This window comes from Coleofasciculus sp. FACHB-1120 (genome assembly GCF_014698845.1).
In the GTDB taxonomy this organism is placed as follows: Bacteria; Cyanobacteriota; Cyanobacteriia; order Cyanobacteriales; family FACHB-T130; genus FACHB-T130.
This window is the reverse complement of the sequence record NZ_JACJTV010000019.1, coordinates 56,238-104,864: the sequence shown is the minus strand read 5'-3', so window position 1 is coordinate 104,864 and position 48,627 is coordinate 56,238. Positions and strand designations below refer to the sequence as shown.

48 protein-coding genes, 1 tRNA gene and 2 pseudogenes (1 of these 51 cut by a window edge) are annotated in these 48,627 nt (G+C 48.2%); 21 read left to right on the top strand and 30 right to left on the bottom strand.

Annotation, left to right across the window (positions count from 1 at the left end):
* Positions 1-130: 130 nt before the first annotated feature.
* Complete coding sequence (locus tag H6H02_RS17430; RefSeq protein WP_190820004.1) at positions 131-1,501, top strand: hypothetical protein; 1,371 nt, start codon at positions 131-133, stop codon at positions 1,499-1,501.
* Here H6H02_RS17430 and H6H02_RS17425 read toward each other — a convergent pair.
* The 3 genes from H6H02_RS17425 to H6H02_RS17415 all read right to left on the bottom strand — a co-directional run bounded on the left by H6H02_RS17425 (position 1,498) and on the right by H6H02_RS17415 (position 5,254).
* The gene (locus H6H02_RS17425; RefSeq protein WP_190820002.1) at positions 1,498-1,944 is read right to left on the bottom strand and encodes an SRPBCC family protein; all 447 of its coding nucleotides are present in this window, start codon (positions 1,942-1,944) and stop codon (positions 1,498-1,500) included. The two genes, H6H02_RS17430 and H6H02_RS17425, sit on opposite strands and share 4 nt — an antisense overlap.
* A gap of 50 nt (positions 1,945-1,994) precedes the next feature.
* Positions 1,995-3,464: a 9,9'-di-cis-zeta-carotene desaturase gene (gene zds, locus H6H02_RS17420; protein ID WP_190820000.1), complete on the bottom strand. Its 1,470-nt coding sequence runs from the start codon at positions 3,462-3,464 to the stop codon at positions 1,995-1,997.
* A gap of 137 nt (positions 3,465-3,601) precedes the next feature.
* Positions 3,602-5,254 (bottom strand): hypothetical protein, encoded by a 1,653-nt coding sequence (locus tag H6H02_RS17415; RefSeq protein WP_190819998.1) that lies wholly within the window; start codon positions 5,252-5,254, stop codon positions 3,602-3,604.
* Positions 5,255-5,552: 298 nt separating this feature from the next.
* Here H6H02_RS17415 and H6H02_RS17410 point away from each other — a divergent pair, with 298 nt between their 5' ends.
* From H6H02_RS17410 to H6H02_RS27220, 5 genes are all read left to right on the top strand, one after another.
* Positions 5,553-5,909, top strand: coding sequence for an iron-sulfur cluster assembly accessory protein (locus tag H6H02_RS17410; RefSeq protein ID WP_190426631.1), 357 nt, complete (start codon positions 5,553-5,555; stop codon positions 5,907-5,909).
* Between the two features lie 181 nt (positions 5,910-6,090).
* On the top strand, positions 6,091-6,510 hold the full coding sequence (locus H6H02_RS17405; protein WP_190819996.1) for a hypothetical protein: 420 nt from the start codon (positions 6,091-6,093) through the stop codon (positions 6,508-6,510).
* A gap of 366 nt (positions 6,511-6,876) precedes the next feature.
* Complete coding sequence (locus H6H02_RS17400; RefSeq protein WP_190426626.1) at positions 6,877-7,752, top strand: M48 family metallopeptidase; 876 nt, start codon at positions 6,877-6,879, stop codon at positions 7,750-7,752.
* Positions 7,731-7,814, top strand: a tRNA-Leu gene (locus H6H02_RS17395). The genes H6H02_RS17400 and H6H02_RS17395 overlap by 22 nt, the downstream gene beginning before the upstream one ends.
* Positions 7,815-7,836: 22 nt before the next feature.
* Positions 7,837-8,052 carry a hypothetical protein gene (locus tag H6H02_RS27220; RefSeq protein WP_242040754.1) on the top strand — a complete coding sequence of 72 codons (216 nt, stop codon included), beginning with the start codon at positions 7,837-7,839 and terminating at the stop codon, positions 8,050-8,052.
* A 4-nt stretch (positions 8,053-8,056) separates the two neighbouring features.
* Here the strand turns inward: H6H02_RS27220 and H6H02_RS17390 are convergent, their stop codons facing one another.
* The 6 genes from H6H02_RS17390 to H6H02_RS17365 all read right to left on the bottom strand — a co-directional run bounded on the left by H6H02_RS17390 (position 8,057) and on the right by H6H02_RS17365 (position 14,958).
* A complete protein-coding gene (locus tag H6H02_RS17390) occupies positions 8,057-12,286 on the bottom strand; it encodes a PAS domain S-box protein (protein ID WP_190819993.1) in 4,230 nt (1,409 codons plus the stop codon).
* 92 nt (positions 12,287-12,378) lie between these two features.
* Complete coding sequence (locus H6H02_RS17385; RefSeq protein WP_190819991.1) at positions 12,379-13,470, bottom strand: WD40 repeat domain-containing protein; 1,092 nt, start codon at positions 13,468-13,470, stop codon at positions 12,379-12,381.
* A complete protein-coding gene (locus H6H02_RS17380) occupies positions 13,467-13,901 on the bottom strand; it encodes a heavy metal-responsive transcriptional regulator (RefSeq protein WP_190819989.1) in 435 nt (144 codons plus the stop codon). Before H6H02_RS17380 ends, H6H02_RS17385 begins: the two co-directional genes overlap by 4 nt.
* 27 nt (positions 13,902-13,928) lie before the next feature.
* Positions 13,929-14,222: a hypothetical protein gene (locus H6H02_RS17375; RefSeq protein ID WP_190819987.1), complete on the bottom strand. Its 294-nt coding sequence runs from the start codon at positions 14,220-14,222 to the stop codon at positions 13,929-13,931.
* A 242-nt stretch (positions 14,223-14,464) separates the two neighbouring features.
* Positions 14,465-14,635, bottom strand: a complete 171-nt coding sequence (locus tag H6H02_RS17370) for a hypothetical protein (RefSeq protein ID WP_190819985.1) — start codon at positions 14,633-14,635, stop codon at positions 14,465-14,467.
* A 104-nt stretch (positions 14,636-14,739) separates the two neighbouring features.
* Positions 14,740-14,958 carry a TOBE domain-containing protein gene (locus H6H02_RS17365; protein WP_199329299.1) on the bottom strand — a complete coding sequence of 73 codons (219 nt, stop codon included), beginning with the start codon at positions 14,956-14,958 and terminating at the stop codon, positions 14,740-14,742.
* A gap of 368 nt (positions 14,959-15,326) precedes the next feature.
* Between H6H02_RS17365 and ald the strand changes: the two genes are divergently transcribed.
* The gene (gene ald, locus H6H02_RS17360) at positions 15,327-16,415 is read left to right on the top strand and encodes an alanine dehydrogenase (RefSeq protein ID WP_190819983.1); all 1,089 of its coding nucleotides are present in this window, start codon (positions 15,327-15,329) and stop codon (positions 16,413-16,415) included.
* A gap of 107 nt (positions 16,416-16,522) precedes the next feature.
* Here ald and H6H02_RS17355 read toward each other — a convergent pair whose 3' ends face one another.
* The 3 genes and pseudogenes from H6H02_RS17355 to H6H02_RS27210 all read right to left on the bottom strand — a co-directional run bounded on the left by H6H02_RS17355 (position 16,523) and on the right by H6H02_RS27210 (position 19,018).
* A complete protein-coding gene (locus H6H02_RS17355; RefSeq protein ID WP_190819981.1) occupies positions 16,523-17,959 on the bottom strand; it encodes a cation:proton antiporter in 1,437 nt (478 codons plus the stop codon).
* Positions 17,960-18,092: 133 nt separating this feature from the next.
* Positions 18,093-18,620, bottom strand: coding sequence for an STAS domain-containing protein (locus H6H02_RS27215; protein WP_347342626.1), 528 nt, complete (start codon positions 18,618-18,620; stop codon positions 18,093-18,095).
* Positions 18,621-18,631: 11 nt separating this feature from the next.
* Positions 18,632-19,018: pseudogene (locus H6H02_RS27210) on the bottom strand (SulP family inorganic anion transporter).
* Between H6H02_RS27210 and H6H02_RS17345 the strand changes: the two are divergent.
* The gene (locus H6H02_RS17345) at positions 18,990-19,166 is read left to right on the top strand and encodes a hypothetical protein (protein ID WP_190820027.1); all 177 of its coding nucleotides are present in this window, start codon (positions 18,990-18,992) and stop codon (positions 19,164-19,166) included. The pseudogene H6H02_RS27210 and the gene H6H02_RS17345 overlap by 29 nt on opposite strands.
* Before the next feature lie 230 nt (positions 19,167-19,396).
* Here the strand turns inward: H6H02_RS17345 and H6H02_RS17340 are convergent, their stop codons facing one another.
* From H6H02_RS17340 to H6H02_RS17330, 3 genes and pseudogenes are all read right to left on the bottom strand, one after another.
* Entirely contained in the window at positions 19,397-19,729 is a 333-nt protein-coding gene (locus tag H6H02_RS17340) for a hypothetical protein (protein ID WP_190819978.1), read from the bottom strand.
* A gap of 93 nt (positions 19,730-19,822) precedes the next feature.
* Complete coding sequence (locus tag H6H02_RS17335; protein WP_190819976.1) at positions 19,823-20,959, bottom strand: sodium-dependent bicarbonate transport family permease; 1,137 nt, start codon at positions 20,957-20,959, stop codon at positions 19,823-19,825.
* A gap of 145 nt (positions 20,960-21,104) precedes the next feature.
* A pseudogene (locus H6H02_RS17330) lies at positions 21,105-21,303 on the bottom strand (SulP family inorganic anion transporter); the annotation flags it as partial.
* 853 nt (positions 21,304-22,156) lie between these two features.
* Here H6H02_RS17330 and H6H02_RS17325 point away from each other — a divergent pair.
* Positions 22,157-22,867: a cytochrome b/b6 domain-containing protein gene (locus tag H6H02_RS17325; protein ID WP_190819974.1), complete on the top strand. Its 711-nt coding sequence runs from the start codon at positions 22,157-22,159 to the stop codon at positions 22,865-22,867.
* Positions 22,868-22,879: 12 nt separating this feature from the next.
* On the opposite strand, the gene H6H02_RS17320 is transcribed toward H6H02_RS17325, so the two are convergent.
* The 7 genes from H6H02_RS17320 to H6H02_RS17290 are packed head-to-tail and all read right to left on the bottom strand — an operon-like array spanning position 22,880 to position 26,787.
* Entirely contained in the window at positions 22,880-23,539 is a 660-nt protein-coding gene (locus H6H02_RS17320) for a Na(+)/H(+) antiporter subunit B (protein ID WP_190819972.1), read from the bottom strand.
* On the bottom strand, positions 23,539-24,120 hold the full coding sequence (locus tag H6H02_RS17315; protein ID WP_190820021.1) for a DUF4040 domain-containing protein: 582 nt from the start codon (positions 24,118-24,120) through the stop codon (positions 23,539-23,541). Before H6H02_RS17315 ends, H6H02_RS17320 begins: the two co-directional genes overlap by 1 nt.
* Entirely contained in the window at positions 24,113-24,391 is a 279-nt protein-coding gene (locus H6H02_RS17310; RefSeq protein WP_190819970.1) for a monovalent cation/H(+) antiporter subunit G, read from the bottom strand. Before H6H02_RS17310 ends, H6H02_RS17315 begins: the two co-directional genes overlap by 8 nt.
* Complete coding sequence (locus H6H02_RS17305) at positions 24,388-24,639, bottom strand: hypothetical protein (RefSeq protein ID WP_190819968.1); 252 nt, start codon at positions 24,637-24,639, stop codon at positions 24,388-24,390. Before H6H02_RS17305 ends, H6H02_RS17310 begins: the two co-directional genes overlap by 4 nt.
* Positions 24,636-25,025 carry a cation:proton antiporter gene (locus tag H6H02_RS17300; protein WP_190819966.1) on the bottom strand — a complete coding sequence of 130 codons (390 nt, stop codon included), beginning with the start codon at positions 25,023-25,025 and terminating at the stop codon, positions 24,636-24,638. The genes H6H02_RS17305 and H6H02_RS17300 overlap by 4 nt, the downstream gene beginning before the upstream one ends.
* Positions 25,022-26,455 (bottom strand): cation:proton antiporter, encoded by a 1,434-nt coding sequence (locus H6H02_RS17295; protein WP_190819964.1) that lies wholly within the window; start codon positions 26,453-26,455, stop codon positions 25,022-25,024. The genes H6H02_RS17300 and H6H02_RS17295 overlap by 4 nt, the downstream gene beginning before the upstream one ends.
* Positions 26,452-26,787 carry an NADH-quinone oxidoreductase subunit K gene (locus H6H02_RS17290; RefSeq protein ID WP_190819962.1) on the bottom strand — a complete coding sequence of 112 codons (336 nt, stop codon included), beginning with the start codon at positions 26,785-26,787 and terminating at the stop codon, positions 26,452-26,454. Before H6H02_RS17290 ends, H6H02_RS17295 begins: the two co-directional genes overlap by 4 nt.
* Before the next feature lie 288 nt (positions 26,788-27,075).
* On the opposite strand from H6H02_RS17290, the gene H6H02_RS17285 reads away from it, so the two are divergent.
* Positions 27,076-28,185: an ATP-binding protein gene (locus tag H6H02_RS17285; RefSeq protein WP_347342627.1), complete on the top strand. Its 1,110-nt coding sequence runs from the start codon at positions 27,076-27,078 to the stop codon at positions 28,183-28,185.
* A gap of 103 nt (positions 28,186-28,288) precedes the next feature.
* On the top strand, positions 28,289-28,807 hold the full coding sequence (locus H6H02_RS17280; protein WP_190819958.1) for a hypothetical protein: 519 nt from the start codon (positions 28,289-28,291) through the stop codon (positions 28,805-28,807).
* A gap of 75 nt (positions 28,808-28,882) precedes the next feature.
* Here the strand turns inward: H6H02_RS17280 and topA are convergent, their stop codons facing one another.
* Positions 28,883-31,552, bottom strand: coding sequence for a type I DNA topoisomerase (gene topA / locus H6H02_RS17275; protein WP_190819956.1), 2,670 nt, complete (start codon positions 31,550-31,552; stop codon positions 28,883-28,885).
* A gap of 367 nt (positions 31,553-31,919) precedes the next feature.
* Here topA and H6H02_RS17270 point away from each other — a divergent pair, with 367 nt between their 5' ends.
* Genes H6H02_RS17270 through H6H02_RS17260 form a run of 3 tightly spaced genes read left to right on the top strand, consistent with a single transcriptional unit; the run spans position 31,920 to position 33,699 of the window.
* Positions 31,920-32,213, top strand: a complete 294-nt coding sequence (locus H6H02_RS17270) for a hypothetical protein (protein WP_190819954.1) — start codon at positions 31,920-31,922, stop codon at positions 32,211-32,213.
* Positions 32,200-32,340: a hypothetical protein gene (locus H6H02_RS17265; RefSeq protein ID WP_190820025.1), complete on the top strand. Its 141-nt coding sequence runs from the start codon at positions 32,200-32,202 to the stop codon at positions 32,338-32,340. The genes H6H02_RS17270 and H6H02_RS17265 overlap by 14 nt, the downstream gene beginning before the upstream one ends.
* A gap of 9 nt (positions 32,341-32,349) precedes the next feature.
* Entirely contained in the window at positions 32,350-33,699 is a 1,350-nt protein-coding gene (locus H6H02_RS17260; protein WP_190819952.1) for a GGDEF domain-containing protein, read from the top strand.
* 61 nt (positions 33,700-33,760) lie between these two features.
* Here H6H02_RS17260 and H6H02_RS27695 read toward each other — a convergent pair whose 3' ends face one another.
* Positions 33,761-33,889 (bottom strand): hypothetical protein, encoded by a 129-nt coding sequence (locus H6H02_RS27695; RefSeq protein ID WP_277922566.1) that lies wholly within the window; start codon positions 33,887-33,889, stop codon positions 33,761-33,763.
* Between the two features lie 134 nt (positions 33,890-34,023).
* A complete protein-coding gene (locus tag H6H02_RS17255) occupies positions 34,024-34,194 on the bottom strand; it encodes a hypothetical protein (RefSeq protein ID WP_190819950.1) in 171 nt (56 codons plus the stop codon).
* A gap of 74 nt (positions 34,195-34,268) precedes the next feature.
* On the opposite strand from H6H02_RS17255, the gene H6H02_RS17250 reads away from it, so the two are divergent.
* From H6H02_RS17250 to cobJ, 3 genes are all read left to right on the top strand, one after another.
* Positions 34,269-35,885 carry an NAD(P)H-quinone oxidoreductase subunit N gene (locus H6H02_RS17250; RefSeq protein ID WP_190819948.1) on the top strand — a complete coding sequence of 539 codons (1,617 nt, stop codon included), beginning with the start codon at positions 34,269-34,271 and terminating at the stop codon, positions 35,883-35,885.
* A 345-nt stretch (positions 35,886-36,230) separates the two neighbouring features.
* The gene (locus tag H6H02_RS17245) at positions 36,231-37,577 is read left to right on the top strand and encodes a C1 family peptidase (protein ID WP_190819946.1); all 1,347 of its coding nucleotides are present in this window, start codon (positions 36,231-36,233) and stop codon (positions 37,575-37,577) included.
* A 90-nt stretch (positions 37,578-37,667) separates the two neighbouring features.
* On the top strand, positions 37,668-39,608 hold the full coding sequence (gene cobJ / locus H6H02_RS17240; protein ID WP_190819944.1) for a precorrin-3B C(17)-methyltransferase: 1,941 nt from the start codon (positions 37,668-37,670) through the stop codon (positions 39,606-39,608).
* Positions 39,609-39,674: 66 nt separating this feature from the next.
* On the opposite strand, the gene H6H02_RS17235 is transcribed toward cobJ, so the two are convergent.
* Together H6H02_RS17235 and H6H02_RS17230 are read right to left on the bottom strand one after the other, a co-directional pair.
* Entirely contained in the window at positions 39,675-40,166 is a 492-nt protein-coding gene (locus H6H02_RS17235) for an FxLYD domain-containing protein (protein ID WP_190819942.1), read from the bottom strand.
* Positions 40,167-40,792: 626 nt separating this feature from the next.
* A complete protein-coding gene (locus H6H02_RS17230; protein WP_206757294.1) occupies positions 40,793-41,302 on the bottom strand; it encodes a hypothetical protein in 510 nt (169 codons plus the stop codon).
* A gap of 861 nt (positions 41,303-42,163) precedes the next feature.
* Here H6H02_RS17230 and H6H02_RS17225 point away from each other — a divergent pair.
* Both H6H02_RS17225 and H6H02_RS17220 read left to right on the top strand, forming a co-directional pair.
* Positions 42,164-43,237 carry a class I SAM-dependent methyltransferase gene (locus tag H6H02_RS17225; protein ID WP_190819936.1) on the top strand — a complete coding sequence of 358 codons (1,074 nt, stop codon included), beginning with the start codon at positions 42,164-42,166 and terminating at the stop codon, positions 43,235-43,237.
* A 316-nt stretch (positions 43,238-43,553) separates the two neighbouring features.
* A complete protein-coding gene (locus tag H6H02_RS17220; protein ID WP_190819934.1) occupies positions 43,554-44,741 on the top strand; it encodes an acyl-CoA dehydrogenase family protein in 1,188 nt (395 codons plus the stop codon).
* A gap of 146 nt (positions 44,742-44,887) precedes the next feature.
* On the opposite strand, the gene H6H02_RS27690 is transcribed toward H6H02_RS17220, so the two are convergent.
* Positions 44,888-45,019: a hypothetical protein gene (locus H6H02_RS27690; protein WP_277877454.1), complete on the bottom strand. Its 132-nt coding sequence runs from the start codon at positions 45,017-45,019 to the stop codon at positions 44,888-44,890.
* A gap of 1 nt (position 45,020) precedes the next feature.
* On the opposite strand from H6H02_RS27690, the gene H6H02_RS17215 reads away from it, so the two are divergent.
* Positions 45,021-46,160, top strand: coding sequence for a GDSL-type esterase/lipase family protein (locus tag H6H02_RS17215; protein ID WP_190819932.1), 1,140 nt, complete (start codon positions 45,021-45,023; stop codon positions 46,158-46,160).
* 188 nt (positions 46,161-46,348) lie between these two features.
* Here H6H02_RS17215 and H6H02_RS17210 read toward each other — a convergent pair whose 3' ends face one another.
* Both H6H02_RS17210 and H6H02_RS17205 read right to left on the bottom strand, forming a co-directional pair.
* On the bottom strand, positions 46,349-46,561 hold the full coding sequence (locus tag H6H02_RS17210; RefSeq protein WP_190819930.1) for a hypothetical protein: 213 nt from the start codon (positions 46,559-46,561) through the stop codon (positions 46,349-46,351).
* A 226-nt stretch (positions 46,562-46,787) separates the two neighbouring features.
* Positions 46,788-48,320: a site-2 protease family protein gene (locus H6H02_RS17205; protein WP_190820019.1), complete on the bottom strand. Its 1,533-nt coding sequence runs from the start codon at positions 48,318-48,320 to the stop codon at positions 46,788-46,790.
* Positions 48,321-48,588: 268 nt separating this feature from the next.
* Here H6H02_RS17205 and H6H02_RS27685 point away from each other — a divergent pair, with 268 nt between their 5' ends.
* A protein-coding gene (locus H6H02_RS27685; RefSeq protein WP_277922565.1) for a hypothetical protein crosses the window boundary here: on the top strand, positions 48,589-48,627 show its beginning. Its footprint extends 96 nt past the window's final position; only the first 39 of its 135 coding nucleotides appear in the window; the start codon lies at positions 48,589-48,591; its stop codon lies beyond the right edge, outside the window.

Sequence of the window (48,627 nt, the reverse complement as noted above, 5' to 3'; positions counted from 1 at the left end):
TTGAAAAGTCGAATTCGCAAGCAACGACGCAATACGACAAGTTTGCGCGAAGCAATCGAGGTTGTCCTACAGCAAGCTGTGTCCTAACTTGTATGGCGATAGCTATAAAAATCCACAGTAAGAGGGTGTAATGAATCAAGGCCAACTCAACGTTGAAAGTATTGAAGAGGAACTTAGAAATTTTCCTGGGTATGGACTATTTACATTTACCCTTGAGGAATGGAACAAAATTTTCGCAAGATTCACTGAATTCCTTAGCCATCAGAACGAGAAAATTAGAGAATTAGCGGTTGAGAAAATTGTTGATGCTGTTTGCTCAGAAAGTTTACAGAAATATCGCCAAAATAACTTTTTACCTGAATCTTCCGCGCAACGCATCGCACCCATTTTAAGCGCGATCGCTTACCAAGAAAATCAAACACCCGGATTAGTTGAAGATTTTTGTTGCAACGCTCAGCGCCTTCCCAAATATGACAATTATCACGAATTAATTCTCCAATGGCTAAACGATTTGGCAGAGGATAAACAGTGTGAATCCCTAAGTGCAGAAACAATTCTAACTTGCCAAATCCGCTTTGATTTTTATGGTTGTATTTGGAAAGAAGCTCAATTAAATTTACTCGCTGCTCTGGATCATCCTCACCCTTCAGTTCGAGCCTGTGCTGCACAGAAAATTGGTAAATTTTATAAGGATGGCGATCCAGATATGCCGCCATTAAATGAAATGATGCAATTAATTAGAGATAAAGAAATAGAACGTCCTGGCATTGCTGGACCGTTTTTCGACCCTATCTCTTTAAATTTTCAAGATATTCAGCAATCCTATGGAACGCAGATTGATGTTTGCCAATGGATATTGGATATTTTAGAAAATCGGAAATCTTCAGCGCCAAAATTCAAACTAAAACATTTCGGTGTGAGTATTGATTTTCAGGCTCACGAATTTCTTTCCCACAGTCCATCCCACATTCAACACCTAATAAAAATAGGTAGATTTGACATTGCTGTATTAGCGGCGACAGACTGGGAGCGGAAAATCGAAGGCATTGAACCTATTTTAATAGACTTAGGATATAACAACGAGCCGGAAATAGTACGCCTCGCCTCTTGGCAGTTAGCATATTATTACCATCGCTTGCATCCGAAAGGCGAAGAAATGAATTTTGTCAGGCTCATTTCTGAACTAGCGGATATTGATGTATTTCTGAATTTTTCCTCAGACTCAAAACCACCTTACGCAGCAATTATTTATCCAAAAGATGATAATAAACCGATGAATAATCAGACAGCTTGGACATGGATAAATAAACTTTTCCCAAAATCTGTTCGAGGCAAGGTAGTTCCAAATACCTGGGATCGTGAAGATGAAGTGACTTACCAGTACGAGCGCGGTTACATCCGGTTTCGCGGTTCTGTTGAGCGAAAAGAATGGGGGAGTGTAACTATCGCAGATTATGGCAATTTCTGGAACCCTATCAAGCTACTTGAGCTACCCAATTAAGATTTCGCTTGGGATTTAATGGCGTATTCTCGAAACCGATCCAAATCGGCTTGAATCGTGGATTCGACTACGCGCCCCAGGAAGAGATTATCCATTAATCTGCCCAGCCAGCCTGGAATGGCGTAAGCCACCGTTAGCTTAACAATGCTACTGCCATGTCGGTCATAAAAGCGAATTGCACCCCGATTCGGCAATCCATCAACCGATTCCCATTGGATAATCTGGTTGGGTGCTTTTTTCACGATACGGGCAAGCCAGGTAAATTCTAAGCCACCTGTAGCCAGTTTCCAGCGCGACAAGGTTGGGTCATTATCCAGAACTGTAACCGAGTCGATCCACTTCATCCACCGAGGCATTTGCTCCAGATCGGACCAGAGGTTCCACACCTCGTCAATGGGAACCGGCACCTCTACCTGCACGCTATGCTCTAGCCAATCAGCCATTTACTTCTTTTCTTCCTTCGCACTAGGCGGCGTCTTTGCGGTTTATGCCTCTAAACTGCCGATAATTGGCTCTTACCCTTGATTTCCGGCACATTTTCTAAAATCGCCTTCGCCGCCTGACGCCCAGACAGAGTTGCCCCCTCCATACTATCGATGTAATCTTGCTGAGTATAGCTACCCGCAAGGAAGAAATTGGCGATCGGCGTCTTCTGAGGAGGACGATAGGGGTCCATACCAGGGGCTTCGCGATAGAGAGACTGAGCCAGCTTCACCACACTGTACCAAGTCATGTTCAAATCGCGGGAGGAAGGGAATAGCTCGTGTACTTGCTTGAGGACGTGTTGAGCGATCGCTTCGTTACTTTCCTTGATAAACGGATCTCCCGGCGTCAGCACCAACTGCAACAGCGAACCTTGTCCCTCGCGGTAATAATCAGAGGGACTCGTTAAAGCTAAATCGGCAAAGCAGGAAAAGTCGGCATCCGCTGTATAAAGCAGATTATCAATTCCGGCGGCATGATCCACTTGGTGTCTTTCTTCGGCATTGTGCAACTCAGTCACCCAGCCATCAAACCGCAGCTGCACTGTCGCCACTGGTACGGTATCCAGCTTATAAATATTGTCAAATTCCGACCATTGACGCCACGCTTGCGGCAAAACGCGCTGAATTCCGGGCACGTCACAGGCGCAGACATAAGCATCGGCGGTGATGGTTTCTTCAGTTTCGCCTTTAGCAACCACTAAGCCAGTCACTCGCGTCTCGTTGCCTTCGTCGGTATATTGAATTTCTCGTACCCGGCGACGAGTATGAATTTTCGCGCCTCTGGCTTCTATGTAATCAATAATCGGCTTGTGCAGGTACTCGTAAGGAGAACCTTCCAGCATTCGCAGCACCGACGCCTCTGTTCTGGCGGCAAACATCTGAAAGATGGTCAGCATACAACGCGCGGAAATATTTTCGCAATCAATAAATCCGAGTGCATAAGCAATCGGGTTCCACATCCGCTTGATGCTGCCATTACTGCCCCCGTGACTGCGAAACCAATCGGCAAAGCTAATGTTATCGAGAGCGCGAATTGTTTTCATCGAACCCTCGAAGTCTACCAAGCCGCGCACGATGGTACTGCTGCCAAGGGCAATCGCATTCTGTACTTTATCTTGCAACGACAGCTGCGATGTTGTGAAAAATGCTTTTAATCCGTTGAAAGGCGCACCCGTGATGAAGCGAAAATCCAAGGCACCTGTGACGCCGCCTTGATTGATAAAGGTGTGGATATGTTCTTTCAGGCGCAAATTGTTATCTGCCCCTACCTTTTTCATCAATTCAAATAGCTGGTAGTAGTTCCCAAAAAAGACGTGCAACCCCATCTCAACGTGATTGCCATCGGCATCCACCCAGCTGCTGACTTTACCCCCCACAAACGGACGAGACTCAAAGATTTCGACTTCGCAACCGGCATCGACTAAATCGACTGCCGCCGCCATTCCAGCCAATCCTGCCCCGACGATTGCAACCCGCATGCCATCTGTCCTTCTCAATTTCTTTACAAAGTTTAACAGGTGACAGCAGAAGATTACCGATTTTCATCGTCTGGATTGAGGAATTGGGTATTGGCGATCGCTCATGGGGTCCCCATCTCCTCTCGCCCTTTGCTGCTTTAGTCGAACTCTAACTGGGGCATTAGCTGGAGCATCCCCAATCCTAAATCTTTACTAGAGAGCGATCGCGCTTCAAATAAAGCCATCATGTCGCCTAGCTGAGGATTTCCCCTAGATGCTCCTTTTAGCCCCCTAGCCACAATCAAGCCGCAGTAGCCTTTGGTTTTCTTACAACGCTGATCCCATTTGCGACGAGCTTCGCTATGAATCGCATCGTCTTCTTGAAATTCACCAAACAGGTACATATTGCCATTTTCAGTTTGGAGGATTCCCAAATCATAGCGATCGCCTTCAAAAGGATCTTCTCCCGGATTAAAGCAAATTCCCTTCAACCCTCCCGCGCCTTGGATTTGCTCAATCAATTCCTTTGCCTTGGGACGGGAAGTTTGAATCAAAATCACCGGCATTCCCTCTCCCGCCGCGATCGCATCCTTCGCTTGATAGCAATCAACGGTTTGACGTAGCAATTCCACTTTCTCCCAAGTCATCATCCCCAAGCTGAGGAAAGAATCTTTGGGCACTAAGTCATCCCGCAGGGGTAGCGTCATCTCTTCGAGATCGCTGTCTTCCTCCTCTGTCAACCCTGCCAACTCTGCCATCTCGAACAGTTCCGTCGCCACTTCGGGAACCGTTGCCACCTTAACGGGAATCGATTTTTGCAGATCCGCCTCTAGCGGCGCGGCGATGCGGTAGCGTTTGCTTAAGGTGGGGAATTTCTCTGCTGCCAACTGCCGATTGGATGCCCGGAAAAAGCGATGGAGGGCTTCCAGTGCCACGTAAACTGCGATCGCTTCTTCCTCATACAAAAAGGGTCGCATCCCCTCTAACGGATGCACATTTCCGAAATTGGGTTGAATTTCTGAAAGCGGCAAGTCAGCTAAATCAATATCTTCGTCCTCTTCCTCTTCGTCTAAGGAATCTTCAGCCTGCTCAAAGGTGAGAAACAAGCAATCTTGTCCTAAGAACGCTTCTTCTAGCTCCTCAAAAGACTCCTTTGCCAAAACCGACGACCGAAACCGTTTCAGAGAGTCCAGAGAGCGATACAACAAAATGCCGTACTCCATGCCCAGCATTCCCATCACCGAGGCGTACAGCGTCTCCACATCCCACTGGTTTAGCTCAATTGAGATAATCTGGTGGTCGGCAAGCAGTTCCCAAGGCGCATCGTCCCAAATCTCATAAGCTTTTTGCACCAGTAACTCGGCATATTCAGGCGGTAATTTGGGGGGGCGAGTGCTGGTGATTTCTTGGAACCCGCGAAATAGTTCGTCAATCAGGGGCAGTTCTGGTACATAATCAACAGCAATGTCTAGATCCTGAAGAACACCCCGCAGGTAGAACTGAAGTTCTCTGTGTCGGACTACAATTTTCTGAGGACGGGATGGCTTGGCAGGGCTGTGGGGATGTTCCATTGCCCGCAGTAGGGCGCGAACAACGGCTTCCGGCCCAGTCTCGGAAGTCACGACATCCATCGCTCGAACCATTCCTTCGACGCCATCCACCCAAACAATACATTCGCTGTCTGTCTGAGTATCCGCCTCTAAGCTTTGCGCCATCCCAGCAGATAATCGACGGCGATCGCCTTCCCAAACGCTAGGAATTTGTTGTAAAGTTTGCAACCGACGAGACGTAGATCGAGTGAGAACAGACATAGACTATGCCAACTGGGGGAACAACACACCGTGCGCTTTGTAGATCCTCATTTTAAATACTAATCGCCTCTCTGCCGTCCTCCTATAAACTATTGCTCGTCAGTGATGGAAGCACCACAATCTAATCCTGGCGCGATCGCCCTATCGCACCTCATCGGCTAATCGTTAACATAGATAATAAAAAGCTTTTCGCTTTGCCGGTCTGCGGTTAAGGTAAGAATCTTCGATAAAATTGACCTAGTGGACTGGCTTCCTCAAGTCGTCTAGATAAAACAGCAAATTAGGAGTCGAGAGCGCCATGACACAAGCTACTCAATCGCAAAAACGCGGCATCCAGTTAAGCGAATCTGCCCTCAAGCACGTTCTCTCTCTGCGGGAGAAACAAGGCAAGGATCTGTGCCTGCGAGTTGGCGTCCGCCAAGGTGGCTGCTCTGGAATGTCGTACATGATGGATTTTGAAGAGCCTAGTCAGATTCGGGAAAACGATGAAGTCTACGACTACGATGGCTTCAAAATTGTCTGCGATCCCAAGAGTATGCTATACCTCTATGGTCTGATGCTGGACTATAGCGATGCCATGATTGGCGGTGGCTTCCAATTTACTAACCCTAATGCTGCTCAAAGCTGTGGCTGCGGTAAGTCATTTGGAGTCTAAGTTCAAGCTTGGCTACAGCTTGTAAAAACATTCTGATTGGAAAGCCGGTATCTCGCCTGCTTTCCAGATAGGGGTGGATTCAAACCCCCATTTCCCATAAAATAATGCATCCGGCGAAGAGAGCGTCGCTATCTAGCTCGCTATCCGCTACGCGATCGCTAACATCTTTCATCTTTCAGAAATGACCGAGCCAATTAACGACCTTTTTGACAATAGCCTAGAACGCTATAAAGCGGGAGAAGGCCCGGATACGTTGCTTCCCGTTTTCAAGGATATTTGCGATCGCGCTCCCAAACTTACGGCTGCCTGGATTTGTCTATCCTGGCTGTATCTATTGGACGATCAAGCCACTCTGGCTTACAAAACTGCTCAAAAAGCTGTTAAGTTAAATCCCCAAGATCCCCAGGCTCACATTAACCTAGTTCTGGCGATGCTTGAGGAAGGGAAAACCGGCGTCCGGCAACATATTGAAGAGGCTCAACGCTCTCTGGCGATTAATCCGGAATTACGCCAAGATATCCAAGAAAGTATTGAGGATGGATTAGCGAGAAAACCCGACTGGAAGGGTTTAAATCGGGTAAAAAACTGGTTGTTTCCCTAATTGGGAATTGTCCTTAAAAACCCTAACTTTGAAGGTGAAATCTTGAAGAAGTTAGGGCTTTTTAGAGTATAATTTTTTAATAAGTTTTAGAATTTATATTTTATGCAATGGAATTTTGAAAAGAGTAAAAGAATACAAACATCCGATTATATAAATATACCATGTATGGGCGAATAACAAGAGAAAATAGTTACAATATTTTGTAAATCGCATCAATAAATCTGTGTTAGGTGCGCCGTTCAGAAACAAAAACAAAGCGCCCTCGCTATACTAATTTGGGATATCTAATCTCAGCGCGGTCCTGCTGAGATTAGCACCGCATCAATCAATTCTTTTGTTTTAGTTCTTTTTTTTGAGATTTCCTCCATGTTGCCTTCAAGGACACCCTTAATCGGTCTCTCGGCAGATAAATTTCGCCATCCCTTAGATTTAGAGGCGACTAACGCCTTAAAACAACTGCCGGGAATGGATATCCTGGTAAGAAACCTGCTTGGTCCCCTCGCAGAACAGTTTTTTTATCTGGAAAACATAGCGGCGGGCGTCCTCGTAGGCGAACAACAGCTACCCCATCTGCATAAACTGCTGTTAGAAGCTTGCCAGATATTAGATTTGGAACCCCCGCAACTGTACGTCCGTTCCTCACCCACGCCAAACGCCTACACCTTTGCTATGCGAGGAAAGCAGCCATTTATTGTGTTGCACACCTCATTAATCGATTTGTTGACACCCGAAGAGATTCAGGCAGTCATCGCCCACGAACTGGGACACCTAAAATGCGAGCATGGAGTGTACCTAACACCCGTCAATATTATGGTGTTAGCAGCAGGATTAATTCCGACTTGGGGTGCAGCGATCGCTGAAACTTTGAGAGGACAGATGCTACAGTGGCTGCGATGTGCAGAATTCACTTGCGATCGCGCCGCACTTCTCGCCACCCAAGACTCCAAAGTCGTCAGTTCCGTCTTAATGAAACTTGCCGGGGGTTCCCCCATTCTCGCACCGCAGCTGAATTTAGAAGCCTTTTTAGCTCAAGCGAGAGCTTACGACGATATCAGTAAAAATCAGCTGGGTGAAATGCTCAAACAAGCGCAGACAGCACAACTCAGTCACCCAGTACCCGTCCTCCGGGCGCGAGAAATTGATCGTTGGGCTAGCAGTCAAGAATATCAAGCCTTGCTACAACAGCATTCGATAGGCTATAATAGTGAAGCTAAACCCAAGGGCGGGTGGCGAAATTGGTAGACGCATCAGACTCAAAATCTGACGATTGTGAGATCGTGAGAGTTCGATTCTCTCCCTGCCCACTCTTTACACAAGAGAACGACCATGACTCAACGACTCAAGCGGTGGGAATCTCCCCGCCGAGAGGGACGAAACGACAAGGGCAAAGGTGGCTCCGCTAGGGCGAGACAGATTAGAAAGCAACAAAAGATGTTGCGGAAGAAGCTAAAAGACCAGGGTGCATCTGAAAATAGTCAAGATTCGAGGAGAGGGAAGATTCACTTCCCTCTCTTTTTTTGTGTGCAATTCCAATTAAGTTAGACCTTTAAGTTAGACCTTGGCAAATAGGAATCTCAATCAAAAACTCTGCTCCTTGTCCTGGTTGCGAGACACACTTTAAAGTACCACCGTGCTTCTCCACCACAATTTGATAACTGATGGATAATCCCAGACCTGTACCTTTCCCTACAGGTTTAGTCGTAAAGAAGGGGTCAAACAGGCGGGATTTTACTGACTCGGACATTCCCGGCCCATTATCAGAAACCCGAATCGCGACATGGGAATTGACAACCTGGCTGCGAATGGTAACGATCCGAGGAAGGGGTTGGGTTTCCAGCGCGTCAAAAGCATTGTTCAGGAGATTCATAAACACCTGGTTCATCTGTCCTGCGTAGCACTCCACAAGCGGAAGGTTGCCGTACTCTTTGACAATCTGAATCCCTGGACTGTCGGGTTTCGCTTTCAGACGATTTTGCAAGATCAGCAGAGTGTTATCAATGCCCTCATGGATGTCCACCGCTTTCATTTCGGCTTCATCCAGCCGCGAGAAATTCCGCAAGCTCAGTACAATCTGACAGATGCGGTCTGTTCCCATCTTCATTGAAGCCAGAATTTTGGGGAGGTCTTCCACTAGAAAATCCAGGTCAATCGCCTCAGTCTCATCTTGAATTTCTGGGACTGGATTGGGATAGTGCTGCTGGTAAAGGTGGAGGAGGCTGAGTAAGTCTTGGGTGTATCCGTTGACGTGAGTAAGATTGCCGTGGATGAAATTGACAGGATTGTTAATTTCGTGAGCGACACCTGCGACCATCTGACCCAAACCGGACATTTTTTCGCTCTGAATTAGTTGAGCTTGGGTTTGTTGCAACTGGTGCAAAGTTTGCTGTAATTGTTGAGCTTTTTGTTGGGCTTGCTGGGCAGAGTCTTGGGATTGCGCGTAGAGTTCGGCTTGGAAAAGCGCGATCGCGAGTTGATCCGTCACGGCTTGCAAGAGTTCGACTTCATCGTCACTCCAAAGCCGAGATCCGCCATGATGTCCGCAGCTGAGCAAACCAATCTCGCCAGAAGGTGCCTGAATCGGGAGCGCCAGAAGCGCAGTATAGCCAGAACCTAGATAGAGTTCTTGCTCTCCTGGATCGGTGGCAGTTGTCAGATCGTCAACACGGAGCATTTCTCGGTTGATGAACTTCTGAGTGACAGAGCTTTCCGGCGCTGGGTAGTAGTGACCCAGGAAGCTCGGAAGGTCGGCTACCTTGGCTTCTTTCACCACGTCCCAGGTAGGTTTCTCTGCGAAAGGTCGATACCAAACAAATAGGCATCGGTCAATTTGCAACAAACTGCGGATCTCCTGCACAGCAGTTTCCAGAATGGTATTTACATCCAGAGAGTTGCGGAGCAGGTTTGCGAGTTGGTTGAGCAGTTCCTTTCGTTGAGCGAGTTGTCTAAACTGTGCTTCCGATTGCCGCAACGCCTCCTCTGCCTGCTGGCGCTGAGTGATATCGCGGACAATGACCATGATTTGGTCTTCCAACAACGGCACAAGCCTCGCTTCATAACTTTTATCTTCGTTCTCGCTCGGTAAAGAATACTCAATGTGTACGGATGCAGGACTATGCGCCTCTAGGGGGTTTTTCTGTAACACCTGAAGAATGGCTTCGTGAAACTGGTATCCAATGTGGGGTGGCAGAATCTCTTGCATTCGCTTTCCGAGGAAGACTTCTGGCGGAATGTACAGATCTTCCGCCCCTATCTGTCCAGCGCTGTAGTCCAGGATCGTGCCATCAGAGTTGAGCCGAAAGTACAAATCGGGAAAAGCTTGAAATACTGCTTTCAGCTCAGAAGTTGTTTGGCGTAGTTGCTCCTCTGAGAGCTGGCGGTCGCGAATATCTAGCCCGATGCCACATAGCTTAATGACCTGACCCTGCGAATTCAAAATCGGCTGCCCTTTAGAGAACATATATCCGGTCGAACCGTCAGCCAGCACAGTCCGGTGGTCAAATTCATAAGGCTTGCCTTCGGTAATTGCCAACCCAACTGCTTTTCCAAAGACTTCCCGGTCATCCGAATGCACTTTTTGTAAAAGCTCTTCGTAACTCGGTACAGTTTGGTTCGCCTCCATCCCCCAAAGGCGGAATAGTTCCTCCGACCAAGTGATTTCTCCAGTTGCGAGATCGAATTCCCAACTGCCGACGTGGGCGACTTTTTGAGCTTCCGCAAGTCTAGCTTCGCTTTGGCGGAGTGCTTCCTCTGCCTGTTTGCTGGGAGTGATGTCGCGGGCGATCGTCGAGAGAAATTCAACCGCTCCGTTTTCCCCTTTGTGCGCCATAATTACTTGCGAGATGGGAATCTCTTTGCCGTCGCAGTGCTGCAAACCAGTCTCGCCACTCCATACGCCGTCCTTGATGGCAGCAGGCACACCTTCATTTAGCATTATTTCAGATGTACTCTTGGCGCAGAATTCAGCGATATGTTTGGTTGAGATGTCTTCATCTTCTTCAATCCCCAACATTCTTCGACCAGCGCCATTGATGTAGAGTACATTACCTTGGGCATCAGCGGTGCTGACAAAGTCAGGGGTTGCTTCTAAGATTGCGGTCAGTCTTGCCTGAGTTTTTTCGGCCTGTTTGCGCTCGGTGATGTCATGCATTGCTACGACTGCACCGAGTTTTTTTCCTTGAGGATCAACGATTGCTTGTCCACTCGCAAGAAGAGTGCGGATTTTTCCTTGCTTCGGGGCGATGATCATTTCTACTTCCCGAACCGTCTCTCCCCGAAACGCTTTAAACAACGGAATATCTTCCATTTTCATCAGAGTTTTCCCATCGGGCAGATATAGATCGAAGTGTTCTGCCCATCGATCGGCAGGAAGTGCTTGTTCCGGCAACCCATGAAACTCTTTTGTCGCCCGATTAAATAGGGTTAAAACTCCATCGGCATCACAAGCGACAATGCCGTCTGCCAAGTTATTCAGTAATGCATTTAAAAATTCTCTTTCTTTGGATAAAGCTTCCTCTACCCGCTGGCGCTCAGCTATCTCGTCTTCTAGCTGCTGAAGGGTATGCCTTAATTGGACGGTGCGTTCCTCGACTCGGATTTCCAGGGCTTCATTCGCCTGTTTTAGTGCTGACTCTGCTAACTTGCGATCGCTGATATCCACAAAGGTGACAACAGCCCCATTGATTTCCTCACCCTCAAAAATCGGATAAGCCGAATATTCGGCAGCAAAAGCAATCCCATCCCGCCGCCATAGAACTTCGTTGTCGATTCGGCAACTGTGTCCTTTGCGAATAGCACAAAAAATCGGAGACTCAACACTAGGATAGAAGGAGCCATCGGGGCGACTGTAATGGATTAACTCCTGCATATCCTTGCCCATCACTTCATCCGGCTGGTATCCCAGCATCTGAGCCGCTGCTTTATTGATGAAGGTACAGCATCCCTGTAAATCTATGCCGTAGATCCCTTCCCCGGTCGATTGCAGCAGCAATTGGATGTGATTGGCTAATTGCGATCGCTCTTGTTCAGTTCGGTGACGTTCGGTGATGTCCTTCATAAAGCAGTGATGACCAATAAATCGCTGCTGCTGGTCGTAATCGGAGATCATCACTACTTGCTTATAAAAAATAGAGCCATCTTTACAGATGCCTCTCGTTTCAGCTTCTACCTTGCCATCCACCAACATCTTGTGGTAAGCAGCGATTAGCTTGTCGATCTCTTCGGGATGAACCGTTCGCTGCCATTCCATGCCAATCATTTCTTCAGGTTCGTAACCCGCTGCATTGGCGTAGGCTTTATTGACGGTAACGTAGCGCCCTTGAGCGTCTAGCCGGGAAATCCCTTCGACGGCATTCTCCAAGACAGCTCTTAAATTGAGGAGTTTTTCTTCAGCGGCTTTGCGATCGCTAATGTCACGAGCCACTGCATACAGCAAACCATCTTCAGTGGAGACCGCAGAAGTCCATAATAGCCATTTATAGGAGCCGTCTTTGCACAGGTAACGATTCTCAAAAGAAATTGTTTCCGCGCCTGTAGCCAGCTTCTGCGCTTCGGTGATGGTTGCTTCCCGATCTTCAGGGTGAACCCACTCCATAAACGATTGGCTTAAGAGTTCTTCCTTCGTAAAACCCAGAGTTTTTTCCCAGGCAGGGTTTAGGTGTTTGAAGTAGCCATCCAACCCGGCGATACAATACAGATCCAGAGAGAGATTGAAGAAACCTGCCTCTGCCCACTGATACCCGTTAAGGCTTTTTTCTTTGTCGCGATCGTGAGTCAACACTTTGGTTTACTTCCTTCGTCTCAGATGGAACTGAACTTAGTTTTCCCAGAAAGCAGACTAAAATTTGCCGCGATCGCAGATTTTATGAATGTTTAAGGAACACCGACTTGCCAAATTTTAATCGTTCTATCAAATCCCCCACTCGCCAGGGTTCGCCCATCGGGACTAAAGGCAACCGATTTCACCCAATCGGAATGTCCCACCAGCAAGGCAATCAGTTCGCCGGTTCTCAAGTTCCACAAGCGGACGCCATCCTGACTAGCAGTCGCCAAGACTTGTCCACCCGGAGCGATCGCGATCGCCCGAATCCATCCTGTATGTCCTGAAAGGGTGTAAAGCAATCGTCCGCTATTAAAATCCCAAACTTTGATGGTGCGATCGTAGCTGCCACTGATCAACGTACTTCCATCCGGCGTGAACGCTAAGGTACTGATTGCACGGCTATGTCCCGACAATGAGCCAATGAAGCTTCCATTCTGGAGATCCCATAGCTTAATTGCGGTATCTTTGCCTCCACTCGCCAAAATCTCCCCATTGGGATTCGTGGCAACTGCATAAGTTTGATTATCGAAACGCACCAGGTTATAAATCGGGCGCTGCGTTCTCAAATTCCAGACTCGAATGCCATCCAAGGCACCCGTCACCAGCATTTCACTATCCGAGGTAATCGCCGCCGACAGAATATTACTCGTATGATCCAGAAAAGTCCGGGTATATTTTCCGGTCTTCCAATTCCATAAATTCAGCGAGGAGTCATTGCTACAACTCGCCAAGATGTCAGAATTAGGAGTCATTGCCAGGGTCATGACTGCCCGACTATGCGCCCTAAGGCTACCCACTTCTTTCCAACTTCTCACCCACCAAAATTTTATTCTGCCGTCATTGTCACTGCCCCCGCTGATCAGAAATTTCCCATCGGGTGTGAACGTCAAGGAATCAATCGTCGCATTGTGACCCTTGAGGGTGCGGAGGAGTTGAACGTTTCTCCAAGCTTCAGGCGGCAGGATTTGGGCTGGGGCTGACGGTACAGCTTCAACTTCCTGGATTACTGTTTTGGCAGCGGCTGGGAGAGACTGACTGGCAAGGGTGAAACAATAAAAGCTAAAAGGTAAAAATGCAAAACTTAGAATTTTTTCTTTGCATAAGTGCCTTGTTCCTTTTGCCTTCCGAGCCGGAGGTTTCATGGTGCTGATTGAATATTGGGGCAGATAGTATGAGCGATGTGGTGAGCGGGCGGTCGGTCTTGCCAACCAGAGATTAGCCCTTCTAGCTCGCTCTTGAGGATTTCTAGCGATTCAATTTGTTCTGCGATCGCCTCTACTTTTGCATGCAGAAGCTGCTTCAAGGCACCGCAGGGTAGCTGCCCCCGATCGTGAACTGTTAAAATTTCTTGAATTTCGCTGAGCGTGAGTCCGAGTGCTTGCGATCGCTTGATGAATGCCAGTCGATTGACAATCTCACCATTAAAAAGACGATAGCCAGAAGCTGTCCGCTTCACGGTGGGTGCTAACAGACCAATATCTTCGTAATAGCGAATGGTTTTGACAGGCAGACCACTCCGAGCGGCAACTTCACCGATTTTAAGCCATTCAATGGAAACAGAAGTGCCAATCATGTTTGTCGGAAGCTCCCACCCAAAGGTTTACTGGTTTGGATGGTGCTTAGAGTTACCTAGCAGAGGCAGGACAGGTCGTGAGGATGGGGGGGGAAGAAAGTGTTTTGCAGTTTGGGGAATCGGTTCGACTTCTTTACCCTGAGTTTGCCACCAACGCAGCGCGATCGCTACCCCCACTGTCAAGATTCCGAAACTAAACAAACCCCAGCTTTCATCTACGCCGCCAATCACTGCATCGACAGCACCAACAATCACCACAAAGCTGGAAATTGGCTCTTTACGATAGGCTGACTTTAAAAATCTAGGCCACAAAGCATTCATCACGACTTGCTCTATTCCGTTATTCTTTAATCTAATTTCAGGTTATCTCATTCAGGAGTCAGGAGTCAGGCGGCAGAAGTCAGAATCATTTTTGGATTCTAAACTTCATGCTTGATTTCACCCTTCGGCAAGGGCAAAGCCTACATCCTTTATCCTGGGAAAGATTCTTACTACTGGTTGTACTAGACCGAGGAAAGCCTGTACAGGTTGCCGATTCCCAAGGGCTAGAAAAGAGCGCTTTTTTATTGCAAGCCCAGCCAGGATAGCACCCCTTGACCCGTGACATATTCAATGATCACCATGAGCAAAAAGCCGATCATTGCGGCTCGACCATTCAATCGCTCTGCGTAATCATTGAAGCCTAATTTGGGTTCTTCCAGCTTAGGAGTGGTGGTCGGTTGAAGTTGTGTCATAGCTTTGGCAATCCTTGCCCCTCAAGGGGTTTACAATTCGTTATAGATTGTCTTCTATTGTAGAGGTGCTAAGCGTTGAGTCAAGAGCAAAGCGAACAGAGTTGCTAATCAACCTCTTTGATCACCATGACTTCAGTCGCCTTGATCAGGGCACTCACTTCATCGCCAACCGAAATTTGCAGATTGTCTGCCGAACGACGAGTAATCACCGCATCAATTAAGTTATCTCCCACCTGTATTGTCACCTCGGCAAGGATATCACCCAGTTGAATCGCCGTAACTTTACCCTTGAGTTGATTCCGTCCGCTAATTTGCATCGTCATCTTGGTGTTTCCACATCTTTTGGATAAGGTAGCCGTCTTGATTCTTGCAGCATTTTTGTGAAGTAATCCGAAAATTTTTGGGACTCCTAAATAAATAAGTAATGATGGGGATCAGGGGGGAGAGAGAGTTTCAGGAATCAAGAGACTTCAGGAGCAAAGGGAGAGGGGAGCGATCGATCCTCATTTCCAATCAAATGCCCCTCCCAATTGATGCGCGAATTATTCAAATCAAAAACCGTTTTACTTGAGAAGTTGTCAGTCCAATTTCTCACTCGCCCCTTCAGGGAGGTAACTCCCAATGCAATAAGTCACCAGGTGTGGCACCTATAGTCAATTCAATACATAACCGAGAAATTTGAGGTATATAAATGGAAATTGGCGTTCCCAAGGAAACCAAAGATCGTGAATTTCGGGTGGGTTTAAGTCCTAGTAGCGTCCGGGTACTGAATGAAAACGGTCACGCGATTTTTGTAGAAACCGCTGCTGGTGATGGTGCTGGCTTCGCCGATGAAGATTATATTCTTGCCGGGGCAAAAATTGTCCTAGAAGCCAAGGACGCTTGGAACCGAGAACTGGTGGTTAAGGTGAAAGAACCGTTGAAGCCAGAGTACCAGTTTCTCCAGAAAGGGCAGATGCTGTTTACTTATTTACACTTGGCAGCCGATCGGGGGTTGACTGAGCATCTGATTGATTGTGGCGTTAGCGCGATCGCTTACGAAACGGTCGAACTTTCCGATAGAAAATTGCCCCTGCTCACCCCCATGAGCATTATCGCCGGTCGCCTCTCCGTACAGTTCGGGGCACAGTTTTTGGAGCGCCAGCAAGGAGGTCGGGGGATTCTTCTGGGCGGTATTCCCGGTGTCAGACCGGGTAATGTGGTGATTTTAGGCGGCGGTGTCGTTGGCACCGAAGCGGCTCGAATGGCGGTAGGCATGGGTGCCCGCGTCCAGATCTTGGATGTGAATGTCGAGCGTTTGGCGTATCTGGAAACCCTCTTTGGCTCCAGAGTTGAGCTGCTCTACAGTAACTCCCTGCACATAGAAGCGGTCGTTTCGGAAGCGGATTTACTGGTCGGCGCAGTTTTAGTCCCAGGGCGTCGCGCCCCTATCTTAGTCCCTCGGAAGTTGGTACAAAAAATGCATCCCGGTTCGGTAATTGTCGATGTGGCAGTCGATCAGGGCGGTTGTGTCGAGACGGTGCGACCAACGACCCACACCAATCCCATTTACATTGAGGAAGGCGTCGTTCACTACGGCGTCCCGAATATGCCGGGAGCGGTTCCCTGGACAGCCACTCAGGGACTTAACAACAGCACCTTACCCTACGTCCTGAAGCTGGCGAACCAAGGGATGAAAGCTCTAGAACTCGACCCGGCTTTAGCAAGGGGTATCAATGTGCAGAATCACCGTCTGGTTCATCCTGCTGTGCGCGAAGTGTTTCCCGATTTAGCTGACTAACTACCCAGTAGTTTGTGAGTATTCCGGGTTGAGTGAACGGCGAGAGGCTGGTAGTGGGGCGATCGCGATCTGTGGCGTTCATAGTAAAGCGATCGCCCCCAGCGTCCTCACGGCGTAGGCTGAGATTCACTCACTAAAATTGATTGCTCACTGGCAGGTTCGCCCTTGCTTGGAGGTTCGACTGGCTGACCAAAGGCAATCCGCAGAAATGGCGGAGCCAGAAATGTGGTCAGAATCACCATGATAATAATGGATACCTCTAACGGCTTATCCAGCACCCCGCTCGCAGCGCCGATTCCGGCAAACACTAACCCGACTTCACCCCGTGGAACCATGCCAACCCCGATCGCGAGTCGATTGATTCCAGGTTGACCAAACACCGCCCAACCTGTCACTACCTTGCCGAGAATGGCAACTAACATCAAAAATGCGGCAATCAAAAGTCCGGCACGATTCTCAGGCACCGTCGGATTCAACACACCCAGATCGGCTCGCGCCCCCACCGTCACAAAGAAGATGGGCACCAGTAGATCGGCGATCGGTTTTACCAGTTCATCTAACTCATTACGGGCATCAGTTTCATCCAGAACCAAGCCAGCGGCAAAAGCACCCAAAATCGCTTCTAGATGAATCGCGTTACCCAGAAATGCCATGAAGAAGGCAAAGATAAATGCTGGCATAACCACGTTTCCACGGGTTTTGAATTTCTCCACAATCGCAACGAAGGTTTTGTTGAAGATGCCACCCAACAAAATGGAACCGAGCAGAAACGCTGTTGCACTCACAATCAGGTAGATGACATTGGCAACATCAATTTCACCCGTTTTCGCTAAACTGGCGACAACAGCCAGGACAATGATTCCTAGGACATCATCAATCACCGCCGCACCAACAATGATTTGACCTTCTTTAGACTTCAGCTGTCCTATTTCAGACAATACTTTGGACGTAATTCCGATGCTGGTTGCCGTCAAGGCAGCGCCTGCAAAAATTGCTGGAATTGCAGGTGTGTGAAAGAACATCATCAAGCCAGCGGTACCAGCGGCAAACGGAACTGCCACCCCGACACAGGCGACGATCGCAGCTTGAGAACCTACTTCTTTGAGTTGTCTGAGATCCGATTCCAGACCAATTTCAAACAGCAGAATAATCACGCCCAATTCAGCCAGCACTGAAATGACTTCACTCTGAGACTCATATACACTCGCGAGGGCTGCGGGAGACAGATGATTAATCCATTGCAGCACGGTCATCACCGGCGAGTCTGAGGCTGATAGTCCACTTTCAGGAAAGACGATCAGGTGTAAAGCAGATACCCCGACAATTACCCCTGCCACCAATTCACCCAGAACGGGTGGCAAATCAAATTGTTTAGCGAGTTCCGCGCCGAGTTTACTCGCGAGATAAATCACGACTAAACTCAGCAGAACTCCAGCTAGAAGAATCGGTGAATTTTCTGCCTCGACCGTTGCCAATAAGGGCTGGGGAGTAACCAGGGATGCTATCCCAGAGCTGAAAGCTGTCATTGTATGGTTCAAAAACATGGGTTAGGTTTTGGTGGTAAAAACGAATCAAACCTTATTTGAATGAGAGGATTTGAATGAGAGGCAACCGATTGCCAGCTAGTTTTGTGTCGCATTAGATCGCCTCGATTCATCAAACCTCCAAATAGGTAAATTAGGCAACTATCTCTGTGCTGTAAACCAGAGCAACCACTTGACGCAGGGCTTCAGTGCGATCGCTTAATATATGGTCTGGAGTCACCAGATCGAACAGTCCTAACTTTTGCAAGCGATTCTGAATTTTCTCACTGGCACCGACGATATAGACCTGTAACCCCTGATCGTGGGCATCGCGAATCGCATTTTCGATCGCTAGTGAAGCCGTAACCCCCAGCATGGGCACATTGCTGAGATCCATCACCAACGCATCGGCTTCTTTCATGGCGTTGTGTTCCCGTGCGATCGCCTTCGACAAGCCAAAAATCATTGGACTACTCAGGTAAAACAGCAAGACACGTCCGTTGCCTTTATCCAGCAGTTGCTTCTGTTCATTGGTCAACCGCGCATCGTCATCCGTATCGGTAATCAACTTGACTTCTTTGGATTGCAAATTGCTCAACCGTTCAATCGTGAGGATATTGGCAATAAATACACCAACACCCACTGCCACAATCAGATCCACAAACACCGTTAAAAGCAACACCCCGTAAATAATCAGGGAACCCGTGAGGGATACTTTGTGCGATCGTGCGATCGCTTCAAGAAGCTCCAGTCGAGAATATCTATCCCTACCTTCAGAGCAATCCCCGCTAACACTGCCATCGGAATCGGTTCAGTCAGTCTGGCAGCGCCCAAAACGACCACCAGCAGCACAACGCTCGTGTTAAACCGGATAACGCTGAGGTTGCACCCGTTTGGATATTAACAACCGTCCCCATTGTTGCACCCGCACCTTGCACCCGCACCTGGTAAGCCTCCGCAGATTCCAGAAACAATGTTGCCGATGCCCTGACCAATCAACTCTTTATCAGACTTATGCTCCGTTCGCGTTAGGCTATTCGCGATAACTGCTATGAGCAAGGTATCGATACAACCCAACATTCCCAACATCAGAATGGCACAAAGTTTAAGCGAGATCGCCAGCCATCAGCCCTACCCGAAATGGCAATTGGGCTGTTGCCGTGTGCGCTCCAATTTAATCAAGCGTTCGCCATCTGCTGACGTAGGAAAGAACGAGGCTGCTGCATGAGAGGATAAGCTTGATTGTCGGCGCTTTCTGACTCTCGGTTCACAGCGTCAAGGACGTTCTGGAACGGGTTTGTGTACAATCATGGCGAGTAAAATGCGATAGATTTTAGGACGAAGGGAGCCAGAGATACCAAACAATTTGGGCATCATCTAAATCGACTAACGTTTTGAGTAACGGCCACCAAAACGCCGGGGTCATGACCCGGCTTTTTGTGTCTACGTCGTCTCGATTCAACAGCCGTCTGGTCCACAGAAACTGTGCCCGTACAGTACCTCCGCGTCACAGATATAGATCATGCCCGCAAAATCGAGGAAAAACTTTATTGCGACCTGATCCGCAATATTTTCGGCCATATCCCGATCCGGGGTGATCACCTCGAATTTTATATTCGCATTGGTGTCAGAAACGCTGGGTTGTCCCGACGAGCGCACGTTGCGACTGCCTTTACCGCCGGTTTCCAGAACCGTATAACCGGTTGCCCCGGATTCTTCGATGATATTGGCGATCTTTTTCAGCAGAATCTTTTCCGTGACGATGACGAGCTTTTTGGCTGGCTTGGCCATGTTGGTTACCTCCTTACCGTAATTGATCTTATATATTGAGTCGCTTAGTCTGCCGGGTCAAGGGAGCGCCGACAGACCGCGACCCGTCTGGGATTAGCTGCCGCCTATGCCGCCTATCGCCTGGGCAAGCCCGAGGAAGAGCGGTATTGCCAAGCCAATCGCAATGGGTGTACCGATGGCTGTGGAGGCACCGATGTAGGCGGAGGGATTGGCCGACGGAATCCCGGCTCGCAACGTGGGCGGACCTGAGATGTCTGAACTGGAGGCGGCGATGACGGCCAGGATCACAACACCGCCCAGGCTGAATCCTGTGGTGTAGTGGGCAATCATGCCGAGACCGAAGGCGATGAACCCATGCACCAGCGGTCCCACTACGCTATACACAACGTACCACTGGGCTACCTTGCGCAGTTCGCCAAGTCTTGACCAAGCCTCCATACCCATGACCAGCATCAAGATCGAAAGCAAGCCGCGGAAGAGGGGGTCGTAGAAGCTTTTATAGACACTTTCCGGCTGGGTAAATAGGCCAAGAGCAATGCCGAGCAACATTGCCGATAGGGCAGGACCCTGGAGGCTTTCCTTCACGATCGGCCATATTTTGACCCGATTATCCGCAGACTGCTGCTTGCGGAGATACTCTTGCCGGCTGCGGGGATAATCTTGCTGATCGGGATAATCGCCTGCTGCAACGGGCTGCTTGCTGAAAGACTCCTGCACGGTAGAGTGGGCTGCTGCACTACCCTTCTTCTTGTTGAGATAAATGTTGGCCACCACAATCGCCGTTACCAGCGCTGGGATATCCATGAAGGGATAGAGTGCGGCAGCCCATGCCTCGTATGGCATGTTTTGTTCTTCCAGTAGCGTCAGGGCGGCAGCCATGGTAGAGCCACTCACAGCACCAAACAATCCCCCGGTCGCAATCGCATCCACGGTGTTGACCTTCGGCAGCTTGGCCAACGTATAGCGCGCGATGAATACAACAAGAACCCCTACTGCTACAGCAGACGCTGCGGGTAACACCATCTCCGTCAGGTTGGAATTGCGGATCGCCTGACCACCGGTCAGACCGATTTTCATGAGCAGCATGAAGACGATGATCTGATTAATCGCCTCTGGAATTACCAATTCGCTACCAAGGGCGGCAATGACCATACCACCAATCAAAAACCCGAGTGTTGGGGACTGTAACTGCTTAACGAAGTCCATTAAGAACAAGGACAAAAAATCCATGAATACCTCCTTCTCCTCTAATGAGGAGTCTTGCAATAAATGAACTAAAGGAACTTTAAAGAGTTAAAGAGAGTAAGAGTGAGGCGCTTCACCCCTACAGCACAGGTGTTGCACGAGAACCTGTAGACCGGGCTTACAGTCATTGGCCCGTCGGTTCAGAGATCAACGTTGGGATACCGCCAAGCAGGGCAGAAAAAAAGCCGCCACAAACTGCCCCATAGAGTCCACCGAGGAACCCCACCCCCAAAGGCCAGAGCCAGGGGTAATGAGACAACGGCAGTCGTGACACCTCCGAAGATATCGCCTCGCAGGTTGTTAAAACGAATACGATTGGTAATTGACATGGAACAGGGAAGGAATAGTAGGGCAGTACCGACGGTGAACAATTGAGCAATCGAAAGGCAAAATTTTTGCTTTTCTAATGGAGTTAGCAATAGTAGAACAAAGCAGATTTAAATTTAAATCTGCCTCCATGTCCTCGGAGCTTCCAAACTTTTAGCTGATTGAATTCTTTAATGTTTTTTACTATACGCTAGTGCAGAGATAAATAGTTGCTCTCTAATCGAGAAAACAGTCAATTTATCATTGAAAATCCTTAGCGTTTCCATAGATTAGACCAATAGCCCATCGGTTATTGTTCTATAAATTCAATATATTATTTTAATTTGAAATGTAAAACAAAAAAATGTCAAATAAGCTTCTAGCACTTTTGGGGTACGCAAACCACTATCGTACACATCTCTAAAAAAGTGTCTGAAACCCTATTGCCACCTGTGCTGAGACCTAGTTTATGGAGAGGTCTATATTTATAGGGGATTTATAGGAGTCACTCGAAACGAACGAGTGGTAGAGTAGGCATTGTCCACCCTACTTGTCAAGGTGCTGTGTAAGTCTTGATTACGCAGAGATAACGAAAGAAAGGCAACGAAAGAATTTTAGGTCAACCCACTTCAAAGACTTCAAAAGCGATCGCGCCTCAAATCAGCGAGTAAATCGCCGATGACAAGGGTTTTTTACTAGGTGAGCATCACGACTAAGGAGAATAAGCGATCGCGACATTGACGATCGCCTATTCTCAAACTCTGCCAAGCATCCGTCAACCACTATCTAAATTGATAGGTTATGGCTTTTTTTGGATCGGGCGATCGCAGAGTGAGACAATTGAATGAGTGGAAGATGTGTGGAAGATTTCAGTCCATGCCTGTAAAACCCTCTGAGCCATATCAACCTTTTCTTCTCCGTATTCTGCATGGCTTTACTAGTCTTTTCGTAATTGCTGCGATTTTGACCGCCTTCTGGACATATGATGTCTACGACGGACGATGGGGAAGAATTCCCTTGCCTGAGCTAAAGGAAATAGAAGGAATTCATGGCACGTTTGGGCTATATGCCTTACTTGTATTCCCTCTATTTGCTCTATATGCTTTCCATCGCGGACACAAAAGACTTATCCAGCCGGATTTTGTGGCCAAACTTGGACAGTTGGGGAAACCCGTATGGTGGTATACGCTGCATCGAGTCATTAACACGCTGGCTATCTTGGCACTGACTTTTGCTGTTTTCTCTGGCAAGATGATGGATGAAAAATGGTTGCCAAGAGGAGAGCTTAATCATAGTTGGTATTATGCTCACCTCATTTCATGGGTGGTGATGGTTGTCTGCATCGCCTTGCATCTCTTAATGAGTGCCAAGATAGGAGGAATTTCCCTTCTCTTATCAATATTAAGTTACCAGTTCCGCCCTAAAGATAGTCCCACTTTGTGGCGAGAAAATATTCTTCAATGGTGGTCTGGTTTGCGACCGACTTTGGCTAAAGAGTGGTTGAAACTGTCCTTTCCCCTCAAAGTTTTAGAGATTCTCGTGTTGATGAGCCTAACTGCTGCTTGGATTGTTCCACTCTTTAAGTAGCTGCATAATCTCTTACAACAATCCCCGATAATGAATAAACACCAAAACAGCTGCCCAAGAACCCAACGCAACTTTTACGGCGACTAGGATGTTGAGCAAGGGGATAACTCCACCGCTGAAAAGTGCGCCCAACTCTCCGTGCGGTAATTCTAATCCGGCTAGGGTGATAACCGATAGGACAATGAAAATCAGAACCGAAACCTTCTCCCATATAGCGGCGTTCCAGCGCTTGTAGATTTCCTGCATCCACTCGGTTGATGAGGTAATCGCCACAAGGCCGATCGCCGTTCCACCCGCAACTCCAGCCGCAAAACCACCGCCGGGACTTAGATGCCCCCGAATCGCCAGTTCGATACCCACCAACGCGGCAATAGTTGCTCCTAGACGCGCCATCACAATCGATGGTTGATCGGTGAACTGATTAATTGTGCAGAACGGTCTTTCATCTGCCAGTAGAAACTTTGCACCCATGACCGCAATCGTAAATACCACCACCTCAAAGATTGTGTCATACAGCCGGTTCCTGAGAATGACAGCCGTAACTGCATTAGGTACTCCACTCTCTTGTACAAGCGTTTGGACGATCGAGAGCGATAAGTCCGGTGCCGGATTGGACACGATCAGGAATTTGACGAACAGCGCTATCCCCGCTGCAATGTAAACCCATTTCATTAATGTTCCTCCCCTGATGGTGCATTTACATAGGTTAGGCTGGTCGCTGGTGATGAAAGTTCGGTTCGCATGATGTCATAGAGGCGTTGAACCCTAGTTGTGGTGTGATAGGGTTGCTTTTCGTCCTCAGTCGCTACGAGGTCTTGATTATCGTAGTCTCGTATAGCACAGGTTGCATGGACTTCTTTGTCCATCAACGCCCGGTGCAAGGCTTGCATATTCGTGTACGGGACGACCTCAAGACGCATATAGTGTTTGCCGAAAATTGAACGCATGTCATCCATTAGTTGCCCAAAATGGGACTCGTCATCTGTCTTGATCGCCCCATCTTCGAGTACACCAAGACGCATCACCAGCGATGAACGCACCGCGATCGCATAAAGCGTAATCGCCAGCAGAGTACCCATCAAGGCTTGGGTCAAAGCCACATCCGCCGCCCCCAAAACCGCAAATACCAATGCTGCGACTGCTCCCACTATTCCCTGGATTACCAAGGCATGGTATGGATTGGACTGAAGTAACAGCATGAGCGCGGACAACGGCAGCAGGGCGGTTATGACATAGATATAGCTATCATTCATGGCTACCTCCACTGCTGGAACAGTAAGCCAACACATACCCCAGCACAGTATTCCAGATTGCCAAGGTGATAATGCCAAGGATGAGCAGCGGCCATTCGCTCGGTATCTTCAGGAGCAGTCCGACGATAATGATCATGCTCCCTAGGGTATCGGCAACCGAAAGAGTATGTAGCTTGAATAATACCGAGCGATGACCGAGCAGGGGAAAGGTTCCCCAAAACCAGAAGAAAATTCCTATACCTATGCAGGTATAACTAAGCGCGTCGATCATAGTTCATTTATTCGTTTAAGGACTTGTGCCAACAACATTAATCCGGCATTACCTACGCTCAGGATGATTACCCCTGTAACACCGAGCATCCAATCATCCCGTAAGACAGATACAACCAGGATCATGATTGATGTCTTAGTCGCAATACTGGCAAATGCCAACATTTTTTGCCAAATATCATCATCTTGCCAAGCCTCATACATGGGTATGAGCAGAGCCAGAATCATTGGAATCAGTACCAAGTTCATGCTTTTTTTCTCCGTCGCACCCAGTGGACTTCGTACCAGCCATTTTCGTGATACTTCAAGACAATGCTTGTGGGCGTAAAGGTGATCAGAAATATATCCAGGAAGATGAGTCCGGTTGTCCGTCCGGGTTTGACTCGCTCCATCGTCACCTCTTCGTAATTGTGGGGACGGAGGATCATTTCAAAGGCTTCCTTATATGCCTGCGGAATCGCCACGAGAGTTTCCCACAGCGCCCGCAGCCAATCGTTTAATGCTTCCGGGGTTTTGGGCCGTCCTGGTAATAGGAGTGCGATGCTGACGCCGATGATGATATTTGCCACGCTCAGATTAGCGGTGAGCAAAAACCAGATGGCCAGTCGAAATATCAGATTTAAGTGTCCAATCATGCCATCACCATCCAGAAGAGCAGGAGCAACATTAGACTCATTCCACCGATCAAATGCTCAAATTCCTCCACCACACGGGGCAGCTTGAGTACGGTTCGTTTGAAAATCAAGAGATACGCCAACCAACCAAGACCGATGGTTGCTAGTGGTTTTACGATATTCGCAAGGGTATATGCCTCGTAATAGGCAATGTTTGCTATAAACAGACCACCGAGCAGCAGGATTACAGCTGACCAGAAACCGGGCTTTACTGCCTCCTCGCCGTCTGCTTTATGCGGCAAGAATATGAATTTGGCAAACGAGATTGCTGTTCCCAAAGCCGCAACGTTCATGGCAATTGTTTGCCAGGGCAGAAAATTCTTCGCCGTCAACACCTTCGCCCCAAAGCCAGACAATAAGGGAAAGCCTGAGATCGAGAAGCTGGCGATAACCAGAGCAATCCAGACCGTTGTTTTGATCGGCTTGTGTTGCAACTCCTTGAAATTGCGGCTCGGTAAAGTACCTGCAATCAGGAAGAGTGCCGATTTGACTAAGCCGTGAGTCAGTGCATAAAAGCCACCTACGATTGGGGCAGCGAGGACAAAGCCTAACTGCGAAACGGTATGGAATGCCAGCATCCGCTTGGTATCTTTTTCAAAGACGGCATAGAACACGCCTAGCAGTGCCGTTCCCACTCCGAATAGCCGGATGAGCGGATCGAGTTCCTCCACTATCAGCGCACAACGCACTAGCGGATAGACTCCAGCTTTGACTACAACTCCCGACAGCATCGCTGATACCGGCGTTTCCGATTCGGAGTGAGTTAACGGCAACCACAATCCCGATACAAAAATTCCCCCCTTAACCAAGAGTCCCAGAAAGATGAGTGCCAGTGCCTCCGGCGGTGCCCCACGCAAACTTGCAAAACTAAACGAATGATTGGTCTGATAGGCTAGCACCGCACCCACCAGATAAAACAGCATTGCTGTGTTGCTGATAAACAGATAACGCAAGGCAACCCAAATCGAGCGATCGGTGCGGGGATAGGCAATCAAGAGAAACGCCGCAATCCCGCTGACCTCTAGTGCTACATATAAACTGATAAAGTCCGCACAGGCGAACGCGGCATTGATGCTGCCATGCAGAATGACGATCTGTGTATAAAAGAAAGCTGTTTTATCGCTGTGCCAACAGTAGAGAATGACTGCGGCTGTTACTAGCGCATTGGTCAATATAAAGTAGCCGCTTACCTGATCGACGATTAATGTGACGCCGAAATTATCTAGTAACTGTAGTGTCAGTGGCGACTGAGTGACAAATAGCTGCAACGCATATCCAGCCGAAACAAATGCCGTGAACAGTGCGAGGTATCGGTCAAGTTTGGGGAGCAGATAAATGGTGAACCCCAAAAAAAACGGTAGTGCAATCCATGCGATGGTAATGGTATTCATGGCGTATTGCTCTTCTCGATCTCGTTGGTTTCCAGGGTGGGATTATCCCGTGCCAGCTTCATGACACCGACCAGCATTACGCACTGAATTGAAAAGCCGATCACAATCCCCGTCAATATCACCGCCTGGGGAACCGGATCAGAGTAATCAACATTTGTGCCGCCTGAAATAATGGGTGTGAATAAACCATCTCGCGATGCAACCAGTACGTAATAGGCGATAACCCCCGTACTCATGACATCCATAGAGATGATCTTCATAACCAAGTTCTTTTTAAGGATGATGCCGAAAAATCCGCAGAATATTGTTGCGAAGACGAATGCTTCTAACACGGAAATTGCCTATGAGTAAATACCTGTCAAACGGTGCTAAAACATATATAGCACTCTTTGATAGTGCTAAAGGACATTGACACTATTGAAAAGTGCCAAGGTAAACGATAGACTCATGCCACACCAACTTGTTGGTTTGAGCTTGGGATTGGATAGGATAAAACACCCAATAGCCTGATGAGAGAACCGATTTGTGGCAAATCAATGTTTAACCTCAGCCCTGACTCGCCAACAAAAGAAGACGTGCCGCAGGAAGGTTTCTACACTTGGGAGCGGGGCGCTACAGCCGTGAATCTTGTGGATATATCAGCACCGTTTCAATTGGTTGGACGGCAAGCGCAATTCCAGCGAATCACCCAGGTTTTAGCGCGTGATGGCGACTTGCTGATTGTAGGAGTGCCAGGAAGCGGACGGCGGACTCTGGTGCGGCGGGCGGCTCAAGAAGTTGGCGCTAAAATCTTGGAGGTTGACTGCATCCGCGTTACCGATGGTCAGCGCTTCGTGCAACTGCTGTGCGAGAGCATAGATCAGACGTTTCAAAGTGCAACGGCTCAAGCTCTAATGGGAGAGTGGATTGAACGCAAGGCAGCTGAATTATTTGTCCTGAAAGACGAAGGAAGTGATAGGCAGCGGCTGCAACCTGTTCGGACAGAGAGCCAAGAGCAGCAATGGAGAGCATTTGAGGGATTAATCGATCTCCTGCAAAGGTTAGCCGAATCTTCGGGCAAGCGGGGGGTGCTAATTTTGGACAACTTCCCTCATATCCGCTCTTGGGATCGGAATGGGGTATGGGAAAAATTTTTGAGGAAAGAAATTGAGCGTCAGACTCAGGTGAGTTATGTGCTGGTGGCAACTATTGCGGAAACCAGCCTTCATCCCGATGAACCGGGCAATCATTTGGAAATTGTGCATCTGGCTCCCTTAGCTGATAATGTTGTTGCCGCTTGGGTTCAGGCGGTTTTGCATGGCGAAGGGTTGACATTCGATCCGCGATCGCAAGCGCTGGAACTCTTTGTCAATGCGGTACAGGGACACTTAGGCGATGCTTCGGCACTGGTGCGACGCCTCAAGTCGGTACGAGTTTCTGACGGGCTAATTCGCGATTGGCACGTTCAGCAGGCAATCCAAGAACTACTAGCCGACCTATCGATGGTCTTCGAGTCATTACTCATGCTGCTTCCAGCAAATCAGGCGCATCTGTTAGAGTCTCTAGCGTTAGACCCGACTGACAAACCACAAAGTCGAGATTACATTCACAAGCATTACCTTTCGAGAGGAGGAAGTCTTCAAGGTGCGATCGCAGGATTGCAGCACAAAGGCTTGATTTACGGCTCCGAACAAGGCTATCGACTGGCTTTGCCTCTGTTTGCTTTGTGGCTTCGCCAGCGCCTGAGTTGATGGCAAGCTGTGCGGGAGCGATCGCTTAAGGGGGTAGTGCAAGATAGGAGGTGGCTGAATGCTATATTCAGCCTATCAGCGTCTATCTGTAAAGGTAGCATTTATGACACAGGAACTAATCGACCTAAGAACTAGCATCTTAGAAGGACGCTATGCAGATGTTTTGGCGATTGTGGATGGGCTAGAGGGGATGAGTAAACAAGCAATCCTCCGTAATATCGAATCTTTCCTCGTCACCATGCTGACTCACTTGATTCAAAACCAAGTTGACCAGTGTTTAACTAATTCCTGGGCAGCTTTAATTTCAGATTCTCTCCAGCAAATTCAAACACTCAATCTCAAAGAGAATAAAACGTCTTACTACATCGAGCAAGATGAATGGAAGCCTTTTCTAGAAGAGGCAATTGAGGCGGCACTTCGTCCGGCAAGTGTGGAAGCTATGGATTATTTTTATCATCCCTGCCAACTTGCAGCGTCGGTGGATAGAACAGACCTCATAATGACGGCTCAGACATTGCTCGATGTAACGTATGAACATTCGCCAAAGACTTTACCAGCAATTATTGATGAGAATTTAGTTCAGCTACCAGGTGGGGAAGAGTGGAAAGAAGGTAAGCGATAAAATAACACTCTTTGAAGGGAAGCGATCGCGTTCATTTTTTCAAAAGCGCGATCGCTTCCCGCCACTGGAAAGAAACTAAGATTTTTTCTTAGTGCTAGTTGTTGCCGTCGTCTTTTTAGCGGTTGTCTTCCCAGTTGTGGTCTTTTTAGTAGATGTTCCACTCTTGGTGGATTTGCGACTCGATTTTGTTGTGGAACCCGCCTTCGCTGCCAACGCTTCCAGCGCTTTTTCCATCGTTAACCCTTCGACAGATTCTCCTTCTGGGACAGAAGCATTCGTCTTCCCATGCTTGATGTAAGGACCATAAGGGCCATCGTAGATATTCACGGGTTCCCCATCAGTGGGGTGAGTCCCCAGTTCTCGTAACGGTGCCTTAGACTTGCTGCGAGTACCGCCGCGTCCCTTTTTCGGTTCAGCCAGCAGCTCAATTGCACGTTCGATGTCAATTGTCAATACATCGTCACCGGCTTTCAGGGAGCGATACTCTTTACCTTCTTTTCCTTGGTCGTGGACGACATAAGGACCAAAGCGCCCCAATCCTGCCTGGACTTTGCCATTAGTTTCTGGGTGAATGCCCAAAGTACGCGGCAGAGATAGCAAGCCAACTGCCATATCCAGCGTCACGTCCTCAATCGTGACCCCCTTGGGCAGAGAGGCGCGTTTGGGTTTTTTGTTTTCCTCTGTGGCATCACCCAGTTGGACATAGGGACCGTAAGTGCCAATTAGCACATAAATCGGTTCGCCGGTTTCCGGATGCAAGCCGACTTTATCGGGACCTTCTGTTTTCTGCTGTAGCAGCGTCTCAATTAGCTCAGCGTGGATGTCTGAGGGGGTCAGATCCTTAGGCAATGAGGCTTTTACTGGCCCAGAGTCCTTTTCAGCTTCAATGTAGGGGCCATATTGACCAATCCGGACTTTCGCCCCACCGAGATCGTCTAATTCGATGGTACGGGCAGATGCGGCATCAATCCCCTTTTCCCTTTCCTTGACTTGGGTAGCCAAACCCATTTCTCCGAGATAGAACTTTTCCAGATATGGCAGCCATTTAGCTTCCCCAGTGGAAATTTCATCCAGGGTTTGCTCCATCTTGGAGGTGAAGCTGGGATCGACCAAATCGGGAAAATGTTGTTCTAGCAGACTGGTGACGGCAAAGGCAGTGAAGGTAGGAACTAGGGCGTTGCCATTCATTTGGGCATAGCCTTTCTCGATAATCGTGCCAATGATACTGGCGTAGGTGCTGGGACGCCCGATACCTTCGCTTTCGAGGGTTTTGACGAGGGAAGCTTCCGTGTATCTTGCTGGTGGCTGAGTTTCGTGCCCGATAGATTCTAGCTTTTTACAGGTCGGGCGATCGCCTTTTTTGAGAGTTGGTAAAATCACTTCCATGTCTTCTAGTGCTGCATGGGGATCGTCCGATCCTTCCACGTAGGCGCGTAAGAAGCCGTGAAAGTCAATCCGTTTGCCACTAGCCCGAAAACCAGCATCTTCGACTTGCAACTGCACGGTAATTTGGGTTTGGCGAGATTCTGCCATTTGGGTAGCGACGGTGCGCTTCCAAATTAGGTCATACACAGCGAATTCCCGACCGCTCAAGCCGGTTTCCTGGGGAGTGCGGAAGCTGCTACCGGCAGGGCGAATGGCTTCGTGAGCTTCTTGAGCGCCCTTGCTTTTCGTGGTGTACTGGCGGGGTTCCGGGCTGAGGTATTGCTTGCCGTACATTTGCTCGACACAACTGCGAGCGGCAGCGATCGCTTGTTGCGACAAATGCACCGAATCTGTCCGCATATAGGTAATATACCCCTGCTCGTACAAACTCTGGGCAGTTCGCATCGTGTCGCGGGCAGATAAATGTAGTTTCCGATTCGCCTCCTGTTGGAGTGTCGAAGTGGTAAACGGCGGTAAAGGTTTGCGAGTAACCGGACGTTCTTCTAAGTCAGCCACCGTCCAGGGTTTATCTGCCAGTCGCGTCTCTAAACTTCTCGCTTCCGCTTCCGAGAGCAGAATCACATTCCGTCCGGCAATAATTTGTCCCGTTGCTTCATCAAAATCGCTGCCAGTGGCGATTCTCGTCCCTTTGAGAGCGACAAGTCGCGCTTCAAAAGGTGTCTTATCTTTGTTTAAGCTTGCCTTGAGATCCCAGTAACTGCCTTGGCGGAAAGCTCGGCGTTGACGCTCTCGATTTACCAAAAGCCGCACTGCTACCGACTGCACCCGCCCTGCCGATAAGCCATAGGAGATTTTTTTCCACAACAGCGGCGACAGCGTATATCCTACCAGCCGGTCTAATATCCGCCGCGTCTCCTGAGCGCGAACCACCTGCTCATCGATATTGCGGCAGTTCTTCAGGGCGTCGCGGATGGCTTCTTTGGTGATTTCGTGGAACACCATTCGCTTGATGGGAACCTTTGGCTTCAATAGCTGGAGCAAATGCCAGCTAATGCTTTCGCCTTCTCGGTCTTCGTCAGTTGCCAACACCAATTCATCCGCATCTTTCAGGGCATTTTTCAGGGCGGTGACAATCTTCTTTTTGTCGTTGGGGACGACATACAGGGGTTCAAAGTCCGCATCCACATTTACTCCCAGCTGCGCCCATTTTTCCCCTTTGTAGGCTTCGGGAATTTCTTTACTGGATTGGGGCAGGTCGCGTACATGACCCATCGACGCCTCGACCCGGTAGCTGGAGGGCAAAAATTTACTGATGGTGCGTGCTTTGGTGGGAGATTCGACGATAACGAGGGTTGACATGGGAGCTTGGAGAAATAGCAGCTGGGCTGAACAGTTAATTTAAATACTTTATGTCAGATGTCAAGAGCGATTAAGAGGATTTTATGCGGAAAACCGACGACTGAAGTCTTGATTTTGCGTACCAAGTCTGACGAGAGCCGGTTTCACGAATGGCGGTAAATCGCATCTAGGGGCGATTCGCTCTCCCAAAGATAGCTTGCTTTTTTAGAGCCGCTACCGAGAGAGCGGTTTGCACCAGACTTAATTTAAAGCTATCTCAATGTTTAACTTATGGAGGATTGCAATGGCGACCTCCCTCTATTTCGAGGTGTGCCAGAATGGATGCCAACATCTGGCTAAAACATGCCTAGCAGTACGAGGATAACCCATGCAACCGATTCGACAAGGCGATGTCATTTTACTCCCCGCACAGCAAACCGAGGGAGAAAAGCTATCTCACCTGACTCTGGCAGAAGGCGAGGTGACGGGACACAAGCACCGCATCAGCGACGGACAAGCCGAACTATACGAAAAAAATGGCACTCTCTACCTGCGCGTCTTCTCGGAAACGGCAACTTTAACCCACGAGGAGCATAAAGCTATTGCTATTCCCCAAGGCAGCTGGATGGTGCGAATTCAGCGCGAATATGAGCCTCAAGGATGGCGTTATGTCGCAGATTAAGATTGATAAACTTACGCCAGAGCAAGAAGTGCTGATTCCAGTTTATCGGGAGACGTGGCGAAGCGTAGCGCTTTCCACCGAGCCAATCGACCGAGAAGAAGCCGCAGAAGTGGTAAAAGCAGCCTAAACCGAATAAATGAACCAGCTCCTGATTGATGATTTGCAATTTAACCAAATATTTCGCGACCCGCTCACAGGTTTATTGAATCGTCGTTATATGTTTGTATTCTTGCAGTGGCAGGGGTGTCGAGAAAGAAGTCAGCAATTATTAGGTCTAATTCTGCTAAATATCGATTGGTTTCAAAGGTACAACAATTTAGTTGGTTTCTCAATAGGCAATTTCTTCCTGCAAGAATTGGGGAGCTTCTTACAAAGAAATATTCCTAACTCAGCGATAGCCTGCCGCAAAGGAGGTGATGAATTTGCAGTAATTTTGCCAGAAACTTCCCTAGAAGATTGTAGGCGAATAGCCGAGCAACTTAGGGAAGGAGCTAAGCTACTATACGTAGATCCGAATTACTACATTCATCGTTGCACTGTCTCTGCGGGAGTAGCAGTTTGCTTTCCAGAGCCTGAATTAAACTGGCAGGAATTAATTAAAGTAGCCGAGCTTGAGACAAATAAGGCTAAATCCAACGGACGCGATCGCGTGGAAGGTCCCATCCAATTCTCTATGAGAACCGAATCGTTTTTAGAAGAGACTTATTCGGAATCCAAGCAAGTAATAATCAAGGATGCTAGTGGATTTTTACAAGACTTACGAGCTACAGAATTAGATTCTTGGGAGGAATATACTTTACTCCAACTTAATTTATTGAATTATCCGGTTAATTTGTTACAGAAAACCTGCCCGATTACAGAAAAGATTGATATTTTAGTTGTAACTTCTCAATTTGAATCAGCGAGGGAAACTGTTAAGTCTATTGCTGCCTTGAATGGCATTGATCGAGACACCCAAGGACAAGCCTATTGGCAGTTACAGCAGTTTGCAGGATGGACTTGGCGCTACTTTGATACACAAAATATAGTCAGCGAACGCCCGATAAAAATCTCTTTCGATAGCCAAAATCGCCTCCATGCCGAAGGAGAACCGGCAATCGAATTTGCTGATGGATATAATTTTTACTCCTATCACGGCGTAACCTTACCAGAAGAATACGGCAAATTACACCCAAGTCAGTGGCAACCTCAATGGCTTTTAAAAGAAGATAATGCGGAACTGCGACGAGTATTAATACAGGTAATTGGCTACAGCCGTATTTGCCAGGAATTGCAAGCAACTAAATTAGATTATTGGCAAGAATATACCTTGTTAAAAATAGATAATAAGCTCGATGTAGAGCCAATATATTTATTAAAAATGACTTGTCCCAGTACCGGACACATTCATGCCTTGCGCGTTCCGCCTAATATGAAATCGGCGCGTGAAGCGATTGGCTGGGTGAATTGGGGAATCGATCCTGAAGAATTTTCTGTGCAAACCTAACACTCTCTCCAGATGAGAGAAATCGCTTCTCTACAAAATGTGGGTTGTGCTTCTTGGGGGTTCATGTCTCTAAACGCGATCGCTCTCGCACCAAACTCCGCACAGGCAACGTAAATCCCAGCACCACATCCTCACCACTCAAAGCCGCTGTAGCGGGATACTGCGTAACTGAGCCATCTACACGATACATCCAAGCTTGTTGATTTTGGCGATCGCAACTCTGGATTTTTAGAACTGATTCGCATTAATTCTCCATCAGTTACAGTAGCCCAAGACTGTACCACCGCTTCTTACCCTTGCAGAATCTCGAAAAGCTCGATTGCGTCACCATCGCAGAATCGAAGACAGGCGATCGCGCGATCGCTGACAAGTCACTTCGCCTACTGAGATTTTAGCGACAGCGCGATCGCCTCTTTCCTGTCTTTTTTCCTTGTTCTTAGCGTCTTTGGGGTTCATGACGCCAAAAGCGATCGCCCTCATCAATAATCCAAGCAACCCCGAACGCCATAAAATTAAATAATATTAAGAGTCTCAGTCTCTCTGCCTAAATACCCAAAACTATATATCTCATGAGTTTTGCTGAACTTGCAGCCCAGTTGAATGTTGGGACAATCTGGCCGGAAGGGATTTTAATTGTCACCCTTTTGGCAGTTCTCATCGTTGACTTGATTATCGGGCGGTCGTCCTCGCGCTTCACGCCCTATATTGCGATCGCGGGTCTACTCGCCTCCATCGTCGCTTTGTACTATCAATGGGGGAACACGAACACCATCGGCTTCTTGGGTAGCTTCAACGGCGATGCCATGAGCGTCGTCTTTCGCGGCATCGTTGCCTTGTCTACCGCCGTCACGATTATGATGTCGATCCGCTATGTAGAACAAAGCGGCACCTCCCTGGCGGAATTTATTGGGATTATGCTTAGCGCCACCATTGGGGGAATGATTCTGTGTGGTGCAGATGAGCTGGTGACGATTTTTGTCGCCTTAGAAACCCTCAGTATCTCGTCCTACCTGATGACGGGATACATGAAGCGCGACCCCCGTTCCAATGAAGCAGCGTTAAAATATCTGCTAATTGGCGCTTCGAGTACAGCAATTTTCCTCTACGGTGTCTCGCTGCTGTACGGACTATCCGGGGGAGAAACGAAGTTGAGCGCGATCGCTACTGGCATTTCCAGCGCGAACGCTGACTTATCCTTAGGGTTGCTGATTGCATTAGTCTTTGCGATCGCCGGGATTGGCTTCAAAATTGCCGCCGTTCCCTTCCACCAATGGACACCAGACGTTTACGAAGGCTCACCAACACCTGTTGTAGCCTTCCTCTCCGTTGGTTCAAAAGCCGCTGGATTTGCCCTTGCCATCCGCCTGATGGTGACAGCTTTCCCCCTCGTCACTCAAGAGTGGCATTTTGTCTTCACCGCCCTCGCAGTCTTGAGCATGATACTGGGTAACGTCGTTGCGCTTACCCAAACCAGCATGAAACGTCTGCTGGCTTACTCTTCCATTGCCCAAGCTGGCTTTGTCATGATCGGTTTGATTACCGGCACCGAAGAAGGTTATGCCAGCATGGTGTTTTATATGCTGGTTTACCTGTTCATGAACTTGGGCGGCTTCGCCTGCGTGATTCTGTTCACCCTGCGAACAGGTACGGATCAAATTACCGAATACGCGGGACTGTATCAAAAAGATCCGCTTCTGACTTTGTGCTTGAGTATTTGTCTGCTGTCCTTGGGAGGAATTCCGCCCTTGGCTGGCTTCTTCGGAAAAATCTACCTGTTCTGGGCAGGTTGGCAGGCGGGTGTTTACGGCTTAGTCTTACTAGGGTTGCTCACGAGCGTCGTCTCGATTTACTACTACATCCGTGTCGTCAAGATGATGGTGGTAAAAGAACCCCAAGAAATGTCTGACGCCGTGAAGAATTATCCAGAAATCCGCTGGGATATATCGGGAATGCGCCCTTTGCAAGTGACTTTGGTGCTGTCGTTAGTGACGACAACCTTGGCAGGGATTTTGTCTAACCCGTTGTTTACCCTGGCGAATAATTCAATTCTTCGCACGCCAATGCTACAAGCATCGGTGCATAACACAGTAGCGACGCAAGACCTTGCTCCCTTAGAGTCTATGCTTCCTGCGGCTGACTCGGTTAGTCAAATTCAGCCTCAGCTTGATTTGAGCGCAAAGATTTAACATCCTGGCGGTGAGGTTGATCTGAGAGAAGAGTCCCCCTCTTCTCACCTAAAAAAGCAATTCAAGGGTTGGGTGCGATATATCTGTAGGGGCATGGTAATCAAAAAGCCCCTACCACCCAACTGAGAAACGCCATAACTCTTTCTTAGCTAAACCCGGTTTCTTCAAGAAGCCGGGTTTTCGCTGTGGGGGGGAATGTAGCGTGTATTTCGGCTTTCGAGCGATCGCATCCACTGGCGATTCGCATCTCTGGACGCTTATCCGGCGGACAGTTAGAATGAGCGCATAAATCTATCCTCAGATAGATGAACTGATAAAACGATAGCTGACCCTAGAGGTTGTTTTATGCCGAATCTGCGCTATTCGCCCAAAGTTGATTCCGTCCAGCATTCGACCGGCAAAAAGTTAAAATTGGGCGGCTATCGACCCGACACAAAGGATGCGAACGATAAGAAGTACGCGGCTCATCGATTTCAAGCCGAAAAGCTACCGCCACGGGTCGATTTACGTCACTACCTGACTCCGGTAGAAGATCAGGGGGAGGTGGGAAGCTGCACGGGTAATGCGATGGCGGGAGCCTACGAATACCTGGCAATGCGTCAACTCGGTACCGCTGGGGATGTAAGCCGGTTGTTTATTTATTACAATGCGCGATCGCTCGCCGGAGAAATTGAAGAAGACGCCGGAGCAACACTTCGCAATTGCATCCAGGTATTGCGAAAGATGGGCGCTTGTTCTGAGTTAACCTGGCCCTATCACCCAGAGCGGTTGTTTCACCGTCCCCACGACCAAGCTTATGAGGAAGCAACCCAATTCTTGATCGACGATGCTGAGCGAATTGACGTGGATTTGTACGCCATGAAGCATTGTCTAGCCGAGGGCTATCCGTTTGCCTTTGGGTTACAGCTTTTCGATTCGTTCATGAGGGAGGGAAATAAGGGGATTCCCATGCCCAACCCGGAAAGAGAGGAGTCTCAAGGCGGTCACGCGATGTTGTGCGTCGGCTACTCGGACAAAGATCGGGTATTTGTGGTTCGCAATTCTTGGGGCACAAACTGGGGAGACAAGGGATACTGTTACATTCCCTACGACTACATGACCAATCCCGAATATTGCGATGACTGCTGGACGATTCGCAGCGTCACTGACCTCGACTATAGCCGGGACGTTTGGAGCGATGATGACGCCTCCTTTTTGGATGACATTATCCCGCTGATTGCCGATTCTCTCGATATTTCAGACAGTGAGATTGGCAGTGACGAGGAAGAGTACGAAGAAGTCGTCGCAGAAGATGAAGAATACGTCGAAGACGAAGATGAAGAATACGTCGAAGACGAAGAAGACATAGAAGACATAGAAGCTGTCGCCGAAGACGAAGAATACGTCGAGGATGATGAATACGAAGAAGCCGTCGCCGAAGATGAAGAATACGTCGAAGACGAACAGGATATAGAAGCCGTCGCCGAAGACGAAGACGAGGAATACGACGAGGATGATGAAGCTGTAGAGGAAGATGAGGAAGACGAAGAATACGTCGAAGACGAAGAGGATATAGAAGCCGTCGCCGAAGACGAAGACGAAGAATACGAAGACGAGGAATACGGCGAAGACGAAGAATCCGTAGAGGAATACGGTGAAGATGTCGAGGAGCTAGACGAAGAGTACGACTCAGAAACCCTCGAAGAAGAGTAAAATCCGGAGAGCGAGTAGCGCCATAGCCTTTGGACATACGCTTTGCGATCGCGCAAATAATCGCTCTCACAAAACAACTCAAGACAATCGATGGTATTACTGTTAGGTGATTTTCAGCCACTAGCCGCGATCGCGACTACTCCCACGGGTGCCCAAAAACTACAGCCGCTTTGTCAATCTACGGGTGCTACTCTTTGGGTTCCAGAGTCTCTAAGCGATGTTGTAGAGACAAGGGCGATCGCATCAGCCAAAGTTTATCGCGGTTCCCTCAAAGACCACCTAGCGACCTTGTGGAATACACATCGGGGCTTTGTTTTCTGCTTGGCATCTGGAGCCGTGGTGCGTTTGATTGCACCCTTATTGCAAGATAAATCCAGCGATCCAGCAGTGGTCGTGGTAGATGAAAATAGTCAGTTTGTTATTAGTCTATGTAGCGGTCATCAGGGAGGGGCGGATCGGTTGGCACAAGCGATCGCCCTTACCATTGGGGCAACGCCAGTCTTGACAGGTGCCTCCACTGGGTTAGGACTCCCAGCCGTGGATATGCTGGGCGTTCCTTTTGGCTGGAATCGAGGTGAGGGAGATTGGACGGGCGTGAGTGCAGCGGTAGCGAGAGGGGAACGGGTACAAGTCATTCAGGAAGCGGGTTCTCCTTTATGGCAAAGTCATCTTCCTGAAAATCATCCATTTGATTTTAGGGTTCCAGAATATCTCGCCAGTCAATCAGAGATGGTTCAATCTAACCAGGAACCCGATGATCCAAAATCATCCCCGGCGAGGATTTGGATTAGCCCCACCCAGCAACGATTTTCCTTAGCATCAAAGCTGCCAAGAGTCCAGTGGCATCCTAGAGTCTTGTGGGTGGGAATCGGCTGCGAACGAGGAACCTCGAAAACGTTGATAGAAACAGCAATTGGGCAGGTGTTTGAGAAGAATCACCTAGCCCAAGAAGCGATCGCCGGGATTGCCACCATCGACATTAAAGCTTCGGAAGTTGGGTTAGTGGAATTATGCCGCGATCGCCATTTGCCTTTGCGAACTTTTCCGGCTGATATCCTGCGTTCTGTTAGCGTCCCCACGCCCTCAGCGGTTGTGGAAGCAGAAGTCGGAACGCCCAGTGTTGCTGAAGCCGCAGCGATTCATGCAGCTTCAGTCGGGGCGGAAGACATTGTGCCGCTGAAAGTGGCAAAACAAGTTTTTAAATTAGAAGGTCAACCAGGGGCGGTAACGGTAGCGATCGCTCAATCCGAACAAGAATATACGGGTCGCACGGGCTGTTTATTGCTGGTTGGTACGGGACCTGGAAAATTAGACCAAATGACTCCCGCGGCTCAAACCGCTGTATCCGGCGCTGACGCCATCATTGGTTACTCTCTGTATATCGATCTGATTTCTCCTTTGCTGCGTCCCGGACAGATTGTAGAAGCGTTACCGATTACCCAGGAACGGCAACGGGCAGAACGAGCAATAGAATTAGCGAATTGGGGATTAACCGTAGCGGTTGTTTCTTCTGGAGACTGCGGCATCTACGGCATGGCTGGGTTAGTCATGGAAGAACTCCAAGTCAACGGCTGGGATGGCAAAACGCCAGGAGTGCAGGTGTTTCCGGGAATTACCGCCCTACAAGCCGCTGCCTCGCGGGTGGGTGCGCCTTTGATGCACGACTTCTGCGCGATTAGTTTGAGCGACTTGCTGACCCCCTGGGAGGTGATTGAAAAGCGCCTGAGTGCCGCCGCGCAGGCAGATTTTGTCACTGCACTTTATAATCCGCGATCGCAAACTCGAACCCAGCAGATCGCGATCGCCCAAACTATCTTTCTGCAATATCGCGATCGTCACACGCCGGTTGCGATCGTGAAATCAGCTTATCGAGAAGACGAACAAATTACGCTGATTACACTTGAAAAATTACTCGATACTCCCATCGATATGCTGACAACGGTACTGATTGGCAATAGCAGCACTCGCACCCACGCGGATTGGATGATTACTCCACGCGGCTACTTGGGTTTTAACGCCGAAATCCGTTAATTTATTCGGCGTTTCTGTAGAACAGAAAGTTTAGGTAAGAAAGTGAAACTAGACTACCCATTTTCGTTACTCTTCCCAATTAACAGATGTTGCTTGCAATTTGCCATCACCGACAATTGTGTGAACTTTGAAAGAACCGCTTTGTCCGGGATTAAGTATCGAGGGTTCCGCACTGACAGAACTCCTTTTAATCACCTTGCCATCTAAGCCAACAACGTTATAGCTGACTTCAATCGAGCGAACTATTTTTTGGGTTTCGTTGATGATGCGACCTGTCAAAATATCCCCATCAGATGTTTGATCTGCGATGATGACTTGAGGTTTCTGACCGCACAGTTGGGTGAGGTCTAAAGTTCTTCCATCCGATGTCTGCATATAGCAAAAGGGCATATCAATCTCGGAAGCGGAGGCACTCTCCGCTTGAAAATTGGCAATCCATGAATTGCTAAAAGGGTGGTAATTGACAGAGAAAATTGAAGCAATTCCCAGGAAGGTTGTGAGACGAAGTGATTTCTGCATACTGGTAATAGTTGGTAAAAATTCTAGAGAAGTATTCATGTATTCAGTGCGGACACGCCAACTTTTTTAAGCTCAAACCTTGCTTTATCCCTAAAATAAATCCAGAACTTAAAACAGATAGCAGTCTTGTTTAAGTTATGAGATGCCAGGGATTAATATTTCCAATTTTTTAGAGAAACAACCATCTCTCATTTACTTGCATTCAAACATTTTTTGGGAGTTCTATCTTCGCCTTCATGAAATCAGAAATTCCCCTTAAATGATGGCTAAATCAATTTAACAAGCTGAAACAATTAATAATATTTCAACCTGATTTAATAGATTTTAGCGACAAGCCTGAATTTAATTCAATGCAAGATTAAAGACAAAAACTTAAGTTCAGACTTTGGATATGAGGCAATTTTCCCAAATATCCAGTCTTGACTCATCCGGTGTTTAAACCCTAGCCATCGAGAGGGAATAAGAGGTAATCTCTAGGCTAGGGTGTTGATAAAATTCCAATGCCTTATTGAACCAGTTTGCTAGTGATACAATTTGGTTTGCGAGGCGCTACATTAACGAGCTTCCTAAACCCCGATATAATGGGGGGCTAAGAAATCTATATGTTGCCAACAGAGAACAAAATGGTATTAAAGCATTGGAAATTGACCGATAAATGCACCCAATTACTCAGCAACTGAGTAACTCGCAACTCCAGTACCCGGTGGTAGGGAGCAAACAACCTCGTAAGATCCGTTAGCAGTTTGAGCTACAGGTCCGGTGAAATTGAACATATGCTTCTTCGGGGTACCTACAGCACCACCGCTCAGTGCGATTGTTAATTTCTGAGATTGGGAACTTAGAGAGTTTGGCTGGTTAGCCCGCAGCTCGCACTTTAGGGTTGTAGACTGAGCGTTATTACTGAATACATGCACAAAGGCAAGCGGTCCTGTGCTGCCATTTTCCGTCCCTGATGTAATGTCCCGAACAACAGGACAACGCAGGTTAATGGATGTGCTACCTTGAACTAAAAACTGTCCAGCTATACGACTAAATTGCTGATTAGAAGCTGAAGTCTCAGGCTGACACATATTTCCAGCGTAGACTTTATTATCTCCAGCAAATGCTGCGGTGGGAATGGCAGCAGTAGATATTAGAGTGGCAGAAAATGCGATCGCTACTTTTGCACGTTTCATATTAGAGATCATGGAAGTTGCTCCTTGGTATTTGCGTTGTAAATTAGTGAATTGCTTGAACTAAATACCAAGTTATTCAAAGCAGCGTTCGCAAAGCGTTCAATTAAATGTGATAAGGAATTTGCATTTTTGTGATTCACATCACTCGCACTGGGGTTAAAGCGAAGATGCTTTATCGCAATATTTTTGGCGACTCACCAATTCTGAATAAATTTTTCTAGGATTGTGCAGCTAGAAACTGAATAAGTCTATTTTTCTAGTCTTTTATTAATCGTCTCAAGCAGTTCCCACGAGCCGCAATCCGTTACGAGAAACCACAAGTAGACAACCACCGGGCGCTGTTAGCGAACTGACAGGTCGGCGCTAGACTAACGCCTCGCTTCGCTGTTTTCATGACCAAAGGGCTGTACTCGATCGCAATTATTTTTCTGGGGTTATATGCATACATACCGTAGGGTAAGGGTTTGGGGACATCGAACGCTGGAAGAACGCTATCGGAACGCTTGCCTTAATAGCTTATTCGTATACCAAAAAACATTCACACAGGATAGCGAATAAATCCGGAAGGGAGACACACAGCTTAGGTTGAGTCTCTGCAAATAGTCTCATAGCATTTCACTTTATTTCTGCCACCAATACGTCTATTTGCCCCCCTTTTGAAGGGGGGTTGGGGGGATCGTAAATGTGACATAAAAATAGTGAATTGGTATCTGTTGTCTCTTATCTCTATTTATCTTTGGGATGCTGCATATTAGCTCCCCCAACTCCCATTCTTAAGAGTGCAACACAAATCTAAGTTTTTGCGATCGCAGTCTGAATAACACATTCAAACTCAATCTTGAAAATCATTACGAGGACGCTATGACAACACTTACCCTAGACCAAACCAAAGCAGAAGCATTTGCCGAACGGATGCTTAACATTCTCAATAGTGGCGCGATCGCTATCATGACCTCCATCGGTCACAGAACTGGGCTATTTGACACGATGGCTGAACTACCGCCTTCTACAAGCCAACAGATTGCAGACGAAACAAGGTTGAATGAGCGGTACGTGCGCGAGTGGTTGGGAGCAATGGTTACTGGTGGGTTTGTGGAACACAATCCGACGAAGAATACCTACTTTTTGCCCCTAGAACACGCCGCCTTCTTAACGCGAGCTTCCAGTCCTGACAATATTGCTGCATTTTCCCAATACATCCCTTTGTTAGGCAGTGTTGAGGAGCAAATCATCGACTGCTTTTACAAGGGTGGTGGGGTTCCCTATTCTGCTTTCAAGCGTTTTCATCAAGTGATGGCGGAAGACAGCGGTCAAACGGTGGTTTCGGCGCTCAATGACCACATTTTGCCCTTAATTCCCGGACTGATTGAGGCACTTGAGGAGGGAATTAATGTGCTGGATGTAGGGTGTGGTAGCGGTCGTGCTATCACCAAAATGGCGAAAGAATTTCCGAATAGTCGGTTTACAGGCTACGACTTCTCAGAAGAAGCGATCGCGATCGCGCAAACCGAAGCCCAACACCTCGGTCTCGCAAATATCCACTTTCAAGTAAAAGATGCTGCTACTTTAGATGAAGTGGAGAAATATGATTTCATCGCTACCTTTGATGCAGTTCACGACCAAGCTAAGCCCGATGTAGTTTTGCGAGGAATTGCTCAAGCACTGCGCTTCGATGGTGTTTATTTGATGCAAGATATTCGCGCTTCCAGCTATGTGGGTGGCAATCTCGATCATCCGGCAGGACCATTACTTTACACCATTTCTTGTATGCACTGCATGACTGTATCGCTTGCCGCCGGAGGCATGGGGCTTGGTGCCATGTGGGGTCAGGAGAAAGCATTGGAAATGCTAGAAGATGCTGGTTTCACTAGCGTAGAAATCAAGCAACTCGCTCATGATTTTCAAAACAATTACTACATTGTGCGGAAGAATTAAACCCGTTTTACGAATTGTCTGGATTAAATCCCTCGCCTCAATTGGGGGGATACAGAGGGAATCGCAAGTGTAGCGGCAAGCCAGGGAATCGGTAAAAAACTATGTAATACCAACCTTCAATTCCGAAAACCATTGAAAGCTAGAAAACTCTATGTGCAAACTCTGTGCATTTGCTTGGCGTTACCAAAAACCCAGTAGCAGTGATTCCCTATTGCTAACGACGAAACAGTTCTCTTCACTGGTTGTTTTCAATCAAGCCTCGCAACCAGTTCAGAAATTATCTACTACACAAGACAAGTAAACAGGAGAAAAAACCATGACTTCATTACTAAACCGCATTGAATTGAAAGATTATGCAGCGATCGCAACTGCCCTATCCCAAGAATTAGCAGCGAGTGCTGTCGAACGCGATCGCCAAGCCGGTGTCCCTCATGAAGAAGTTCGGCGACTGCGAGAAGCGGGGCTGTTACCTCTGGTTGTACCGCGAGAATATGGCGGCATTGGCGCAACCTGGGTGGAAGCTTTCAAGATTCTTCAGGAAATTGCTAAGGCTGATGGTTCCACAGGGCAGCTCTACTGCAATCAGCTCATTTTATCAGTGGTGGGTCAGGTGAGCGGCACCCCCGCTCAAGCCGAACGCTACTATCGAGCCACTGCCCAAAATCACTTGTTTTGGGGCAATGCATTTAACACGCGGGACACTCGCCTCAAAATTGAGCCAGACGGCGATCGCTTCCGGGTAAATGGAATGAAGACCTTTGGCACCGGAGTGGCAGCCGCAGATATGCGTGTGTTCGCCGCCGTGCAAGATGGGGTCGATCATCCCATTGCCTTCATCCTTCCTAAGGATCGAGAAGGCATTGTCTACAATAACGACTGGGACAATATGGGACAACGCTGCACCGCTAGCGGTAGTTTCACATTCCACAATGTCCTCGTGAACCCGGATGAAATTCTCGGCCCGTCACCATCTCCAGAGGGTGCCTTTTCCACCCTCTTGTTCGTGGTGAATCAGTTGGCGAAAACCCATGTCTATCTAGGAATTGCCGAAGGAGCCTTGGAAGCGGCAAGGGATTACACGACGACGATGACTCGACCCTGGATGACCTCAGGCGTCGATCGGGCATCGAAAGACCCGTACATTTTGCAGCACTATGGTGAGCTATGGACTGCACTAAAAGCAGCGATCGCGCTTTGCAATCAAGCTTCGCAACAGGTACAGACAGCATGGGAGAAGGGACTGACGCTCACTCATGAGGAACGGGGTGAAGTTGCGATCGCTGTTTATACGGCTAAAGCTTTTACCACTAAAGCTGGCTTGGATATCACCACCCGCATCTTTGAAGTCATGGGCGCTCGTTCCACCGCTGCGAAATACGGCTTTGACCGCTACTGGCGCGACCTTAGGACATTTACCCTGCATGACCCAGTGGACTACAAGCTTCGGGATATTGGCAATTGGGTTCTCAATCAGGAACTGCCAATGATATCGCAGTATTCGTAACCGGAATGCGATCGCATTTCCCAATCTGGCTTGCTTGCGAGTAGACGGTCAGAAGTTGATTTGTATGGCGCTCAAATCAACTTCTGACTTATTTTTTTGACTTATTTTTGAATATGCTTGACAAATGACTCGTGTATGCCGTCACTTTAGAGGAGTTTAAACGCGATCGCTCCCGCGTCTTGCCAACAGAAAGCGATCGCTTCTCCTAAAAATTCCTGACTCCAACCAATAATCCCTGTCAAAGGGAAAGGAAGGCACAAGTGAAGGAGTAGAGACACAATGGGCGATCCTTATCTGTTGGCGGTAAGTTTGTTAAGCGGCGGGCAAATAGCCGCCCCGCCCCCGCCCGTGCTGCCTCCACAGCCTGACAACCTGTTAGCGTTATGGCATTCCAGTGAGTCGAGTACCTTTGAGCCACTGGTGGCTCAGAAAATCGTCCCAACCATTGAAATCACCTCTCCGGAATTTAGCCAGCAGTTGATTTCGCAGACTAATCCTTTCCAGGGGGCTGACACACTAACGATTACTACAGCTTTAGCACCGACAGCAGCTCAAGCCGCGATAGAACTGAAACCCTCCCTACAAGCGAAGCTGAAACCGGATACAGTAACGACAAAACCGGCATCTGGCAGTCAACTTTTTTACCAAAGATTAGCCGCCCTGAAAGCAGGCAAGATTTATACTCGTCTACCTGCTGATAGCTTTCAGTCATACTGGGCGAACAAAGCAGGCACTAAAGCACTGGCTTTACAAAAACCTAGCTATGAACAGTGGAAACGCCTACTGGCAAGGGAAGCGAGAGCAGTTTCTCAAGGTCAAGGTGCCAACCGCCTCTCCGTATTAGTGGGAGATTCTCTCTCATTGTGGTTTCCCCAAGAACGTCTTCCTGGGGGGACTTTGTGGCTGAATCAGGGAATTTCTGGGGATAATTCTCGTGGCATCTTGAAAAGATTGTCTGCTTTTTCCCAAACTCGTCCCGATGTTATTTACGTTTTAGCTGGCATCAACGATTTGCGCCAAGGTGCAACGGATGAAACAATTCTCGAAAATCTTCGCCAGATTGTTCGGCGCTTACGCCAAGAGCATCGTAGCAGCTCAATCATCGTGCAATCCATTCTTCCCACCCGGATCAACACTATCCCAAACCGCCGAATTCGTAACCTCAACCAACAACTTGCTATCCTTGCTCAACAACAGGGTGCAGGCTATCTAGATATTCACTCTCGCTTTAGCGATGTCGAAGGAAATTTGCGTCTGGACTTAACGACGGATGGGCTGCATTTGAGTGGTCGGGGATATGAAGTTTGGCAATCAGCACTCCAACAAACAGAATCGGTAATTGCGCTGAATCGGAATAATGTGCGTGCTGACAACTCAGTAAAGCGATCGCGTCTCTCTGATGTATCAGGATTAAATTAACTGGTAAAAAATTTATATTTTGTAGGGGCGTGGCACAAACACGACCCTACGCAGGCAATTCACTCCATAAAAAAATCAGAGCGATAAAGCTCTGATTGTCAAACTAAGTTCAGTGGAGTTTCAAAAAATTGTTAGAAATAATTGCGCGGCTATCAGCCTATCAACCAATCAATCAAAATCAGCCGAATTTAGATGCCTTGACGAGAAATCAGCTTTTCAATATCCGCCTGAGTTTGGTGCAATAGCTGTTCGCGGCTATCAACAGCCTTAGTGAGAGTGGGAACAAGGTTCCGCGCTTGTAACGCCATGTGAAGCTGTAGATGCGCTACGTACTCACTAAAATCTTCACGAAATAAAGGAGTTGAGGATTGCTGTAAAGGCACGTTTATTGTGTTCTCCATCGTTATCTCTCAGCCGTTTGTCAACCTTAATGTCAACCTTAACGAAGTTATCACACCGTTCATAGTCTCTTCTAAGTTTGCAATGAAGTTTAATCGTTTTTAGGGAAATTGTTTAAGAAATGTTAAATATTCTCCAGGACTGTTTAAACTTCTTTGCATTCGCCTGGATGGAACTGAGCGGGAGACAGGGAAAGGGGAGGAGAGAATATTCACCCATTCCCAATTTCTATCCCCCAATTCCCAAGCGACCCGCCAAGCCGGGAGTGAGAGGAAGGAGAGTTGCCACCGTTAAAAACAGCGCCAACAACGCCAAAGCAGCTCGTGCATCATCGGGTTCGGAAATCTCATTCAAGCTAGGACGTTCCAGACCCCGCTGCAAGAACAAAATCACAATCGCCCAGTACAGCAGCAACGGATTCGTCGGATTTGCCAGAGAGACAATTCCCAGCAAAATTAACGTGGCGACGGTAGCGCGGCGAGCGATTTGGCGTCCGTAGATTGCCTGGACAATTCGACCCCCATCAAGCATTCCCGCTGGCATCAAATTGAACGCTGTTACCACCAAACCCAACCAACCGATAATCGTCAGCGGGTGGACATCAACAAGGGTTGTCTGGAGACTAGAACCGAGGACAACTCGTGCCAGAGTGCCCACCAAAATTGACCCCTGGAAGAACTCCGATGGCACCTTAAATAGACTGCCTTCGTGGGAAAGAATTAAGCCAACGATTAGCATCAATAGAGAGACAATGCCACCGGCAGCAGGACCTGCTAAAGCGATATCAAACAGCACTGTGCGATTGGGTAACAGCGATTCAAACCGAGTAATCGCCCCAAATGAGCCAATCTGTGCGGATGGGATGAAAAAAGGAAAACTTAGGCGAATATTGTGACGACGAGCGAGGAACCAGTGACCGAGTTCGTGAGTCCCTAAAACCACCCAGATTCCGGCACTGATGGGCAGAACTTCTCCAAAGCGGTTTGGGTTGCTGAAGAAATCAAAGCCGAGGAAAATTCCCGCAGTCTCTAAGCTAGCGGCAATGGTAGCCACGACGAGGACGCCTGCCAAGATGTTCTGCGGTAAGGTTGCTGGTTTCGGATCGTTGCTGCTAGGGAGAACAATCACCACCGGCTTCTCTTCCGGATTTTCTACTAAAAATAGCCGATAGCGATCGCCCAATCTCTCCTGCAAACTCGCAGATAACCGGGAATGAACCACCGCAGGTTCTCCCCGCAGATTCCCCTTGAAGATGGCTCCTTCCTGATAAGGAATGCTTTCTGTAGCAAAGAAGGTATCAATGCCAAAAATTCCTTGGATGTTTTTCAAGTCTTCATCTGGAATGGGAACCACTTCTTGGACGACGGCATTTGTCGCCTCTTTTGGCGTCGCCGCCGATGTCTCTCCCCCATTTCCCTCAGAAGTCTCTTCTGTCGGGAGCGAGTCTTGGTCTTTCATCATTTTCAAGACTTGCTCTCGCAGTATCGCATCCTGACCAGCTGCTCGCAGTTTCTTTCCGATGAAGATGTACAATCCAGCGGAGGCTATCAACATAAACAAGATGCTCACCAGGTTGATATAAATCCCGGCTGCGAACAATCCAAAAAACAACAGCCAGGGAGACATCAACACCACTGACTGCAACCAAGCTAAGATACCGAGTTTGCCGAATGACTTGGCACGGTAGAAGCCCCAACTAAGGATGCCTAAAGCCACCAGCACAATTAAAACGGTCGCCGTAGTTTCCGATCCAGTAAACATTTTTGATGAGGAGCCGTAGCAGCTATAGCCAACCAGTCTACTGTATTTCAATTTCTGATAAGGATTCAAGGTTACTCTTGGCTCTCGGTCGGGAAATAATTTCAATTTCCGTTCGGAATTCACCCAGTCATCTCCACACCCCCCTAAATTCAGCGCCACATTCAATAAGCCTCAGTAAGCCGCACTCAGCTTAAATTCCCTGGATGCCAAATAAATGTCCAATCAACTTGGTTGGGATTAACGCCAATATTTACCGAGTAGGAAGCCGATGCTATTTAAAAAGTTAGAAGATCAGAAATTTAGCCAG

Excerpts from the sequence above, each read along its gene's own strand:
- H6H02_RS17430 (WP_190820004.1), top strand. The coding sequence starts at position 131 with ATGAATCAAGGCCAACTCAACGTTGAAAGTATTGAAGAGGAACTTAGA.
- H6H02_RS17425 (WP_190820002.1), bottom strand. The coding sequence starts at position 1,944 with ATGGCTGATTGGCTAGAGCATAGCGTGCAGGTAGAGGTGCCGGTTCCC.
- zds (WP_190820000.1), bottom strand. The coding sequence starts at position 3,464 with ATGCGGGTTGCAATCGTCGGGGCAGGATTGGCTGGAATGGCGGCGGCA.
- H6H02_RS17415 (WP_190819998.1), bottom strand. The coding sequence starts at position 5,254 with ATGTCTGTTCTCACTCGATCTACGTCTCGTCGGTTGCAAACTTTACAA.
- H6H02_RS17410 (WP_190426631.1), top strand. The coding sequence starts at position 5,553 with ATGACACAAGCTACTCAATCGCAAAAACGCGGCATCCAGTTAAGCGAA.
- H6H02_RS17405 (WP_190819996.1), top strand. The coding sequence starts at position 6,091 with ATGACCGAGCCAATTAACGACCTTTTTGACAATAGCCTAGAACGCTAT.
- H6H02_RS17400 (WP_190426626.1), top strand. The coding sequence starts at position 6,877 with ATGTTGCCTTCAAGGACACCCTTAATCGGTCTCTCGGCAGATAAATTT.
- H6H02_RS27220 (WP_242040754.1), top strand. The coding sequence starts at position 7,837 with ATGACTCAACGACTCAAGCGGTGGGAATCTCCCCGCCGAGAGGGACGA.
- H6H02_RS17385 (WP_190819991.1), bottom strand. The coding sequence starts at position 13,470 with ATGAAACCTCCGGCTCGGAAGGCAAAAGGAACAAGGCACTTATGCAAA.
- H6H02_RS17380 (WP_190819989.1), bottom strand. The coding sequence starts at position 13,901 with ATGATTGGCACTTCTGTTTCCATTGAATGGCTTAAAATCGGTGAAGTT.
- H6H02_RS17375 (WP_190819987.1), bottom strand. The coding sequence starts at position 14,222 with ATGAATGCTTTGTGGCCTAGATTTTTAAAGTCAGCCTATCGTAAAGAG.
- H6H02_RS17370 (WP_190819985.1), bottom strand. The coding sequence starts at position 14,635 with ATGACACAACTTCAACCGACCACCACTCCTAAGCTGGAAGAACCCAAA.
- H6H02_RS17365 (WP_199329299.1), bottom strand. The coding sequence starts at position 14,958 with ATGACGATGCAAATTAGCGGACGGAATCAACTCAAGGGTAAAGTTACG.
- ald (WP_190819983.1), top strand. The coding sequence starts at position 15,327 with ATGGAAATTGGCGTTCCCAAGGAAACCAAAGATCGTGAATTTCGGGTG.
- H6H02_RS17355 (WP_190819981.1), bottom strand. The coding sequence starts at position 17,959 with ATGTTTTTGAACCATACAATGACAGCTTTCAGCTCTGGGATAGCATCC.
- H6H02_RS17345 (WP_190820027.1), top strand. The coding sequence starts at position 18,990 with ATGAGCAAGGTATCGATACAACCCAACATTCCCAACATCAGAATGGCA.
- H6H02_RS17340 (WP_190819978.1), bottom strand. The coding sequence starts at position 19,729 with ATGGCCAAGCCAGCCAAAAAGCTCGTCATCGTCACGGAAAAGATTCTG.
- H6H02_RS17335 (WP_190819976.1), bottom strand. The coding sequence starts at position 20,959 with ATGGATTTTTTGTCCTTGTTCTTAATGGACTTCGTTAAGCAGTTACAG.
- H6H02_RS17325 (WP_190819974.1), top strand. The coding sequence starts at position 22,157 with ATGCCTGTAAAACCCTCTGAGCCATATCAACCTTTTCTTCTCCGTATT.
- H6H02_RS17320 (WP_190819972.1), bottom strand. The coding sequence starts at position 23,539 with ATGAAATGGGTTTACATTGCAGCGGGGATAGCGCTGTTCGTCAAATTC.
- H6H02_RS17315 (WP_190820021.1), bottom strand. The coding sequence starts at position 24,120 with ATGAATGATAGCTATATCTATGTCATAACCGCCCTGCTGCCGTTGTCC.
- H6H02_RS17310 (WP_190819970.1), bottom strand. The coding sequence starts at position 24,391 with ATGATCGACGCGCTTAGTTATACCTGCATAGGTATAGGAATTTTCTTC.
- H6H02_RS17305 (WP_190819968.1), bottom strand. The coding sequence starts at position 24,639 with ATGAACTTGGTACTGATTCCAATGATTCTGGCTCTGCTCATACCCATG.
- H6H02_RS17300 (WP_190819966.1), bottom strand. The coding sequence starts at position 25,025 with ATGATTGGACACTTAAATCTGATATTTCGACTGGCCATCTGGTTTTTG.
- H6H02_RS17295 (WP_190819964.1), bottom strand. The coding sequence starts at position 26,455 with ATGAATACCATTACCATCGCATGGATTGCACTACCGTTTTTTTTGGGG.
- H6H02_RS17280 (WP_190819958.1), top strand. The coding sequence starts at position 28,289 with ATGACACAGGAACTAATCGACCTAAGAACTAGCATCTTAGAAGGACGC.
- topA (WP_190819956.1), bottom strand. The coding sequence starts at position 31,552 with ATGTCAACCCTCGTTATCGTCGAATCTCCCACCAAAGCACGCACCATC.
- H6H02_RS17270 (WP_190819954.1), top strand. The coding sequence starts at position 31,920 with ATGCAACCGATTCGACAAGGCGATGTCATTTTACTCCCCGCACAGCAA.
- H6H02_RS17265 (WP_190820025.1), top strand. The coding sequence starts at position 32,200 with ATGTCGCAGATTAAGATTGATAAACTTACGCCAGAGCAAGAAGTGCTG.
- H6H02_RS17260 (WP_190819952.1), top strand. The coding sequence starts at position 32,350 with ATGAACCAGCTCCTGATTGATGATTTGCAATTTAACCAAATATTTCGC.
- H6H02_RS27695 (WP_277922566.1), bottom strand. The coding sequence starts at position 33,889 with ATGTATCGTGTAGATGGCTCAGTTACGCAGTATCCCGCTACAGCGGCT.
- H6H02_RS17250 (WP_190819948.1), top strand. The coding sequence starts at position 34,269 with ATGAGTTTTGCTGAACTTGCAGCCCAGTTGAATGTTGGGACAATCTGG.
- H6H02_RS17245 (WP_190819946.1), top strand. The coding sequence starts at position 36,231 with ATGCCGAATCTGCGCTATTCGCCCAAAGTTGATTCCGTCCAGCATTCG.
- cobJ (WP_190819944.1), top strand. The coding sequence starts at position 37,668 with ATGGTATTACTGTTAGGTGATTTTCAGCCACTAGCCGCGATCGCGACT.
- H6H02_RS17235 (WP_190819942.1), bottom strand. The coding sequence starts at position 40,166 with ATGAATACTTCTCTAGAATTTTTACCAACTATTACCAGTATGCAGAAA.
- H6H02_RS17230 (WP_206757294.1), bottom strand. The coding sequence starts at position 41,302 with ATGAAACGTGCAAAAGTAGCGATCGCATTTTCTGCCACTCTAATATCT.
- H6H02_RS17225 (WP_190819936.1), top strand. The coding sequence starts at position 42,164 with ATGACAACACTTACCCTAGACCAAACCAAAGCAGAAGCATTTGCCGAA.
- H6H02_RS17220 (WP_190819934.1), top strand. The coding sequence starts at position 43,554 with ATGACTTCATTACTAAACCGCATTGAATTGAAAGATTATGCAGCGATC.
- H6H02_RS17215 (WP_190819932.1), top strand. The coding sequence starts at position 45,021 with ATGGGCGATCCTTATCTGTTGGCGGTAAGTTTGTTAAGCGGCGGGCAA.
- H6H02_RS17210 (WP_190819930.1), bottom strand. The coding sequence starts at position 46,561 with ATGGAGAACACAATAAACGTGCCTTTACAGCAATCCTCAACTCCTTTA.
- H6H02_RS17205 (WP_190820019.1), bottom strand. The coding sequence starts at position 48,320 with ATGTTTACTGGATCGGAAACTACGGCGACCGTTTTAATTGTGCTGGTG.